This window comes from Burkholderia sp. BCC1996, from assembly GCF_905339955.1.
Taxonomy (GTDB): domain Bacteria; phylum Pseudomonadota; class Gammaproteobacteria; order Burkholderiales; family Burkholderiaceae; genus Burkholderia.
The window spans coordinates 57,480-113,842 of the sequence record NZ_CAJPHM010000001.1 but is presented as its reverse complement, the minus strand read 5'-3'; the positions used below and the strand labels follow the sequence as shown (position 1 = coordinate 113,842).

Below are 56,363 nucleotides of genomic sequence, written 5' to 3'. Positions count from 1 at the left end.
CCTTGTAGAACATCGTGCCGTGATTGAGGCTGTCGGGCTCGTCGTCGGCCCACGTATCGCAGTGCGCATCGAAGTGGATCAGCGACAACGGCTTGCCGTAGCGCTCCGCGTGCGCGACCAGCAGCGGATACGTGATGTAGTGATCGCCGCCGAGCGTCAGCATCTTCGCGCCCGAGCGCAGGATCGTGCGCGCATGCTCGACGATCGCCGGCTTGATCGACAGTGGGTTGTGCGCATCGAACCAGCAATCGCCGTAATCGACGGTCGCGAGATCCTCGAACGGATCGAAGCCCCACGGATACGGCTTGAGCTCCGCGAGCTGCACGCTCGCCGCGCGGATCGCGGCCGGCCCGAGCCGCGCGCCCGAGCGATAGGTCGTCGCGAGGTCGAGCGGCACGCCGGAAATCGCGACGTCGACGCCGTCGAGCGCGCGCGAATAGTTGCGGCGCATGAACGACAGCACGCCCGCATAGGTGTTTTCGATCGAGGAGCCGTATGGCGTCGTGCGACGGATCGCGCCGTCGCCGTGGAGCAGTTCGGTCATGTCGAACCTGTTGGTCATGAGGACCGGCCCCGGCCACTGCATCGGGTGCGCTGGCGGGACTCGGCACGGATTCAATGAAAACGCGGCGGCATGCCCTCATCGGGCGCGACCGTCGCGCCGGCCTGCGAACCCTGTAGCGCGGCCGGGCGGGACAACGTCGATACGCGGCGATGATAGCAAGCCGAAACCGCCGTGTTGCCCCGGTTCGACCGGGGCAAACGCATCGAAACGATCGGCGCGGCGGCAGGCGCACCGGCGCCGCATGGCCCGATCCCGTGCCGCCGGACCGCCGCACCACCGCCCCCCGTCGCCATGCCGCGCCTAGAAGGATTCGCCGGTTTTCGCCCGCGCTTTCTTCCGGATAATGGCCGCAGCCGCGCCCCCGACGGCGCGCCGTCCACCGCAGACGACGACAACCCCGGAGACACCCGCCTTGATCGCCACGCTTCCCGCCACCTATCGCCGGCTCTGGCCGCTCGCCATCGCCGCCGCGCTGCTGTACGGGCTGTCGCTCGCCGCCGCGCCCTATCCCGGCCAGGCCGCCGCGAAAGCCGCGATGGGCATCCTGCTGCTCGCGGCCGGCAGCGCCTGCGCGGCACCGCGCGAACGCGCGTGGCTGTGCGCGGCGCTCGTCACGGCCGTACTCGGCGACGTGCTGCTCGCGCTGCCCGAGTGGCCGCTGTCGTTCGTCCTCGGCCTCGGCGCGTTCCTGCTCACGCACCTGTGCTACTGCGCGATCTTCGTGCGCTGGCGCGCGCGGCCGCACGGCTGGCGCTTCCTCGCACTGATCGGGCTGTGGATCGCCGCGCCGGCGTTCTATGCGGCGTTCCTTCCGCATCTGGGCGAACTGCTCGTACCCGTCGCCGTCTACATGCTCGTGCTGTGCGCGATGGCGAGCTTCGCGCTCGCGGCCCGCACGCGCGGCCCGCTGGTCGCCGTCGGCAGCCTGATCTTCGTCGGCTCCGACACGCTGATCGGCGTCGGACGCTTCCTCGGGGGCTTCCCCGGCATCGACTACCTGATCTGGGGCCTCTACGCGCTCGCGCAGATCACGATCGTCGCCGGGGTTTTCCATGAGACGGCCGCCCGCCCGATCCGTCCCTGATAGCGTTTCAAACAGGTCGCCGCGTCCCGGCGGCCTTCGTCTCCCGCCTCTCCAGCCCTGCCGACGGCCGTTTCCGCACATTCCGCAATGCGGAAACCAGACCGTTCCAAACCCCGCTCAGCCTTTTCCCGCGCGGCTTCCGGCCCTTAGAGCGCCGCTTCTAGCCTCTTGCGGTTTCCGGGTTCACCCACTATCGTTACATCAACCAATGTAACATTCAAAAATGAGCCAAATCGGAGACACCCGGATGAATGCTCGCACGTTGCCTTTCGGCCCGCCCGGCCACGACGGCCCGGACGAAACCACCGACATCGCCATCATCGGCACCGGCTTCGCCGGTCTCGGGATGGCCATTCGCCTGCGGCAGACCGGCGTGACCGACTTCGTCGTGCTCGAGAAGGCCGCGTCGGTCGGCGGCACGTGGCGCGACAATCATTACCCCGGGTGTGCGTGCGACGTGCAATCGCACGTCTATTCGTTCTCGTTCGCGCCGAACCCGCGCTGGACGCGCATGTTCGCGCCGCAGCCGGAGATCCGCGCGTACCTGGAAGACTGCGTGCAGCGCTTCGGCGTCGGCCCGCACCTGCGCCTGAACGACGAGCTGCAGCGCGCCGAATACGACGAGGCCGCGCGACGCTGGCGCCTCACGTTCGCGAACGGCAAGCGGCTGTCGGCGCGCGTGCTGGTGTCGGGGATGGGCGGGCTGTCGCGCGCCGCGCTGCCGGCGATTCCCGGCATCGAGACCTTCAAGGGCCGTGCGTTCCATTCGCAGCAGTGGGATCACGACTACCCACTCGAAGGCAAGCGCGTCGCGGTGATCGGCACCGGCGCGAGCGCGATCCAGTTCGTGCCGCAGATCGCGCCGCGCGTGAAGACACTCGCGCTGTTCCAGCGCACGCCGCCGTGGATCATGCCGAAGCCCGACCGCAACCTGAGCGGCTTCGAGAAGTGGCTGTTCCGCACGCTGCCGTTCACGCAGAAGGCGGTGCGCAGCGGCATCTACTGGATGCTCGAATCGCGCGTGCTCGGCTTCGCGATCCATCCGTCGCTGATGAAGAACGTGCAGAAGCTCGCGCTGCGCCATATCCGCAAGCAGGTTCCCGATCCGGAACTGCGCCGTGCGGTCACGCCGGACTACACGCTCGGCTGCAAGCGCGTGCTGATCTCGAACGACTACTACCCGGCGCTGTCGCGCAAGAACGTCGACGTGATCACGACCGGCATCGAGCGCATCGAAGCCGACGCGGTCGTGACGACCGACGGCAAGCGTCATGAAGTCGACTGCCTGATCTACGGCACGGGCTTCCAGGTCGCCGATCCGTATCCGCGCGGCGCGATCATCGGCCGCGGCGGCCTCGACATCGTCGATGCGTGGCGCGACGGCGCGCACGCGTATCTCGGCACGACGCTGCCGGGCTACCCGAACTTCTTCATGATCGTCGGCCCGAACACCGGCCTCGGCCACAACTCGATGGTGTTCATGATCGAGTCGCAGATCGAATACATCCTCGGCGCGCTGAACGCGATGCAGCGCGAACGCGCGGATGCGATCGAGGTGCGCCCGCTCGTCGAGGCGCAGTTCAACAGCGATCTGCAGGGCCGGCTCAAAAAGGCGATCTGGTCGACGGGCGGCTGCAAGAGCTGGTACCTCGACCCGCGCACCGGCAAGAACACGACGCTGTGGCCGGGCTTCACCTGGCGCTTCCGCCAGGCGACCGCGCACTTCTCGATCGCCGATTACCACGCGTATCGCGCGCCGCACCACGACACGAGCGGGCGGCCCGTCGCCGCGCCCGCCGCTTCCGCCGCTTCCGCTTCCACGTCCGCCGAAGCGGCCTGAGCCAGACAAGGAGCCAACGACATGAGAGATTTCGCCAACAAGGTCGCCGCGATCACGGGCGCAGGCTCGGGCATGGGCCGCTCGCTCGCGATCCAGCTCGCGCAGGCCGGCTGCCACCTGTCGCTCGCCGACAAGAATGGCGTCGGCCTCGCGGAAACCGAGCGGATCGTCCGCGCGATCGCGCCGAACGTGCGCGTGTCGACGCGCGTGCTCGACGTCGGCGACCGCGACGCGATGTTCGCGTGGGCGGACGACACCGCGCAGGAACACGGCAAGGTCAACCTGATCTTCAACAACGCGGGCGTCGCGCTGTCGAGCACGATCGAAGGGATGGAATACGGCGATCTCGAGTGGATCGTGAACATCAACTTCTGGGGCGTCGTGCATGGCACGAAGGCGTTCCTGCCGCACCTGAAGGCGAGCGGCGACGGCCACGTGATCAATACGTCGAGCATCTTCGGGATCTTCGCGCAGCCGGGCATGAGCGGCTACAACGCGACCAAGTTCGCGGTGCGCGGCTTCACCGAATCGCTGCGCCAGGAACTCGACATGATGAAGTGCGGCGTGTCGGCCACCTGCGTGCATCCGGGCGGCATCCGCACCAACATCGCGCAGTCGAGCCGCGTCGCGAAGAACATGGTCGGCTTCATCGTCGAGAGCGAGCAGCAAGGCAAGGACAGCTTCGAGAAGTTCTTCATCACGACCGCCGACGACGCCGCGCGCACGATCCTCGCCGGCGTGCGCCGCAACAAGCGGCGTGTGCTGATCGGCCGCGACGCGAAGGCCGCGGACTGGATGGCGCGCATCCTGCCGGCCGCGTACCAGGCGCTCGTCGTGCTCACGACGCGCCGCGAGGCCGCGAAGGCCCGCCGCGCGGCGGCCCGCTACGGCACGCCGGCCGCCGCGCCGCTTCACGCCACCTACAACAACGCAGGCAATCAGGGAGGAGAACAATCATGACGACCCCGAACATGATGCCGGTGCGGCGCGACATCCGTTTCGCGCTGCCGCCCGAACGCGCGAAGGACTGGCACGTCCAGGGCGTGCCGGTCACGCACTTCATGAACGCGCTGTCGCTGCTGTTCCCGGCCGGCGAGCGCTTCTTCATGGATTCCGTGCGCCACTACCGCGACCGCATCGAGGATCCGGAGCTGAAGAAGCAGGTGCTCGGCTTCATCGGCCAGGAAGCGATGCACACGCGCGAGCACATCGAGTACAACGACCTGCTGCAGTCGTCCGGCCTGCCCGCGCACAAGCTCGACAAGCGGCTGTGGACGATCCTCGGCTTCTTCAAGAAGACGCTGCCGCATTCGATGCAGCTCGCGATCACGATCGCGCTCGAGCACTACACGGCGATCCTCGCGAACCAGCTGCTGGCGGGCCACGAGCACCGGATCGACGGGTCGGTCGAAGGCTATCAGCAGATGTGGATGTGGCACGCGATGGAGGAAACCGAGCACAAGGCGGTGTCGTACGACGTATGGAACGCCGTGATGAAGCCGGGCCTCGGCAGCTACCTGCTGCGCACGGGCACGATGCTGACGACGACGGTATTGTTCTGGACGATCGTGTTCGACTTCCACGTGCGCCTGATGCGCGCGCACCGTCGCGAACACGGCAGGTTCGGCGGCATGTGGCGGCTCGTGAAGTATCTGTACAGCCCGCGGACCGGCGTGTTCCCGAGCATCGCGCGCGAATGGCTCGACTACTTCCGTCCGGGCTTCCATCCGTGGGACCACGACAACCATCAGTACCTGCAGGGGCTCGACACGCTGCTCGCGAACATCGACGCGACCAATGCGCGTCACGCGGCGCAGGCCGCCCCGCGACGCGTGCCGCTGCATCCGGTTCCGCAGGCATGACGTCATGGCACGCACGCACGAGATGCTGACCGTCCGCTCCGGCGACGTGAAACTCGCCGTCCATGTCAGCGGCCCGCGCCGCGCGCCGCCGCTGATCCTCGTGCACGGCTATCCCGATTCGTCGGCCGTGTGGGCGCCGGTCCGCGCGCGGCTCGCGAAGCGCTACCGCGTGATCGCATACGACGTGCGCGGCGCCGGTGCATCCGATGCGCCGCGCCGCCGCGCGGACTACACGCTGGCGCGGCTCGCCGACGACCTGAAGGCCGTCGCCGACGCGACCTGCGGCGCGCGGCCGTTCCATCTGGTCGGCCACGACTGGGGGTCGATCCAGTGCTGGGAGGCCGTGACCGACCCTGCGTTGCGCGGCCGGATCGCGTCGTACACGTCGATCTCCGGCCCGTGCCTCGACCACGTGTTCCGCGCGAAGATGCGGCTCAGGCAGAGCCTGAAATCGTGGTACATCGCGTTCTTCCACCTGCCGGTCGTGCCGTCGCTGGTGTGGCGCCTCGGCGGCGCCGCACTGTGGCCGCGCTGGCTGCAGTTGACCGAACGCGTGCGGCCCGAGCGCGATCCCGCGCAGTTGAAGAACGCGCTGAACGGGTTGCAGCTCTACCGCGCGAATTTCCTCGCGCGGGCGAGCAAGCCGCGCGAGCGGTATGCGCAGGCGCCGGTGCAGATCCTCGTGCCGGTGCGCGACCGCTACGTGACGCCGGAGATGTCGGTCGATCTCGAGCGCTGGCTCGGCGAGCACGTGCGCGAGGAAATCGACGGCGGGCACTGGGTCGTGGTACGCAATCCCGACCTGATCGCGGCGCGGATCGACGGGTTTGCCTCGGCGCATGAACAACCGGCGGTCGCGGCAGCACCCGCGGCACCGCGGGCGGCGGTTCAGCGCAACGGCGGCAGGCGCTTGAACAGCGTTTCGTAGTCGATCACGAGCCCGTCGGCGTCGACGTCCATCTCGGCCGTGAAATTCCGGAAGATGCCTTCGTAGCGGTAGCGCCGGCCCGGCTCGATGCACGCGTATGCCTGCTTGACCGGCGTCACCTTCAGGTCCGGCGTCGAGATGTATGCGACGTCGATCGGTCGCCGCTCGCCGCGAGCGAGGCCGAGGCGGCCGATCGGCAGCGCGTTCGTGAACGGCGTCGCCGCGATGTCGATGTCGACGCAGCCATCCAGCTCCGGCAGCGCGCTGCCTGAACCGTCGCGCCAGTGCCCGGCCCCGTCGCCGTGCAGTTCCAGCGTGCCGCCGCCCATCACCTTGAGCACCGCATACCTGACCCGCCATTGCGGATCGCACTCGACCCGGTACGCAAGCCCGTATGCGCGGCCGTACCGCTGGCCGACCACGGCACTTTCGACGACGATGCCCGCGTCCCCCCGGTCGAACGTCAGGTGTTCGATTCCGTCGCCCTCGAGCGACACCCAGCGCAGTTCACGCATCGTTCCTCCTCGAAAACGCCGACGCGTCAGCATACGCACGAAAAATCCGGCTGCGGCCAGAATCTCGTTTCCCGGCCCGGCAATCGCGCGAAAGCGCCATTGTCCCGGGCAGACAAGACGCCGAAACACGCGCCCCGCCCCAACTCAGGGCATGCGCCACAAATCCTGACTATCCAGAATTCCCTATTCCGGTGCACGGCATTGTGTCCTATGCTCGCGGCTCGTCCTGCTCCACCGCCGCCATGCCTACCGCCCGCCCCGCCTCGCCGTCGATCGACCTGCGCATCCTGCTGCGCGGCATCGGGCAGATCGTGCTGCAGGCGCATGCCGTCACCGGCGCGCTGCTGCTCGCCGCGCTGGCGCTGACCGACCTGCGGCTCGCGTCCGCGGCGCTGGTCGGCTCGGCCGCCGCCAGCATGACGGCGGTGCTGACGGGTGCCGAGCACCGCGACGTCGAACAGGGGCTGCACGGCTTCAACGGCGCGCTCGCCGCGCTGATCGCCGTGCTGTTCGCGCCCGCTTCGCCCGCCGCCGTCGCGCTGGTACCGCTGGTCGCGATCGGCGCGGCGCTCGTGCAGCGCGCGATGCGTGTGCCGCTCGCCCGCTGGCGCCAGTGCCCGTATTCGAGCCCGTGCCTCGCCGTCACCGCGCTGTGGCTGCCGTTTGTCGCGCCGCAGCATGCGGGCGACGCGACAGCCGGTGCGCCGCTGACGCTTCCTTCCATCGCCGACGCGCTGCTGTCGGGCGTCGCGCAAACCACCTTTGCGCAAGGCCCGTGGGCCGGCGCGCTGATCGTCGCCGGCCTCGCCGTCGCGTCGCGCCGCGCGGCCGCGTTCGCGCTCGGCGGCACGATCGTGTCGACCGTGCTGCTGATCGCGGCCGGCGCGAACGGCGCGTCGTTCGCCGACGGCCTGCTCGGCTTCAACGGCGCGCTCGCCGCACTCGCGCTGATGCCGCGCGGGCCGCGCGCGGCATTCGCGGCCGCCGCGCTCGCCGCGCTGATCCAGTGGCTCGCGACGCGCGCGGGCCTCCCCGCGTTCACGGCCCCGTTCGCGATCGCTGCGTGGATCACGGTGATCGTCGCGCGCCGCTTCACCCTCGGAGAACCCGATGTCGTCATTCGCACACCGTCCTGACACCGTGAAGCCCGGCGGCCCGATCTCGAACGCCGAGCGCCGGTTGCGCGTCGATCTCGCCGCCGCCTATCGCCTCGTCGCGCTGAACGGCTGGGACGACCTGATCTACACGCATCTTTCCGCGACCGTGCCCGGCGAACCCGGACACTTCCTGATCAACCCGTTCGGCCTCGCGTTCGACGAGGTTCGCGCATCGAATCTCGTGAAGATCGACCTGGCCGGCAACCAGATCGGCGAGAGCGAATACGCAGTCAACGTGACCGGCTTTGCACTGCACGCGGCCGTGCATGCCGCGCGACCGGACGCCGTCTGCGTGATGCACCTGCACAATACGGCCGGCATCGCCGTGTCGATCCAGCGCGACGGGCTGCTGCCCGCGTCGCAGCACGCGCTGCGGTTTCACGGCGACCTCGCGCACCACGACTACGAGGCGCTCGCGTTCTCGCCGGCCGAAGGCGCGCGGCTGACCGCCAGCCTCGGCGCGAAATCCGCGATGCTGCTGCGCAACCATGGCACGCTGACGGTCGGCCGGACCGTCGCCGAGGCATATGTGCTGATGGATACGCTGATCAAGGCCTGCGACATCCAGGTGCGCGCGCAGGCAGGCGGCGGGCCGCTCGTGCTGCCCGAGCCGGCCGTCGCCGAGCGCACCGCCGCGCAGTTGCGCGACGGCGGCGCGATCGAGGGCGAACTGGAATGGCCGGCGCTGCTGCGCCGCCTCGACCGGATCGATCCGTCGTATCGCGACTGACGCCGCTCGTGTCCCGACTTCCCTACCCCCAACCATCGGAGCATCCAGTCATGCCGACTTTCAATATCCAGTTGTTCGAAGGCCGCACGGTCGAGCAGAAACGCGCATTCGTCGAAGCGATCACGCGCGTCACGTGCGAGACGCTCGGCTGCGACCCGGGCTCGGTCGACATCATCCTCGCCGACGTGAAGAAGGAGAACTGGGCGACGGGCGGCAAGCTGTGGAGCGACGAACGCTGAAAAGCTCCCCGAGATCGGTGTGCGTCCAGCCATTGGACGCATGCTACTTGGAGCCAGTTTGTCATCTCAAAATTGGGACCGGCAATTCGAATATGCCGAAGCCAGCAGCTATCTTGATATATTACCGTTGACAATCGGCCTCGCGGCAATTAGCTTTCGTAAGCGCACACACGCTCGGTCATTTTCTCAATATAGATCAGCATAACGAATCAAATTTATCGCATCAGAATCCGAAACAATCTAGCCAGCTGATCGCCACCAGTGGCGCCACCGCCAGCAATGAAACCCGGCAATAAATATCCTGCCGATCTTCAACTATCTTTGCAGGTGGACACCATGAAAATCATGACGCTCAAAGGCTATTTTGTCGCGCTGCTGCTTTCACTGATTTCCTTCTCAAATGCCGGTTTCGGCAAATCGTTGCCAATAGCATCCGGTGGAGCGCCCGCCCCTGCCAACCAGGTATGGGAAGCCGTCGAAAATGGTACAAACTACAAAATCATCAAGGTTTCCAACGAACGTTTTCTAATCGTCTACGGAAACAAGAACGATATTTCTGGGTACGTTGTCTACGATCGGCGAAACGGCTCAACCGGTACCGAGTATGTACCGTGGACGTCGATTTCGTCCAACATCACGATCGGGATTCAGGAGACGAGCAGTCAATCGATCGGTGTCATGTTAAGCATCGACGGCGAAACCACGAGCTTTGTCGCGAAACCCTATCGGCCTCGTCATAAGGTACAAAACGTAACCCACCCCGGAAAATGGTCCGCGGTAGTTTCCGGTACCTCGATGCGGCTCCAGATCGCCCCAAACCTCGTGGACATGTCCATCGATATTGGCAAATGCAGGCTGACCGGAAAGATAAAATCACTCAATCAGGAAAATGCATATCGCGTGGCAGTATCACAGGCAACGACGGTCTGCCCAACGACTGTTGGACAAGCATTTGATGCCGCATTAATATTTTCGGAGGATCTGGCTGTCGTCTATACGACGAAACGAGAGTCGGCAAACTTCATTTTTATCGGTCCCGAGGCCAACGCGAGCGCACTCAACACGACGCCGGAGCCTCGACACTCCTCCGCCTGTGCACAATGGCGAGCAATGTGCCGGGCAAAATGCTCTGCAATGACTTTGCCCACCGGTGACTTCGGATTCAAGTTCTGGAACTGCGTCAACAGTTGTAACGCGTTGGCGGGATGCTAAAAAGGCAAAAAAGTGATCTCTGACAAGCAAATCGCAAGTGCCCTTAACGACATGATCTTGCAAATGGGAGCCGATCTGGATCGCTCCCTGCTGACCGTCAAGGCGTCGTGTCCGGATTCGGAATTCGTCGCCTACCGCGAATTCGTGTCGCAACTGCTGACCACGATGCTGCTCGATTTCATGAATCCGCTCTACGCGCGGCACCCCGACCTGAAGCCGCCGGACCTCGCCTGACCCGCCCGTGCGACGCCGGCCACCGGCGTCGCACGCGGCCTTCGTTCCCTGCGCCGCGTTGTGCGCCCGCACATCGCGTTGTCACGCAATCGGCGCATATAATGCGGCACTGACGCAGCAGCCAATGGCCACCCGACCAGGAGACCGCCATGGAAGCGAAGAACGAAGAAGTCGTCGCACACCTGCTCTCCGATGTCGTCGAATTCGCGCGCGGACGCCTGCCCGAAGCCACGTTCCGGATCGTCGAACCGTTCCTGCGTCATTACTACGATTTCGTCGACGCCGATGATCTGCAGAATCGCGGCATCGCCGACCTCTACGGCGCCGCGATGGCGCACTGGCAGACCGCCCAGAAATTCGTGCCCGGCAGCGAGCGGCTGCGCGTGTACAACCCGATCCTCGAACAGCACGGCTGGCACTCCGACCACACGGTGATCGAGATCGTCAACGACGACATGCCGTTCCTCGTCGACTCGGTGACGATGGCCGTCAACCGCCTCGGGCTCGCGCTGCACTCGGCGCTGCACCCGGTGTTCCGCATCTGGCGCGGCGGCGACGGCGCGATCGAGCGCGTCGACGCCGGCGGCGCGACGGCCGGCGACGGCCAGTCGCAGCTCGCGTCGTTCATCCACTTCGAAGTCGACCGCTGCGGCGACGCCGCGCTGCTCAACACGCTGCGCAACGACATCGCGCGCGTGCTCGGCGACGTGCGCGCATCGGTCGAGGACTGGCCGAAGATCGTCGACATCGCGCGCGCGACGATCAAGGACATGAAGGCCCGCGAATCCACCGCGGAAGACATCGAGGCGCGCGCGTTCCTCGAATGGATGGTCGCCGACCACTTCACCTTCCTCGGCCAGCGCGACTACGCGCTCGTGTCGGACGGCACGGGTTTCGGCCTGCGCGGCGTCGAAGGCTCCGGCTGCGGCCTGCTGCGCGAATCGCTGCGCGCGCCCGGCGCGCCGGACGTGACGCCGCTGCCGCCGGCCGCCGCCGAGATCATCACCGGCCCCTGGCCGATCTTCCTGACGAAAGCGAACTCGCGCGCGACCGTGCACCGGCCCGGCTATCTCGACTACGTCGGCGTGAAACTGGTCGGCGCCGACGGCAAGGTGACCGGCGAACGGCGCTTCATCGGACTCTACACGTCGACGTCCTATTTCGGTTCGTACACCGAGATACCGATCGTGCGCCGCAAATGCGCGAACATCGTGCGGCGCGCGGGCTTCCTGCCGAAGGGGCATCTCGGCAAGTCGCTGGTGACGGTGCTCGAAACCTATCCGCGCGACGAACTGTTCCAGGCCGACGAAGACCAGCTCTACGACATCGCGTTGGGCATCCTGCGCCTGCAGGAACACCAGCGCACGCGCCTGTTCGTACGGCGCGACCGCTTCGACCGCTTCGTGTCGTGCCTCGCGTTCGTGCCGCGCGACAAGTACAACACCGACTTGCGCCGCCGCATCGCGAAGCTGCTCGTCGATGCGTACAACGGCGTGAACGTCGAGTTCACGCCGCTGCTGTCGGAATCTGCGATCGCGCGGATTCATTTCGTCGTCCATGCGGAACCGGGCACGATGCCCGACGTCGACACGCGCGAACTCGAAACGCGGCTCGTGCAGGTGGCACGCCGCTGGCAGGACGATCTCGCCGACGCGCTGCTCGACGCGTTCGGCGAAGAACAAGGCAACCGCCTGCTGCAGCACTATGCGGACTCGTTCCCGGCCGGCTATCGCGACGACTATCCGGCGCGCACGGCCGTGCGCGACATCGAGCTGATCGAGCGCGTGAAGGCGTCGGGCCAGCTGGCGATGAACCTGTACCGCCCGATCGAGGCCGACGCGCGCGCGTTCCGCTTCAAGGTGTATCGCGCGGGCGACCCGATCGCGCTGTCGCGCAGCCTGCCGATGCTCGAGCATCTCGGCGTGCGCGTCGACGAGGAACGGCCGTACCGGATCCAGACGCAGGATGCCGCGCCCGCCTGGGTGCACGACTTCGGCCTCGAACTCGCCGACGATACCGAGTTCGACATCGAGCGCGTGAAGGGCCTGTTCGAGGATGCGTTCGACCGGATCTGGAGCGGCCGGATCGAGAACGACGACTTCAACCGCCTCGTGCTGCGCGCGCACCTGAGCGCGCGCGAAGTCACGATCCTGCGCGCATATGCGAAATACCTGCGACAGGTCGGCTCGACGTTCAGCGACGCCTATATCGAGCGCGCGCTGACCGGCAACCCGGCGATCGCACGGCAGCTCGTCGAGCTGTTCCTGGTGCGCTTCGACCCGGCCACGGGCGGCACGCGCGACGTGCAGGCCGAACGCCTGCTGAAGGCGATCGAGACGGCGCTCGACCAGGTGCCGAACCTCGACGAGGACCGGATCCTGCGCCAGTTTCTCGGCGTGATCAACGCGACCGAGCGCACCAACTATTTCCTGCACGACACGAACGGCGAATCGAAGCCGTACCTGTCGTTCAAGTTCAATCCGGCGAAGGTGCCCGGCCTGCCCGAGCCGAAGCCGATGTTCGAGATCTGGGTGTACTCGCCGCGCGTCGAGGGCGTGCACCTGCGCGGCGGGCGCGTCGCGCGCGGCGGGCTGCGCTGGTCCGACCGTCGCGAGGATTTCCGCACCGAGGTGCTCGGGCTGATGAAGGCGCAGATGGTGAAGAACGTCGTGATCGTGCCGGTCGGCTCGAAAGGCGGCTTCGTCGTGAAGAACCCGCCGCCGCCGAGCGATCGCGAAGCATGGATGCGCGAAGGCATCGCGTGCTACCAGACCTTCCTGCGCGGCCTGCTCGACCTGACCGACAATCTCGCCGGCAACGCGATCGTGCCGCCGCCCGACGTGGTGCGCCACGACGCCGACGATCCGTATCTCGTCGTCGCGGCCGACAAGGGCACGGCCACCTTCTCCGACTACGCGAACGCGATCTCGCACGAATACGGTTTCTGGCTCGACGACGCGTTCGCGTCCGGCGGCTCGGTCGGCTACGACCACAAGAAGATGGCGATCACCGCGCGCGGCGCGTGGGAATCGGTGAAGCGGCACTTCCGCGAGATGGGTATCGATACGCAGACGACCGACTTCACGGTGGTCGGCGTCGGCGACATGTCCGGCGACGTGTTCGGCAACGGGATGCTGCTGTCGCCGCATATCCGGCTCGTCGCGGCGTTCGATCATCGCCACGTGTTCCTCGACCCGAACCCCGACCCGGCGACGAGCTTCGCGGAGCGCCAGCGGATGTTCGCGCTCGAACGCTCGAGCTGGGCCGACTACGACACGTCGGTGATCTCGGCGGGCGGCGGCGTCTACCCGCGCACCGCGAAGACGATCCCGCTGTCGCCGGCCGTGCAGGCCGCGCTCGGCATCGACGCGCAGGCGCTGCCGCCGACCGAGCTGATCCGCGCGATCCTGCAGGCACCGGTCGACCTGCTGTACAACGGCGGCATCGGCACCTACGTGAAGGCCGCGCGCGAAACCCACCAGCAGGTCGGCGATCGCGCGAACGACGCGGTACGCGTGAACGGCGCGGACCTGCGCTGCAAGGTCGTCGGCGAAGGCGGCAACCTCGGCTGCACGCAGTTCGGCCGCATCGAGTTCGCGCAGCGCGGCGGGCGCATCAACACCGACGCGATCGACAACTCGGCCGGCGTCGATTGTTCGGATCACGAAGTCAACATCAAGATCCTGCTCGGGCTCGTCGTCGGCGACGGCGAGATGACCGAGAAGCAGCGCAATGCCCTGCTCGCGGAAATGACCGACGAAGTCGGGCTGCTCGTGCTGCGCGACAACTACTACCAGACGCAGGCGCTGTCGATCGCGGGCCGCTACGGCGTCGAGCTGCTCGACGCCGAGGCGCGCCTGATGCGCTGGCTCGAACGCGCGGGCCGCCTGAACCGCGTGATCGAATTCCTGCCGACCGACGACGAGATCGCCGAACGGCAGGCCGCGAAACAGGGCCTCACGTCGCCGGAGCGCGCGGTGCTGCTCGCGTACAGCAAGATGTGGCTGTACGACGCGCTGCTCGAATCCGACGTGCCCGAGGATCCGCTCGTCGCCGCGATGCTCGTCGACTATTTCCCGAAGCCGCTGCAACAGCGCTTCAGCGAACCGATGCAGCGCCACCCGCTGCGCCGCGAGATTCTCGCGACGCACCTGACCAACGCGCTCGTCAACCGGGTCGGCTGCGCGTTCGTGCACCGGCTGATGGAGGAAACCGACGCGAAGCCGGGCGACATCGTGCGCGCCTGCATCATGGCACGCGACGTGTTCGATCTCGATGCGGTGTGGCGCGACATCGACGCGCTCGACAACCGCGTCGCCGACGACGTGCAGGCGCGCATGTTCGTCGACGTCGCGCGGCTGCTGGAGCGCGCGGCGCTGTGGTTCCTGCGGCAGCTGCAGTCGGGCACGGTGGCCGACGGCGGCGTCGCCGGCCTGATCGCGCGGTGCCGCGACGCGGTGCAGCGCATCGCGCCGCAATTGCCGTCGTTGCTGCCAACCGCCGATCTGGAGGCGCTGTCCGAGCGGCAGCGCGCGCTGGTCGAAGCCGGCGTCGAGAGCGCGCTCGCGGTACGCGTCGCGAGCGGCGACATCTCGGCCGCGCTGCTCGACATCGCCGAAGTGGCCGCGACCTGCGATCGCAGCCTCGAGCTGGTCGCGGGCGTCTACTTCTCGCTCGGCACGCTGTTGAACTACGGGTGGATCGGCGAACGCGCGGCCTCGCTGCCGACCCCGACGCACTGGGACATGCTGGCGCGCGCGGCCGCGCTCGCGGAAGTCGCGCGGCTCAGGCGCACGCTCGCCACCAGCGCGCTCGCGGAATCGGCCGACTCGACGGCGCCCGAGACGATCGTCCACGCGTGGCGCGAACGCCGCGAAGCGGCGCTGCAGCGCTACGAGCACCTGCTCGCCGACCTGCGCGCGTCGGGCGGCGCGAGCCTCGCGGTGCTGCTCGTGATCGTGCGCGAGATGGCCGTGCTCGAACGCGCGTGATGGAAGGTCGCGACGTCACACCGTCGCGACCAGCAGCTCTTCCGCGTTGTCCGGCGGGCGCAGGCCGTCGGTCCGATCGGCGAAGTAGCGGCGCGTGAGTTCCGCGGCCGACACATGCTCGGCCCGCGCGAAGCCGGCCCCGGTCGCGAGCGCGCGGATCTCCGCCGGCATGAAGAAGCTGATGAACGGCGTGCCGCTCGCGCGCGCGCCCTTCGCGGCCATTTCGAGCGCCGGGCGCACGTCCGGATCGGCATGCTCGAGCGGCAGCAGGAACGTCATCGCGAACGTCGAGCCCGGCGCGAGCGACGCGACTTCGCGCAGCGCCGCCGCGTTCGCGTCGCGCGTCAGGTACATGCTGACGCCGGTGGACACGACGACCGCCGGCTTGCCTGCATCGAAGCCCGCGCGCACGAGCGCGTCGCGCCACGACTGCTTCGCTTCGAAATCGACCGGCACGAACCGCAGCCAGTCCGGCACGCCGAAGCCGAGCTCGGTCAGCCGGCGGCGCTTCCACGCCTGCGGCGCGGGCGGATCGACCTCGAAGACGGTCAGGCGCGACGCCATCTCGGGCCGGCGCTGCGCGAAGCTGTCGAGGCCCGCGCCGAGGATCACGTACTGGCTCACGCCCCGCGCGGCCTGCTCGACGACGAGATCCTCGATGAAGCGCGCCCGCGCGACGATCGACGCGCGAAACGGCCGCGTGAATTGCGGATCCATGTCGCCGCGCTGCTGCCAGCCGGGCGCCGGCGCGAGCAGGCGCAGTCCGATTTCGTCCACGAGCACGTGCGGCGGCGCATCGAGCTCGACGTGCAGCGCGCGCCACAGCGCGACGCGCGCGGCGGTGCTGTCAGGGGCGTCCGGATGAAGGTCGGTCATCGTCTCGTCCTCATGCGCGCGGCTGGTGCGGCGCCTGCAGGCGCCACGCACGGCCGGCGGGATTGCGTACGGTCATGTCGCGGCCCGCGACGCATTACATCGGGTTCGCCCGCGCCGCCACCCGCGCGAACAACGCGTCGAGGTCGAAGCCGGTCGTATCGATGCCGATCGTGTCGCGCAGGCACGCGCCCCACGCGGCCGCGTCGTCGAACGTGACGGTGCGCCCCGCGCCCGCCGCGTCGCGCAGCGTCAGCACGGTGTTGAACAGTGCCGCGCGGCCGTCCGGCAGCACGCGGCAGGCGATCAGGTCGTTGACGAAGATCGACTCGGGATAGGTCGACGTGAACCAGTTCGCGGCGTCGTAATCGATCCATTCGGCCGGCTTCAGCGAAAAGCGGTAAGTCGTCTGCCAGCCGTCGGGGATCTGGAACTGCATGTCGAATTCGCCGTCGACCGGCGCGTCGACGACGCGAAACGCCCCATGCGGCGTCAGCTGCCGCTCGCCCGGCACGAAGCGCAGCGGCGCGGTGAGCGTCGCGCTGCCGAAGCCGATGTCGGCGAGCCACGCCGCGCCGTCGAGATCGATGCGCAGCAGCATGTGGGTCTGCGCGGTGACGAGCTCGGGCGGCCGCATCCAGCGCACGCGCGCGATCAGCGGCGTCACGCGAAAGCCGATCGTCGTGAGCGCGGTGTAGAAGAGCTTGTTGAGTTCGAAGCAGTAGCCGCCGCGGCGGCGCCCGATCACCTTGTCGACGATCGCGGGCAGGTCGAGCGCGACGCGCGTGCCGGTCAGCGGATTGAGATTTTCGAACGGAATGGCCTGCGGCTGCAGCAGGTGCAGCCGTCGCAGCACGTCGAGCGTCGGCTCGGCCGGGCCGTCGTAGCCGATGCGGGCGAAGTAGCGCGAGAGGTCGAACGAGTCAGTCATGAACCGGCACCGGTAACGGGGAACACGCCACGATAGCATCGAGCGATATCCCCATGTTGCGCGGGGCCATCCCGGATCGCGGCGCGCGCTGCCGGCTCCGCAGCGGGTGCGGCCGCGTTACGGCAGCAGCTTCAGCGCGGACGACGCGACCGACGGCACCGCAATGCCCTGGCTCGTCGCGAACTGCACGGCCTGGCTGAGCGTCGACGCAAGCGACTGCAACTGGCCCGGCGCGCTTTGCGCGATATACGACGCGGCCTGCATGTTCTGCGGATTCAGGCCCGACTGCAGCAGCGATGCCGCGCTGGTCGAACCGAGATTACCGAGCCCCGACTGCAGCTGAGAGTACTGCGTCAGGCCCTGGCCGAGCGATGCCAGGCCGTTGCTGAACGCCTGCTTGTCGATCGGGCCGTGCGACGCCCCGCCGCTCGCGAACGCCTGGCCGAGCGCCTGCGACACCGACTGCTGCGCGCCGCCCATCTGCGACAGCGCGGCAGGCGTCAGCGCATTGCCGCCGCCGAGCAGGCCGGCGGCCTGCTGCGCCTGACCGGCCGCGCCGGTGAGCCCCATCGCCGACGCGAGCGACGACTGGCCGACCAGCACCTGCTGGTTCGCGCCGACGTACGCCTGCATCAACTGCGCGACGCCGCCCTGCGCGGGTGCGGCCTGCTGTTGCCCGCCGCCGAGCAGCGCCGAGCCGATCGACTGGAGGTCGAGTTGTGCATGGGCGGTGCCGTTCACGCCGAGCATGATGCCGAAGGCGATGCCCGCCGATGCCAGGTGCTTGCCCGTCGCGCGAATGTGCTTCATGTGTTTCCCTCGTGCCGGAATATGTTTGAGGCCGATATTGTCGAAGCGCGCCGCGCGCCGCCGCAACGACTGAAACACATCGATACGAAATCGCCCGGCACGACCGTCGCCCGGCGCGCGGATTCATCCGGATTTGCCGCGCGATATCGGGCTGGCGCCGCGATTCGTTCCTGCACCGCGGCAATCCCGGCGACGCCCGGTATGCGCCGGCGCTGCGCCGGTGTCGGCCGGCGCCGTTGTGCGACAGCGTGATGCCCGGCGCACGAATGGCAGGATCAGCCGGCGCGTTTCGAGGTGTGGAAACGAACCGGGCGGCACGCGGCCGCCCGGTTCGTCGCTTGCGTTCGGCGTGTGTCACCGGCCCGCCGGCCGTCGCATTACGCAGCCATCCAGCCCGGCAGCCGCCGGCCGACCCAGTCGGCCGCCTGCTCGTAGCCGCGCGCGAGCTGCAGCACGGCGAGATCCGCGCGCGGCCGGCCGATCAGCTGCATCCCCATCGGCAGCCCCGCGTCGTTGAAGCCCACCGGCACGCTGATCACCGGGCAGCCGGCCAGCGTCCACGGCACGACCGTTTCCATCCAGCGGTGGTAGGTATCCATCGCGCGGCCCGCTATTTCCTTCGGCCAGCGCTGCTCGACGTCGAACGGGAACACCTGCGCGGTCGGCGCGGCGATGAAGTCGTAGCGATCGAAGAAGCCCAGCACGGCCTGGTGCCACGCGGTGCGCTCGACGCTCGCGTCGAACACCTCGGCCCCCTGCATCGCGAGCAGCCCTTCGACCTCGTAGATCGCCTCGGGCTTCAGCAGCGCACGCCGTGCCGGGTCGCGATAGTGCGCGAGCAGCCCGCCGCCGGACAGCAGGTGCCGATGCGCGAGCCACAGCCGCCAGATGCGCTCCGGTGCGAACGCCGGCAGCGCGGCATCGACGTCGCAGCCGATCTCGCGCAGCGTCGCGAGGCCCTGTTCGCACTGCGCGAGCACGCCCGGCTCGGTCGCGAGATAGCCGTTCCAGTCGCCGACCCACGCGATGCGCTTGCCGCGCAGGTCCGTATCGAGCGGCTTCGCGAACACGGCCGGATCTTCCGCGAGCGACAGCGGATCGTTCGGGTCGTAGCCGGCCTGGATCGCGAGCAGCTGCGCGACGTCGCCGACCGTGCGGCCCATCGGCCCTTCGATGCCGAGCTGCTGCATGAACACGTCGACGCCCGGCCAGCGCGGCACGCGGCCCTGTGACGGACGCAAGCCGTAGATGTTGCAGAACGCGGCCGGATTGCGCAGCGAGCCGCCGAAGTCGCTGCCGTCCGCGACCGGCAGCATGCGCGCGGCCAGCGCCGCCGCCGTGCCGCCGCTGCTGCCGCCCGCGCTCTTCGTCAGGTCGTACGGATTGCGCGTCGCGCCGTGGATTTCGTTGAACGTATGCGAGCCGAGGCCGAACTCCGGCGTGTTGGTCTTGCCGATGAAGATCGCGCCCGCCGCGCGCATCCGGCCGACGCCGACCGAATCGGCCTGCGGCACGTGATCGCGGAAGATCGGCGAGCCGTAGGTCGTGCGCAGCCCTTTCGTCATCGCGAGATCCTTCGGCGCCTGCGGCATCCCGTGCAGCCAGCCGTGGTACTCGCCGCGGGCGAGTGCCGCGTCCTTTTCCGCCGCTTCGGCGAGCAGCGTGGCGCGATCGCGCAGCGAAATCAACGCGTTCACCGCGCCGTTCACGCGCTCGATGTGATCGAGATACGCACGCATCGTCTCGACGCACGAGACCGCCTTGCCGCGGATCGCCGACGCGAGTTCGCCGGCCGACAGGCGCACGATCGGGTCGACGGTGATGGAAGCGGGTGCGAGAAGCTGCGGGGCGCCATGCGGCATGCGAGGTCTCCTGGAATCGGAATGGAATGGCGGGCCGCAGCGTGGCGGCGGTCCGTCCCGAACGGCCTGGACCGCCCGGGAGAAGGCCGCGCCGCGGCCGATGCACTACTCTACGCGACGCCGGATCGCCGACCTCCGATATTTTCCGCCGCGATTCATTGAGGATCCGACTAAATCGGCGTGGTGCGCCACTCGACGGCCCGCCCCGGGCCACCGCCCGGCCGGTCGGTGAAAACGTTTATGCGCATAAACTTAAATTTCTTATATTTCTAATAGGCGCGGCGGACGTTGACGACATTTTTACGCGGCCGCCCGATCTCTTTAGGTCGGGCGATCCGGCGCCGCGCTACGCTGCAAACATCTCGATTCCGGAGCATCTTCCATGCTCAAGCTGCTGGTTCCGGTCGGTCATTCGCCGCGTTCGCTGCAGGCGGTCCGCCATGCGACCTTCCTGTATCGCGAACGCTGCGCGTCGGAAATCGTGCTGATCAACGTCCAGCCGCCGCTCGAAGCGACGCGGCTCGAGGCATTTCACTCGCTGTCGCGACTGCGCTCGATCGAGGACCAGTTCGCGTGCGACGATCTGGCGACGGCCGAGCGGGTGCTGCGGGAAGCCGGCGTCCGATACAGCGTCGTGAAGAAGGTCGGGCCGGTGGCCGACACGATCGCGGCCGTTGCGGCCGAGACGGGCTGCGACGAAATCGTCGTGGTCGCGCCGCGGCACGATCCGTTTCATCAGATGCTGTCGATGTTCGGTCGCAGCATGATGGGCCGCCTCGTGCGGATTTCGAACGTGCCGGTGACGGCGGTCAGATAAGCGGCACGCGATGCGGCGCTCGCCGCTTACTTGATGACCTTGCGCCAGAACACGAGATAGGTCGCGGCGGACGATGCAACCAGCAGAATCGCCCACATCGGCGCGAGACTGATCAGGACGGACGATACGTTAAGCATTTGGATTCCTCACTAATTCGATAGCGATGTTCAATACGTACCCGCTGCATTCGGAGCCGCGGCGCCCATCGCCTGCCCGCATCGCGTTCCGTTGAAACATGCATTCATGCTATCGCTCTGACCGCCGGCACGACCGTCTCGCCCTGCCCGCCGTCTGACATTCGTCAAACTCGCGTCAGTCGCGCGGCGATGCGGGCGGCCAACGTGCCTTTTCGTCGTCCGCACGGTAAAAACGGGACACGATCAGCCGGGCTCGTCGTCATTTCTGCAGACGTTTACCGGGGGAAGCCCCAAGTGCTTCGAGAAACGTCTCCGCGTTACGCTTGAGCGACGAGGAGACGAACCATGAGACGAGTCGTACACATCGCTTTTTTCGCGCTGCTGGTCTATCTGATCGGCGATCGCGCGCTGCTGCATGCGCAAGGCCGCGACGCCAGCCCGACCGCCTGCTCGCAGGGCGCCGAGCAGGTGAAATACGCCGCGCTCGGCAAGGGCTTCGGCAGCGCGGCGGCCGACAGCCAGAGCGAAGCGTTCATGTCGAGCTGCCTCGTGTCCGGGCGCGGTAATCAGGACGTCGCGGTGGCGGCCCGTTGAAGCCGACCGGGCGCCGCGCCGGTTGCATGCGTGTCGCGGCGCCTGGGCGCCAACTGTGATCCGCGGCGCCTTCCGAGATTCTTTCGCTTGCCACCGGCGGCATTGGCTCGCCGGTAGCGGCAATACGAATACGCCAACCATCCGACGATCGCGGCGACCGATGAGCGTTCGCCGCGACACGTCAAGCACGTCGCAGCGATAGCGACTTGCGCGAATCGCTCGGCACCGTCCGTCGCTTCTCCAACTGGGTTCGGGTTTCCCTCGTCACGAGCCCGCGAGCACGTCGTGCGCTCCCTGCCGTACCGCCGCTCCCCGCCCGTCGGCCGAGCCGGTTTTCCATCGCGTCAAATTGCGTTCGGTTGCACCGCGTCTGGCGGTCGCATCCCATAACCCGCCCGCGCCGCCGCGCGTTCCGTCGGGCATGCCAATTGCGACTCGATTGCCCCCTTCCCCACGAGTCGCGATCATGAACGACAACGAGTCCCTCGATTCCGCGGAGCAGCGTCCGCGTGCCGCAACGTGGCTCCGCCGCCTCGGGCCGGGCCTCGTCACCGGTGCCGCGGACGACGATCCGTCCGGCATCGGCACGTACTCGCAGGCGGGTGCGCAGTTCGGCTTCGAATTGCTGTGGACGCTCTTGCTGACTTATCCGCTGATGACGGCGATCCAGCTGGTCAGCGCGCGCATCGGCCGCGTGACGGGCAAGGGCCTCGCGTCGAACATACGCACGCACTATCCCCCGTGGCTGCTCTACGTCACCGTCGTGCTGCTGATCGTCGCGAACGTGATCAACATTGCGGCCGACCTGTCGGCAATGGGCGCGGCGGTCAAGCTCCTGCTGAACGGCCCGCAAGAACTCTACGTCGTGTGCCTCGGCGGCGCATCGGCCCTGCTGCAGATCCTCGTGCCGTACGACCGCTACGCGCGCCTGCTCAAATGGACCGCGCTGGTCCTGCTCGCCTACGTCGCCGTGGCGCTCATCGTGCCCGTCCCGTGGGGCGAGGTCGGCCGTGCGCTCGTGTTGCCGCGCGTCCAGCTGTCCGCCGCCTACCTGACCACGGTCATCGCCGTGCTCGGCACCACGATCAGCCCGTACCTGTTCTTCTGGCAGGCATCGCAGGAAGTCGAGGAGCTGCGCGCGGTGCCGAACCAGCAGTCGTTGCGGCACGCGCCTCACCAGGCCCCCGCGCAGCTGCGCCGGATCAACTTCGATACGTGGGTCGGGATGGGCGTGTCGAACGTCATCGCGTTCTTCATCACGCTGACGGCCGCTGCCACGCTGAACCTGCACCACATCGACGTGAAGACGTCGGCGGATGCCGCGCGGGCGCTCGAGCCGATCGGCGGGCACTTCGCGTACGTGCTGTTCGCGCTCGGAATCATCGGCACCGGCCTGCTGGCGCTGCCGGTCCTCGCGGGGTCGGCCGCCTATGCGGCCGCGGGCACTTTCCGCTGGCGCAGCAGCCTCGCGCTGCAATTCGGCGTCGCGCGCGAGTTCTATGCGGTCATCGCACTGGCGATCATCGGCGGCGTCGCGATCACGTTCATGCATTTCGACCCGATCCGCGCGCTCTACTGGAGTGCGGTCATCAACGGCGTGACCGCCGTGCCGATCATGGTCGTGATGATGCTGATGGCCCACAGCACGCGCATCATGGGCAAGTTCGCGATCTCCGGCCTGCTGGCCTGGGGCGGCTGGCTCGCGACGTTCGCGATGGCGGTCGCGGCGTTGGGCGTGTTCGTACCGGGTTGAGCAGGTGGAGCCGCGCCGGCCGGCGCGGCGCCGGATACACCGACGTCACGCGAGCCGGCACACGCACCGGCGACGCATGCCGCGGAACAGAAGGAGAACGCATCGTGGCGAAGAAAGCATCGGGATCGGCACGGCTGCCGTCCAGCGACCAGCGCGCGCAGATTCTCGCGCGCCTGCGCAGCGGCAAGATGGCGCGCTCGATACACACGTATACGCGCGGCAGCGCCGAGCGCTTCTACGCGTGGCTCGCGGACCATCGCTCCGGCACCCTGCCCGACGGCCCCGCGGTATGGATCGGCGGCGACTGCCATCTCGGCAATCTGGGGCCCGTCGCGGCGAAGACGGGCGAGGTTGCCGTGCAGATCCGCGATCTCGACCAGAGCGTGATCGGCAATCCCGTACACGACCTGCTGCGTCTCGGCTTCTCGCTCGCGACCGCGGCGCGCAGCTCCGATCTGCCCGGCATCATCACGTGGCGGATGGTCGAAGCGCTCATCGCCGGATACGAGCAGGCGTTCGACAGCCGGCACCGCGCCGAGACCAGTCACCTGCAACGCCCAACCGCGATCAAGATCGCGATGAAGGCGGCGTTGCACCGATCGTGGCGCAAGCTCGACCGGCAGACGATCCAGAACGTCACGCCGCGCATTCCGCTCGGCAAACGCTTCTGGCCGTTGTCCGAGCGCGAGCGGAGCGCCATCCACGCGCTGTTCGAATCCACCCCGGATTCGCCGATCGGCGCGGCGCTCAGCCGCGCGCCACACCGCGACGCGAGGATGAAGGTGCTCGACGCCGCCTTCTGGGTAAAGGGATGCAGCTCGCTCGGACGGCGCCGCTTCGCGGTCATGCTCGATATCGACGACGCGTGTTCCGACGGCCATCCGCCGTATCTGATCGACATCAAGGAGGCCGCGGCGGCGAAGGCCCCGAAGGATCCCGGCGTGCGCATGCCGCGCGATCCCGCGCAACGGGTGCTCGAAGGCGCGCGGCACGTATCGCCGATGCTGGGCAGCCGGATGTGCGCGGCACGCCTCGACGGATGCCCCGTCGTCATACGCGAATTGATGCCGCAGGATCTGAAACTGGACGCGGAACGGATGTCGGAGGCCGATGCGGTCAAAGTCGCGCGCTATCTGGCGCTGGTGATCGGCAACGCGCATGCCGCGCAGATGGACCACGCGACGCAACGCGCGTGGTGCAGCGAGTTGCGGCGCCAGCACCCGAAGACGGTCGACGCACCGTCATGGCTGTGGCGAAGCATCATCGAACTGATGGCCGCGCACGAAGAGGCGTATCTCGAACATTGCCGGCGCCATGTGGTCGGCAAGACGGCCCGTTGAATCGTCGCCGCCGGTCGTGCGTCGTTGCGATGGACGCACGATCGTGAACGGCCCGGCCCGCGCGATCTCAGTCTTTCGCCGGACGAACCACCAACTCGTTGAACCCGGTGAGCGCATCGTGCTCGCGGGAAAAACGATGCGCGGGCAACGATACGAGCAGGATCTCGGCGGTCGTGCGCACCACGCAGCCGCTCGCGACGTGGCCGCCCGAGACGCGGCCGTGCGCGTCGGACACCGCCATGTGCAGGTGCGCGCCGTCCGGCGAGACCGAACCGGCCAGCGTCAGGATCTCGAGATCGCCGCGCAGCTCGGTCGGCGCAGCGACGCCGGCATAGCGCAGCTGCGCGACGTTCAGGCTGCCGATGCCCTGGATCACGAATGCTGCATGCGCGTCGAGTCGACGCAACGCCTGCTCGATCGACGCGCGCAGATCGTCGCCGGGGGAAAGACGCAGAGGATGGGCTTGCATGGGCGGTAACCTGCTGATGGAGTCGGGGGTAGGCAAAGCGTACGTTCGACACGGCAATCCGGCAAGCCGCCAGCCGGGTCGGACGCCGCGCCTGCGTCGCGACTACGGGAACGATGCCGATGCGCAATTCGTTCGCACCGGACACGCCGCGTCACCCGCATCACCCGCGACGATCGCGCGCGAGCAACCCGTACAGCGCGCTGTCCGACACCTCGTCGCCGACGATCCAGCGTTCGCGCAGCACGCCTTCCCTGACGAACCCGAGCCGTTCGAGCAACGCGGCCGAAGCGACGTTGCGCGGATCGATGTCGGCCTCGATGCGGTTCAGGCGCAGCGTGCCGAACGCGTGGTCGATGACCGCCGACGCGGCCTCGCGCATATAGCCGCCGCGCCAGTAGCGGCGCCGCAGGCTGAAGCCGATTTCCGCACGCCGGCATTGCTCGTGCGCATGAAACAGCACGCATTCGCCGAGCACGTCGCCGGTGTCCCGGGCTTCGAGCACGAAGACGAGATCCTGGCCGCTGGCGGTCGTCGCGAGGTTGCGCGCGACGCGCTCGGCGGCCTGCCGCCAATCCGTGAGCGGCGCGAACGACGCATAGCGCATCGCATGCGCATCGGACCAGAGGTCGAAGAACGCATGAGCGTCCGTGTCGCGAAGCGGACGCAGGACGAGTCGGGACGTATGCAGCGTGACGGGTTCGAACAAGGGCATCGCAGCGGCCGGGGAAAAACGCAAGCATGAATTAGAACACGCTATCCGGAGGCCGGCCATCGCGTGCGTTCGCGCTGTCCGGCACGCACGATCCGCTGCCCGAAACGAAAAAGCCCGGACACATCGTCCGGGCCTTCCACATCGCCTTTGCCACGCGCCGCGCTTATGCCTCGAGCGCTTCGAGCACCTTCCCCTTCGTCTCGATCCCGACGAAATGAACGGTCACGGCGGCGATCAGCGGCACAATGCCGATCAGGTAGAACGCCGGCGCGAGATTGCCGCCGATGATCGCGTGCGGCACGATCATCGGCGCCGCGAACGACGCGATCTTCAGCCACGCGCTGCCGAGCCCGCAGCCCGACGCGCGGATGCTCGTCGGATACTGTTCCGGCGTATAGACGTACGCGGTGATGAAGCCCGATGCCATCAGCCCCAGCGACAGCGAGCAAAAAGTCGCGACGACGTACACCGACGACGCGTGGTAGATGCCCGCGAACGCCAGCGACAGCGCGCACAGCACGAACGACCACACGATCACCGGCTTGCGGCCGAGCTTGTCGACCAGCAGCGCGGACGCGAGCGAACCGAGCACGCCCATCACCGAGCCGATCACCGCGAGATTCAGCGCGAGCTGCAGCGGCGCGTGATAGAAGTTCTTGTAGATCGTCGGCAGCCACGTGGACAGCCCGTACTGGATGAACCCGCAGGTCGCCCACAGCGTCGCCACCGCGAGCGTGCGCTTGCGATACGCGGCGCTGAACAGGTCGCTCATCCGGCGCTTCGGGTGCTGGCGCACCATCTCGTCGTACGCGGCCACCTGCGTGACCGGCGGCAGTTCGCCGCGCACCGACGCTTCGAACACGCCGACCGCGCGCCCGGCTTCCGGGAGCCGCCCGCGCGACGCGAGCCAGCGCGGCGATTCCGGCACCAGACGCGTGAGCACCAGCGCGAGGATCAGCGGCAGCCCGCCGACGAAGTACATGATCTCCCAGCCGAACCGCGGCACGAGCCACGCGCCGAGCGCCATCGATACCAGCAGGCCGATCGGGAACACGATTTCGTACAGCAGCACGAAGCGGCCGCGGCCGTGCGCGCGCGTGATTTCGTTGATGTATGTCGCCGCGACCGGCAGCTCGCCACCGAGGCCGAGCCCCTGCAGGATCCGCAGCAGCACGAACACCTCGAACGTCGGCGCGAAGCCGCACGCGATGCTGGTGATGCCGATCACCGCGGAACTCCACGCGATCGCCTTCACGCGGCCATGCTTCTCCGCGAGCGCGGGAAACAGGAATGCGCCGATCAGCTGGCCGATCGCGCCGGACGCGATCAGCATGCCGATCTGCGTCGGCGACAGCCCCCACTTGTGAATCAGCAGCGGCAGCGTCGCCGCGATCGTGATCACGTCGAAGCCGTCGAAGAACGTCGCGGTGCCGATCAGCACGCGCGCGCGGATCTGCATCGCGTTGGCCGGAAGCCGCTCGAGCCGCGCGATGATCGCGCCGGGCGTGGAGGCGGCAGCTTCCATCGTGGCCCTGCCGGCCACGACGTTGTCGAAAGTGCTCATGCGGGGTGTCTCCTGGGTCTTTGTACCGGTTTCGCCGGTCAGGCAAGCGCTTGGGTCGTGTCCGCCAGGGCTTCCGTGTCCACTGCCCGGCCCTGGTTCATCCACTTGCGTGCGAGCTTGAGCTCGCGTGCGTTGTTGATGGCGATGACACCTCTCACATGCCCATCGCCCACGAAAAACAGCGTCGCGCGTCGCGCGGCGAGATCGCCGCGCACGACGAGCTGCGCATCGGCCGGCAGATCGCCGAGGATCTGCAGGTTCACGTCGTATTGATCGGACCAGAACCACGGAATCTCGGCGTAAGGCGCGCGCACGCCGAGCACGGCCTTCGCGGCCGCGATCGCCTGGTTCTGCGCGTTCGCCCACGATTCGAGCCGCACGCGCCGCTTCAGCCAGCCGTTGTGATGGTTCGCGACGTCGCCGCATGCGAAGATCGCCGGATCGCTGGTCGCGCCGAATTCGTCGACCACGATGCCGTCGTCGACTGCGAGGCCCGCGTCGCTCGCGAGTGTCGCGTTCAGCGCGAGGCCGATGCCGGCCACCGCGAAATCCGCGTCGATCGTCGTGCCGTCCGCAAGCGTCGCGCGCACCTTCGATGCGTCGTCCGGCTGCGCGTCGAGCGATGCGAGCGCCGCGCCGAGGCGCACGTCGACACCGTTCGCGCGATGCAGGTCGAGCAGGAAGTCCGACACGACCTGCGGCACCGAGCGGCCGCACAGCCGCGGCGCGCCTTCGACGACCACCGCTTCGACGCCGAGCTTGCGCGCGGTCGCCGCGACCTCCAGGCCGATCCAGCCGCCGCCGATCACGAGTACACGCCGGCTCGCGCGCAGCTTCTCGCCGAGCGCGGCCGCTTCGTCGAGCGTACGCAGGTAATGCAGGTTCGGGGTCCTGACGATCGAGTCAGGCAAGCGGCGCGACGTGCCGCCGGTCGCGATCACGAGGCGGTCGTATTCGACTTCGAGGCCGCTTTCGATTTTCACCACGCGGCGCGCACGGTCGATCGACACCGCGCGTTCCGGCTGCCATGCCTCGACGTTCAGCGCGGCGAATTCGTCCGGGCGCACGACACGCACGGTCTCGATATCGGCGTCGCCGGCCAGCACGGCCTTCGACAGCGGCGGACGCTCGTACGGCAGGTGCGGCTCGTCGGCGATCATCACGAGACGGCCCGCGAAGCCCTCCGCGCGCAGCGTCTTCAGCACCCAGCCGGCGGCCTGGCCGCCACCGATCACGACGACCGTGCGAGGCGCGGCCGATTCCTGCGAGTTCGTTGCGCTCATGATTTGCGCTCCGTCATGAACTTGCCTTCCGGCGCCTTCGCGTTCTTCTGCCGGCGCGTGTTGCCGTCGAGGCCGCCGTCGACGGCCCATTCGGCGAACACGGTCGGGCCCGGTTCGAATTCGCGCGGCTGCCATTCGGGCGTCAGCACGTCTTCGTCCGCGTAGTACTCGATCAGCGCGCCGGCCGGGTTCTGGAAGTACCAGAAATACGCGGACGACACCGGATGACGCCCCGGGCCGAGCTGCGTTTCCCAGCCGCAGCGGTCGATGTGCATGCCGCCGCCGAACACTTCGTGGATGTCGCGCACGGTGAACGCGACGTGGTTCAGGCCGCGCTTGCCATTGGGCAACGCGAGCAGGAACAGGTCGTGGTGGCCGCCGTGCGGCGCGCAGCGCATGAACGCGCCGCGGCCCGGATAGCGGTCCGACGTCTCGAAGCCGAGCAGCTCGTGATAGAACTTCTCCTGCGCGTCGAGGCAGTTCGTGAAGAACACGACGTGGCCGACCTCGACCGGCTCGGCGCGCGCATAGATCGGGCTCGGCTGGTCGACCCGCGCCGTCCGGCCCCACACGTTCGACGGCGAGCCGGTGATGTCGAGCGCGCGCTTGCGCGTCACCTCGATGCGGATCGCCATCCCGTTCGGATCGATGCAGCCGACCGCATCGTCCTGCGCGTAATAGCCGGGCTGGCCGGCCAGCTTCGTGCGCAGTGCGTCGACTTCCTGCTGCGTCGCGACGCCCCACGTGACTTCGCGCAGCGTCGGGCCCGCTTCGAACGCGGGCGGCAGCGACGGATCGTCGGCCTTCACGACCAGCACGGTGCAGCCGTTCAGCGTTTCGAAACGTGCGCGCGTGTCGTCGTGCGCGACTTCCTTCAGGCCCCAGTCGGCGAAAAAGCGCCGGCACGTCGCGAGGTCGTCGACACCGTACGTGATCTGCTCGATACCCAAGATGCTCATTGCGTCATTCCCCTTCGCTCAGTTCGCCCACGGCAGCGGCGCGTCGTTCAAGCCCCAGTAGAGGCTCTTCTGCTGCATGTACTCGCGGATGCCGAGACGGCCCTTCTCGCGGCCCATCCCGCTCTCCTTCCAGCCCGAGAACGGCGTGGAGATCGAGAACAGCTTGTACGTGTTGATCCAGACGGTGCCCGTCTCCAGCGCCCGCGCGATGCGCCATGCGCGCTTGTAGTCGCGCGTCCAGATGCCGGCGGCGAGGCCGAACACGCTGTCGTTCGCCTGCGCGATCAGCGACGCTTCGTCGTCGAACGGCATCGCGACCAGCACCGGCCCGAAGATTTCCTCCTGGCAGATGCGCGCGCTGTTCGGCAAGCCTTCGAGAATCGTCGGCTGGTAGAAGAAGCCGTCCTCGCGCCCGTCGCCCGACGGCCGTTCGCCGCCGCACAGCAGGCGGCCGCCTTCCTCCAGCCCGAGCGCGACGTAGCGTTCCACCGATTCACGATGCTTCGCGGTGATCAGCGGGCCCATCTGCGTGTCGGGCCGCGCCGGGTCGCCCACGCGCAGCTTGCGTGCGCCCGCAACCAGGCGCTTCATGAACTCGTCGTATACCGAGCGCTGCACGAACAGCCGCGAACCCGCGATGCACGCTTCGCCCGACGAGCTGAAGATGCCGTACAGCACGCCGTTCACCGCGTGATCGAGATCCGCGTCGTCGCATACGATCGTCGGCGACTTGCCGCCGAGTTCGAGCGACACGGGCATCAGCTTTTCCGCCGCGATGCGCGCGATGCCGCGACCCACTTCGGTGCCGCCGGTAAACGACACCTTCTTCACGAGCGGATGGCGCACCAGCACGTCGCCGATCACCGAGCCCTTGCCCGGCAGCACGCTCAGCACGCCCTTCGGCACGCCGGCTTCCTCGCAGATGCGGGCCAGCGCGAGCGACACGAGCGGCGTCACCTCGGCCGGCTTGAGCACCACCGCGTTGCCGCCGGCGAGCGCGGGCGCGAGCTTCTGCGCGTCGGACGCGATCGGCGAATTCCACGGCGTGATCGCGGCGATCACGCCGATCGGCTCGTGCACGCTCATCGTCAGGTAGTCGCCGCGCGACGGCGTCAGTTCTTCGTCGAGCGTTTCCAGGCACGCCGCGAAATAGCGGAACGTGTTGGCCGCACTCGCCACCAGCACGCGCGTCTCGCCGATCGGCTTGCCGTTGTCGCGGCGTTGCAGGTTCGCGAGCGCCTCGTGACGCTGCATGATCAGGTCGGCGATCCGGTACAGCACCAGCGCGCGCTGGTGCGGCTTGAGGCCGGCCCAGTCGGCGCGCCGCCACGCGGCGTCGGCGGCCACGACGGCGTCGGCCGCGTCTTCCGCGTTCGCCGTCGAGACTTCCATGTTCAGCGACTGGTCGGCCGGATAGATGCTCGCGTAAGGCGCGCCGCGGCCGCGCCGCCACTCGCCGCCGATCAGGATGTCGCCGTTGGGTACGAGGCTCGTATCGAATGGAGTCATGTCACAAGTCCCACAAATCTGTCTCTGCGCAGCCGCCCGCGCCGTGGCGCCGGCGGCCGTTCAATGGCCCGAATGGCCGCGTCGGCCTGGTTGTCCGGGTTGTCTGCCTGCTCAGATCACGCAGCGGGCCGCGCGGTTGCGCAGCGCGCGGATCGCGCTGTACGCGGTCAACGCGGACGTCTTCGGGTTGTCGGGCAACGGCTTGCCGCTCATTTCGAGCGACATCTCGCCGAACGCGCCGCGCGCGGTGATGCGGTGCACGTTGCGTTCGACCGCCGGATCGGCGATCAGGCGCACGTGCGTCGCGTCGAGGCCGAGGCCCGCGAGCGCGACCGTCGCCGCGACGTTCGCGTTCTTCGGATACAGGCGCGCGGCGTCGCGCGCACTGCCTTCGAAGATCACCTTTTCCCCGGTCATCGCACGCAAGTCGCACAGCTCCTCGGCGGGCGTGCCGAGCCAGCCGAGCGGCGGCTTGCGGCCGACGTACAGCACTTCGTCGAGGCCGCCCTGCTTCGCGGACGCCAGCGCGTCGATCCCGCCGATCGCGCCGGACAGCAGCGTCACCGTCGTGCCGCCCTCGTCGGCCGCCTGCGACAGCACGTCGAGCAGCGCGAGGTCGGACAACGCGCCGATCGATGCGACCGCGCAGTCGGTGCCGGCCTTCAGCAACGGCACGACGTGATCGACGAGCGCGCTGTGACCCGCGCATTCGAGCGCGAACTCGGGGCGGCGAGCCAGCGCGTCGACCGACGACACGACCTCCACCGCGCCGCCGAGCTCACGCTGCACCGCGTCGCGCTGATGCTCGGGCACGATCACGTGCGCGACGCGCAACGACGCATCGTGCTCGACCGCGTGATACACGGCGGCACCGATCGCGCCGAAGCCGATCATCGCGACGTCGACGGGCGCATGCCCGTGTCGCTGGCCGTTATGCATACTGGCGCTCCGACGGCGTCTCTTCCTTCTTCACCGGCGGGCCCGCGAACTGCGATGCGAACGAGCCGACCGACAGCATGTCGACTTCGACCATCACCGGCCCTTCCTTCGCGATCCCTTCGCGCACGATCGCTTCCGCCTGGTCGAGCGACGTGATCCGGTAGTGCGTGAGGCCGAAGCTCGCGCAGAACTGCGCGAAATCGGGCTGGTGCAGCTGCACGAAGCAGCGGCGGCCGCCGTAGTGCGCGTCCTGGATGTTGCGGATCACGCCGTAGCACTGGTCGTTCATCAGCACGATCATCACGTTCGCGTTTTCCTGCACGGCCGTCACGAGCTCGCCGACGTTGACCATCAGGCCGCCGTCGCCGACCAGGCAGACCGTCTTCGCCGCCGAGCCGGCCAGCGCCGCGCCGATGCCCATCTGGATGCCCTGGCCGATGCCGCCGCCGAGCGCATGCACGCCCGCGCGCGGTTCGAAGATCTTCAGCAGGCGGTTGCCCCACGTGCTGTTCGAGATCGTCACGTCGCGCACCCAGTTGTAGTCGCGGCCCACTGCGCCCTGCAGCGTATCGACCAGCTTCTTGTACGGCCCGAGGCCTTCCGCCACGCTCGCGACCGCCGCTTCGCGCGCCGCCGCGAGATCGGCCGCGAACTGCGGATCGACCGACAGGCGGCCTTCGAGGCGATCGGCCAGCTCGGCCAGCACACGCTTCGAATCGCCGTGCACGAACAGCTCGTTGCGATAGCCGCGGTTGTCGGCGAGCGCGTCGGCGTCGACGCGGAACAGCGGCTGCGGCAGCGCGAGCTTGTACTTCAGCGTCTCATTGCCGCGCAGGCGCGAGCCGACCACGACGAGCGCGTCGCAGGTCTTGTAGAACGCTTCGACCGCCGAATGCACGTTGAACGCGCCGAGCGTCGCCGGGTGATCCTCGGGCAGCACGCCGCGGCCCTGCACGCTCGTCACGACGCCGAAGCCGAGCTTCACCAGGCGTTCGACTTCCGCACGCGCATGACGCGCGCCGCCGCCGAGCCACAGCAGCGGACGGCGCTTGGCCGCCAGCGCGTCGGCGAGCTTCGCGACGCGTGCGTCGTCGTGCTCGCGCACCGCGACGTGCGCCGGCGCGAGATCTTCCGGCCATTCGATTTCGGCGGCCTGGATGTCGATCGGGATCTCGACCGACACGGGGCCCGTCGGCGCCGTCTGCGCGATGCGCACGGCTTCGCGGATCGTCGGCAGCACGGTCTCGACCGTGCGCACGCGGAACGCGGCCTTCGAGATCGCATCGAGCATCGTGAGCTGGTCCGGCGCTTCGTGGATGTACGCCAGATCCTGGTCGAGGTACGGCGTCTCGATCTGCCCCGTGATGTGCAGCAGTGCCGTGCCGGCCGTCAGCGCCTCGACCATCGCGCCGGCCGCGTTGCCCGCCGCCGTGCCGGTGCTCGTGAACGCGACACCGAGGCCGCCCGACACGCGGGCCAGCCCGTCGGCCATGTTCACCGCGCCCGCTTCGCCGCGCGCGCCGACATACCGGATGTTGCCGCGCGAATTGATCGCGTCGAGGATCGGCATGTTGTGGATCGAGATGACACCGAATGCGGTTTTGACGTCGCACTGCTCGAGAAAGGCGGCAATCAGCTCGCCAACCGTGGTTTTTTTAGACATGGCGTGCAAAGCCTCCAGAAACGTCGATATGGCTGCCCGTCGTGTAGGACGACAGATGCGTTGCGAGATAAAAAAGTGCCCAGGCTGCCTCGTCGGGCTTGCCGAAGCGGTTCAGCGGAATGTTCTTCTTGCGGGCGAGCGCGCCCGTCCAGTCCTCCCAGCTTTCGCCGGCCGGCGCCTGCGCTTCGTAGCGGCGGCGCCACTGCCCCGACTCGACGATGCCGATCAGGATCGAGTTCACGCGGATGCGCTGCGGCGCGAGTTCGGTCGCGAGCGACTTCACGAGGCTCAGCACGCCCGCCCGCGCCGACGACGTCGCGACCATGTGCGGCTCCGGCTGCAGCGCGAGCAGCGAATTCACGCAGGTGATCGTCGGCGCGGCCGCATCGCGCAACAGCGGCAGGAATGCGCGCGTCGGGCGGATAATGCTGAAGTACTTCAGTTCGAGCTCTTCGCGCCACGCGTCGTCGGTCGTGTCGGCGAAAGTCGACACGCGGCCCTGGCCTGCGTTGTTGACGAGCATGTCGGCGCGGCCGAAGCGGTCGGACACGGCCTGCGCGAACGCGGCCACGTCGGCTTCGTCGAGCACGTTGCAGCGCACCGCGAGCAGCGGCGCGCCCGGATATTTCTCGCCGAGCATCGCCTCGGCGCGCGCGAGACGCTCGCCGTCGCGGCCGCAAATCGCGACCGATGCGCCGGCCTGCAGGAACCGTTCGGCAGTCGCGAGGCCGATGCCGGACGAACCGCCCGTCACCACCGCCACCTGCCCGGTCAGATCGATCTGAATCATCGCAGTCCTAAAGCCTTGAGAAACGTGTGCTCGTCATCCGAGCGGTAATTGAGCCGCCGCGACAATTCCGCCGCCGCGCGCTGCACCTTGTCGATCAGCCCGTCGGCGATCAGCGCCGCGTCGATCTCCGGCCGCGGCACCGTCACCGTGATGCACGCGACGATCCTCTGCGTGTCGTTGCGCACCGGCGCCGTGACCACCGAGATGCCGCGCTCGAACGACGAATTGCTGACGCCATAGCCGCGCAGCGCATCTTCCCGGATCACTTCGTACAGCGCGTCGACCGTTTCCGGCGTCGCGCTCGTCATCCGGTTCAGCGTGCCTTCCGGATACAGCGCACGCAACTCCTTCAGCGACAGGTCGCCCATCAGCACGTGGCCGTGGGTCGTCGCATGCGCGGGCAGCCGCGTGCCGACGTTCACGCGAATCGAGCTGAACACCGGCGACTGGCTCTGCGCCTTCGCGACGAACACCACGTCGCGGCCGTCACGGATCACGATGTGCGTCGTGAAGCCGGTCGCATCGCGCAGGCTCTCGATCACCGGCAGGCCGAGATCGGTCAGCTCGAGCGAGCTCAGGTATTCGAAGCCGAGCCGCAGCACGGCGATGCCGAGCTTGTAGTTGCGATCCTTGTCCGCGCGCTCGAGAAAGCCGAGCGATTCGAGCGTCTGCAGCAGACGGAACACCGTCGTGCGCGGAATGCCGAGGCGCTTGGACAGTTCCGGCGCGCCGAGCACCGGCTCGCGCGGCGAGAATTCGGCGAGGATCCGCAAACCGCGTTCGAGGCCCGGCACCACGTAGTTGGCCTCGGACTTCGCGGTGTCCGCATCCTGTTGTTGCAACGGTTCGCTCATGATGCCTCCGGTCGGGCCGCCCCAGGGGCACGTTGAAATGCATGTCGGGGATGGGCGGGCTGCGCCCCCCCAAGCGAACGAATGTGAGCGTGGGGGTAGTTCATTCCAGCCCCCGTTGACGGTCGCATTGACGGCAGAACGCGTCGATCAGCGACGAGTAGACCGCCGGCGCTTCCACGTAGCCCGCATGACCGGCCTGCGGAATCACCTGCAGCCCGACGTGCGCGGCAGCGGCGATCCGCTCGCAGGCAGCCGGCGGCGTGATCGCGTCGTTCGCGCCGACCGCCACCGCCGTGCGGCCGCGAAAGCCGGCGAGATCGGACGCGAGATCGGCGTTCGCGAGCAGATGCGTGGCCTGCGCATAGCCGGCCGGCACGATGCGCGCCATGTTCCAGCGTACCCATGCACGCGCATCCTCGCTCGCGAAACCCGACAGCATGTTGCCGCTGCGCTGTTCGGCGAGCCCGGCCGGGCCGAGTTCGTCGAGCATCGCGAGGCGTGCATCGCGGCGCGTGTCGCGCGTTTCCGCGGGCGCGCTGCCGTAACCGCCCGCGGGCGAGATCAGCAGCAGGCCGGCGATCCGCGCGGGCATCACGCGGGTCAACCCGCCCGCGACGATCGCGCCGAGCGAATGCCCGACCAGCACGCAGCGTTCGATGCCGAGTGCCTCGAGCCACGCGTTCAGCGACGCCGCGTAATCGGCGGCCGCCGGCGACGCGCCGTGCACGGGCGTCGACACGCCGTAGCCGGGCGCATCCCACGCGAGCACGCGGCGCGACGCGCCGAGCGAGTCGAGCTGGCACACCCACGATGCGGCGCCCGAGCCGATCCCGTGCAGCAGCACGACGGGCAGCGCGCGGCCCGCATGCTGCGCGCCGGCCTCGCCTGCGCCAGCCTCACGGTAGCCGATCGTGCCCGCCGCGCCGGCCGCGCAGCGCTGTTCGGGAAACTGCCCGAGCAGCGCGGCGAACGCCGCGGTGCGGTCGCGTTCACGTTTGTCGATGACACGCATTGCTTGCTCCGCCCCGTCTCAGCGCTTGATCTTCGCGAGCGGCGAATCCGGCGGATACGTCGGCGTGATGGGCTTCGGCGAACCGAGCATCACGCACATCAGCGCGTCTTCCTCGCCGATGTTGATTTCCGTGCGGTACACGCCCGGCGGCACCGAGATCAGGTCGCGCTCGCCGAGGATCGCTTCCCAGGTCTCGCCGTCGCGCTCGCAGATCACCTTCATCTTGCCGCGCAGCACGAAGAAGATTTCTTCCACGTCGATATGGATGTGGCTCGGGCCGATGTTGCCGGCCGGAATGACCATTGTCGAGAACGTGAAGTTGCCGGCCGGCACCGTGTTGACGTCTTTCGCGACGCCCGTGCCGCCCGTGCCGACGTAGCGCATCTGCGCACGGCGGTACTTCGGGTCGTAGTCGGCCTGGAACTTCAGTGCGTCCCAGTCGTAGCGCCGCGTCGCGTAGCGCGCGACGCGCCCTTCCATCCAGTCGTTGAAGCTTGCGCCTTCCGGCTGGTCCCACGACTTGCGTTCGAGATCGGCGTCCGCCATCGTCCTCTCCTTCATCAGAGTGAAAACTTCAATTCAATTCATTACGAAGCCGCCGTTTACCGGCAGCAATTGACCCGTCACGAAGCGCGCGCCGTCCGACAGCAGGAACAGCACGGGGCCCGTCACGTCCTCGGGCACCTGCGCGCGCGTCAGCGCGCGGCCCTGCATGTAGAACGCGTGGCGTTCCGCCGGCACGTAGGCCGTCGCCTCGACTTCGGTGAGCCCCGGCGCGATCGCGTTGACCGTCACGCCGTGCGCGCCGAACTCGCGCGCCTGCGCATGCGTCATCGCGATCACGGCGCCCTTGCTGGCGACGTACGCGAGCAGCTTCGGCGCGCCCCACAGCGCGGTGTCCGATGCGAGGTTCACGATCGCGCCGCGGCCCGATTGCGCGAGGTACGGCAGCGCCGCATTGCTGACGAGCCAGACGCCGCGCACGTTCACGTTCATCACGGCATCCCAGGTCGACACGTCGAGTTCCGTCGACAGCTTGCCGCCCGAATTCGTGATCGCCGCGTTGTTGATCAGTGCGTCGATGCCGCCGAGCGCTTGTGCGCCGTGCGCGACGAAAGCCGTGACGCTCGCCGGATCGGCCAGGTCGAGCGTGAAGAAATGCGCGGTGTAGCCGGCTTGCGTGAGCTGCGCGGCCAGCGCGCGGCCCTCTTCGGCGAGCACGTCGCCGAACGCGACCTGCGCGCCCGCTTCGACGAGCGCCTTCACGAACGCCGCGCCGAGACCGCGCGCGCCGCCCGTGACGAGCACGCGGCGCCCCGGCAGAGACACGACCGGAGCGAACTCAGCCATTCGCGGGCTCCGCCGCGGCCTGCGCCGCGCGATGCGCGTCGAGCGCGGAAAGATGCTCCTGCGCACGCGTGCGCAGCATCCGGCGCACGCGCGTCATGCCGACGTCGTGCTGGTACAGGTATTCGTGATCGCGCGCGTTCGGCGCGAGGCTCTCGAGGACGTAGCGATCCTGCTCGAGCACGTCCCAGTGCAGGCCTTCGAGGCGGTTGCGGTACATGAAGCGCCACACGTCACGCTGCCAGCCGCTGACCTTGCGCGTACGCCAGAAGTAGACCTGGCAGTTGTCGCCGTCGACCGGCGTCGCGAAGCCGATGATCCCGAAGTTGCCGCCCGGGCCGAACTTCTGCTTGTACGGAATCGCGAGGCGCATCCACAGGCAGCCGGTTTCGCCGAGCTCGACCCAGTCGAAGTTCACGTCGCGCTGGCCGATCTTCTCGAACATCAGGCCCGTTTCCGTCTTCCGCACGCGCATGTCGGCCTGCTTGTCGCCTTCGGCCATCGAGTGCGACGTCGCGTGCAGGTACGCGCCGTGCATCGGGTCCATCACGTTGTCGATCGCGTACTGGTAATTGCACTTCCAGTTCGACACGCACAGGAAGTGCGCGTATTCGTCGGCGACCAGTTCTTCCGGCAGGTTCAGCGGCGCCGGCTCGCCGTGCGCTTCGTCGCCGAACCACAGGAAGATCGCGCCGGCCTTCTCTTCGACCGGATACGACTTCACGCACTTCGTGCCTTCGAGCGGACAGTTCGATACGGCCGGCACGCGGTTGACCGTGCCGCCGCCGTCGACTTCGATGCCGTGATACCAGCACGCGATGCTGCCGCCGAGGTTCCAGCCGAGCGACAGGCGCGCGCCGCGGTGCGGGCAACGGTCTTCGAGCGCATGGACTTTGCCTTCGTGATCGCGCCACAGCACGATCTGCTCGGACAGGCGCGTGAGGCCGACGGGCGCATTCGACACCTGCCAGCTGGGCGCAACGGGATACCAGTAGTTCTTGATGCCGCGGTCGAGATAGTCGCGGACCGGGTCGTGTTGTGTTTCGTGTTGTGCGGGGGACGTCATCAGTGTGCTCCGGATGCGGTTGTCGGGTCGGCGCTCAGGCGTGCGGCGCGGTCGGTGCGCTCATTCCGCCAGCGAGGCCATTTCGGCGCGGAAGCGCTCGGGCGTCCACGCCGTGCCGTCCGGCGCGCGGAAGCCGATGCGGTTCAGGCCCGCGACGACCTCATCCAGCTCGGTCGCGCCGCTCTCGAACACGCGTTCGAGCGCATCGCCCAGATCGTTCTCGTACTGCGTCGGCTCGGCCTTGCGGTTTTGCCAGATGCGGTTCTCGACCTGGCCCGGGATCTCGATCTGCCCCTTGCCGGCGACGTTGTTCGGCTGCGGCGCCACCCACGGCTTCAGGAACGGATTGAAGTTGACGGTCGCTTCTTTCATCGGTTACTCCACCTTGATCTGGATTTCCTCGCCAGCCAGGCGCACTGCGTACTGCTTCAGCGCGCGCCCGCCCGGGCCCTTCAGGCATTCGCCCGTCTTGATGTCGAACACGGCCTCGTGCAGCGGACATTCGACCGTGCCTTCGTCGACGAACCCCTGCGTCAGCAGCGCGTAGGCATGCGGGCACACGTTCTCGAGCGCATACACCTCGTCGCCGACGCGGTAGATCCCGATTTCGACGCCGTCGGTCCGCTTGAACTCGATCGGCGTGTCTTCCGACAGCGCGCCGGCGTGCCCGGCACAAACCCATTGTTCAGACATCTCACACCCTTCCTTCTGATCGACTCTCGGTTTGTCCCGGGTTTGTTCCATACCCGGAACAGCAGTTTATGGATGGTGATTATAGGAGTGACTTCCCACGAGTAAAACAAAAAGCTGCACGTCCTAGGGAAAACACCGACCGCCGGGTCGACGATCGCCGCCACTCATCTTCAAAAAGGTGATTTTTTGTTTAGTGGCAGGGATTTAAGTCCTTTTTTCAGGACGCTCGGTCCCGTGTTGCGGACCGTCACCACCCGCATCCGGCCCGATAAATTTATTTTTGATCCGGCGCACGACACCTCTATACTTCATTCCATCAGAGGCACATTGTTCCTTATATGGAACATTAAAAATGCCCGCCCGGTGGTGAAGAACGCGCGACGGCCGGCCGTCCCCCGCGCCCGCCGCCACGGCACGTTTCTCATCAGGTTTGGAGAGTCAGGAGATCAAATGGTCAAGCAAGCGGTAGCAGCAGCAATCATCGGAATGGGCGCGATGTCGGGCGCCTGGGCACAAAGCAGCGTGGTGCTGTACGGCAGCCTGGATGCGGGCGTCGCCTATGTGAACAACGTCGGCGGCCACGCGAAGTGGGCGATGATCCAGGGCAACACGCAACCCGACCGGTGGGGCCTGAAAGGCAAGGAAGACCTCGGCAGCGGCCTGTCGGCGATCTTCCAGCTCGAAAACGGCTTCTATACGAACAACGGCCAGTTCGCGACCGCGAACACGATCTGGAACCGCGCGGCCTTCGTCGGCCTCAGCTCCGACCGCTACGGCACGCTGACGCTCGGCCGCCAGACGCCGCTGACGTTCGACTATCTCGATCCGCTCAGCACCGCGTATCTCGCGCTGAGCTGGTATGCGTTCCATCCGGGCAACATCGACGGGCTCGCCGCGACCGGCAACGTGCCGTACAACAACGCGGTCAAGTACCGTTCGCCGAGCTTCGCCGGCTTCTCGGCCGCGGCGGCGATGGCGCTCGGCAACACGACGAACTTCTCGACCGGCAAGTCGGTCGGGGTCGCGCTGAACTACGCGAACGGGCCGTTCAAGGCGTCGGCCGTCTACTCGAACGAGCACGACCGCGCGATCCTGATCAGCCAGACGGGTATCACGTCGTTCCAGGGGCAGAACACCGCGACCGGCTACATCGCGAACAAGGTCGAGAACATCGGCGCGGGCGCGTCCTACCAGATCGGCGACTTCCTCGTGCACGGCCTCTATACGCGCGTGAAGATGCAGTCGAACGGGTTTTCCGACACGTTCCAGAGCTACGACGCGGGCGTGAACTACCGCAGCAGCGCGTTCAACACGATCGCGGGCGGCGCGGCGACCACGACGCTGGCCGGCCGCCGCTGGACGCAGGTCGAGCTCGGCGACATCTATGCGCTGTCGAAGCGCACGCAGCTGTATGCGAACGTGCTGTACGAGCACGGTTCGGGCGGCGCGAAGGCCGCGTTCTTCACGGCCGGCGCGTCGAGCACCGCGAACCAGGTGATCGTGCTGACCGGCATCCATCACTCGTTCTGAGCGGCGGCGGGCGGATGCGCCCGACGGCGGAAACGAAAAGAGCAGCCCGCGGGCTGCTCTTTTTTTGACTACTTGCGACAGGCTACTGACGAAGCCGCGCGACGCGGCTCATGCCGCGAATCAGAACATCGCGACGCGATGGCGCGCGTGCGCGAACGTCGGGTCGCTTTCGAGCGGCCGGTAGTTCAGCCGCTGCGACAGGTCGACCGCCGCGCCGCATACCGCTTCGACGAGCCGCTCCTTCTCGCCGGCCTCGCCGATTTCCGAGCGCGGCACCGTCGCGGTGATCGCCGCGACGATCGCGCCCGAATGGTCGCGCACGGGTGCCGTCACGGCCGAGATGCCGCTCTCGAACGCGGCTTCGCTGACCGCGTAGCCGAGCCGCGCGTAATGACGCACGCGCTCGTACAACTCGTCCACCGTGCCCGGCGTGCGCTCGGTGAACTGTTCGAGGCGCTTCTCCGGATACAGCTGGCGCAGCGCGTCGCGCGTGAGGTCGCCCATCAGCACATGGCCATGCACGGTCGCGTGCGCGGGCAGCCGCGTGCCGACGTGCACCTTCACCGAACCGAACATCGACGTGTTGCTCTGCGCCTTCGCGACGAACACGACATCGCGCTGGTCGCGGATCAGCAGGTGCGTCGACAGGCCGGTCGCATCGCGCAATCGTTCGAGCACGGGCGTGCCGAGATCGGTCAGTTCCAGCGAATTCAGGTATTCGAAGCCGAGCCGCAGCACGCCGACGCCGAGCCGGAAATAGCGGTCGCCGTTCACGCGCTCGAGAAAGCCGAGCGCTTCGAGCGTCTGCAGCAGGCGGAAGGTGGTCGTCCGCGGAATGCCGATGCGCTTCGACAGTTCGGGCGCGCCGAGCACCGGCTCGCGCGCGGAGAATTCGGCGAGGATCCGCAGCCCGCGCTCGAGGCCCGGCACCAGATACGACGACGCGCCGCCCGACGATTCGTCGTCGCCCGCGCCCTGCTTCGACGCGTCGTGGTCGACGTCGTCGCCGGCTGTCGCGCGCGGCGCGCTTGCCGGCTTCGCCGGCGGTTTCGATGCGCCGCTCATCGTTGGATTGATCCTGTGCACATGGACGGAATGGAAGCGTTCACGAATGACCCGCAATGCTTGATTATGGATTTTCGACCGGACCGGATCAACACGATCCGGCGCAGGCGGCCGATGGCCCGGCGCGCCCGATCGGGTCGCCGGACTGTCATATAGCCTGATGCGATCGAAAGGATAACAGCGATAGACAGGACTGCCCACCGGAACGTCGCCGTGGGCAAGGCGGGCCGCCGGCCCTGCTCATCCGCGACCGGGATGCCTCACGTGCGGTACCGGCCGGCACGATCACGGCCGATGTCCGACTAGAAAACGAAAGGGGGAAGAAACGCGAGGGAGCAAACGGCCACACCGATCCGCGAGCGGGATCGGCGCGACGCGACGTCAGGCCGTCACGGCAGCGTCGTACTCGGCACGGGCGAGCTGGCCAGCGGCGTATGCGTCGGCTTCACCGCGAAAGCCGTCCGTGCTGAATGCGACGACTTTCACACCGACACCCGACGCCCGCTTCACCGTCAGCGCCCATTGCCATCCGCCGTCTTGTTCGAAGACGTGCAGCGAGGGTTCGAGGGATGAGTCCAGTACGGTCACGGGTTATGCTCCTGCACTGCGCATCACGTCGGCGACGCGTCAGGCATGTCGAAAAAATGCGCCGGCGTCCGGCGCGTTTCAGCCATTCGACAGTCTAGTCAATGAATGTTGCGACGCACCATCAGGGCTTACACCTGCCTATCAGAACCGGGCGGTCAATCAAAACCACCTGAAACCCTTATGGGGCGGGCCTCGCAGGCCGGTTCAAGCCGCCCCGGACACCTGCGTGCGGCAACGTGCCGCATCGACGGCGCTTGCTTCGCCCGGATGAAAAACGGGGTGCGACCGGCACGCGTGCGCCGGACCACCGCGTTCGTCGGCCCGTGGCGTCCGCCGGTCGGCATCTCCCGCCGCTACCGGCCGCTTCCCGCCGACACCACCCGCCGGAACGTCAGGTTGACGCGCTCACCCTGCACGGCCGGCGCCTTCGGCACGCGGTGCTGCCATTCGGCCTGAGTGCGGCCGCGCATCACGAGCAGGCTGCCGTGTGTCAGCCGGTACGCGTGCACGACGCCGGTCGCACGATGACGCAGGTCGAACACGCGCATTGCGCCGAGGCTCACCGATGCGATAACCGGCGCGTCGCCGAGCTCCGGCTCGTTGTCGGCATGCCAGCCGAGACTATCCTGCCCGTTGCGATACCGATTGAGCAGCACACTGTTGAATCGCGCGCCGCAGGTCGCCTCGACCGCGCGCTTCAGGTCGAGCACGGCCGGCGTCCACGGCGCGGGCACGTTGCGGATCCCCGAATACTCGTAGACGGCGTCGGGCTCGCCCTGCCACGCGGTGAGCCGCGGCAGCGGAATGCGACCGCGCGGCGTGCGGATCGTGTCCTGCCGCCACGCGACCTCGTCGATCAGCGCGGCCAGCACGCGATCGGCGTCGGCCGGCGCGAGCCAGTCCGGGTACCAGTCCACGTCGGGCACGGGCGAATCGGCGAAAAGATCGGGCGTCGACATGTCGCGATCAGGCAGCAAATGAACGGTGCGGGGAAACCACGTCTGCATGGTAGCCAACGGCGACGCGCGACGCCATGCGCTGTCATTCCGGCGCGCTAGCGGCCGCGGGTCAAGCGGATCAGCGTGATCTCGGACGGCACGCCGAAGCGGTTCGGCGGCCCCCAGTAGCCGGTGCCGCGGCTGGTGTAGAGCCACATCGCGCCAAACCGGTTCAGCCCGCCGATCACGGGCTGCTGCAGGCGCACGAACGGCGGCCACGGCAGGAACTGCCCGCCGTGCGTATGGCCGGACAGCTGCACGGTGAAACCGGCGCGGCTCGCCGCTTCCGCGCTGCGCGGCTGGTGCGCGAGCAGGATCTTCGTGGCGACGTCGTGCGGCACGCCCGCCAGCGCCTGCTCGGGATCGCTGCGATGCGCGGGATCGAACCCGCCCGCCGTGAAATCGGTGACGCCGGCGAGCACCGCGCGCGCACCGTCGTGTTCGATCAGCACGTGTTCGTTGAGCAGCACCGTCAACCCGATCCGCCGGAACTCGTCGATCCATGCGTGCGCGCCGGCGTAGTACTCGTGGTTGCCCGTCACGAGGAAGCTGCCGTGCCGCGACTGCATGCGGCCGAGCGGCGCCGTGTGTTCGCGCAGCCGCTTGACCGAGCCGTCGACCACGTCGCCCGTCACGACGACGAGATCGGCCTCGAGCGCATTGACCGCGCGCACGATCCGCTCGATATACGGGCGCTTGATCGTCGGCCCGACGTGAATGTCCGACAGTTGCACGATCGTCAGCCCGTCGAGCGCGGCCGGCAGCCCGTCGACCGGAATCGACACGCGCTTGACCGCCGCCGTACGGCGCGCGCCGACGAATCCGAGCGCGCTGACCAGCACCGCGCCCGCCAGCACGCCGAGCGCCGTGTCGGATGCCGCGCCGCTCCAGGCGCCGTCGTGCCCCAGATGCCGCCAGACGACGACGCCGAGCAGCACCAGCTCGCGCAGGAATGTCAGCACCAGCAGCGACGAGAAGAAACCCATCGCGATCGAACCCAGCCAGCCGACCAGCGTCGCGGCCCAGCCTTCGTCGAAGCGGCGCGAGAACATGCCGACCGGGATCAGCACGACGAAGCTCGCCAGCACGAGCGCCGCGATCGTGCGCGCGAGCGGCGACGCGAAGGCGTCGGGAATGATCCGCAGCCCGACATACAAATGGAACACCACGCCGATTGCGATGAACCGGACAAAGAAACTTCGCATGGAATACTCGTCCTCGTTGCGATACCGCTTCCGCGCCGCGCGTCGGACGGGACCGTGACGCCAGGTCTCGTCATGCCCCGCGCCACGCGCCGCGCCCTTCGCACGATGGTACACAGATACCGACCGGCACGACCGGTCACGGGTGCGGTGGGTGCGGCGGCCCGCCGGGCTGCTGCCGCATGCAACCGATGCACGCCGCATCGCTGGCGGTCCGCATCGCGCTGATTTATTATCGGCTCCGTATCGCGGAATCGTCGTCGCGGCGACGAACCGCCTTGCGCCGCGCCCGGCATCCCCCCCCAACGTCGAGCTCGTCACACCATGAGAAAAACAACGCCGCGCGCGCCCCTGCGCGTCGCCGCCGTCCTCGCGCCCGCCCTGCCGCTCGCGGGCTGCACGTCGCGCGGCGCACCGTCGTACGTCCTGTTCGGCGCGTATTTCCCGCTCTGGCTCGTCAGCGCGATCGTCGGCATCGTCGGCGCGATCGTCGCGCACCGCGTGTTCGTCGCGACCGGCTGGGCCGCCACGGTGCCCTACCAGCTCGCCGTCTGCACCGCGATCGGGCTCGTGGTCGCCGTGATCGTGTGGCTCACCGGCACGGGGCCGTTCGCATGAAGGCCGCCGGCACCGCCCGCCCGTCCACGAAAGGCCGCGTGATCGCGCTGGCGATCGTCGCGCTCGGCATCGCCGCGCTCGCATACGCGTACCACCGCACGACGGCCTACCCGTCCACCGACGACGCGTCGATCGACGCGGACGTCGTGCACGTCGCGTCGCCCATCGGCGGCCGCATCGTGCAGCTTGCCGTGCACGAGAACCAGCGCGTTGCAAAGGGCGACCTGCTGTATCAGATCGATCCGGTGCCGTACCGGCTGACGGTCGCGCAGGCGCAGGCCGACCTCGAACTCGCGCGCGCGTCGCTCGACACGCGCCGCCGGTCGCTGATCGGCGAGCGCTCGAACGCAGCCGTCGCCGCCGAGCAGGTCAAGCGCGCGACGCAGAATCACGATCTCGCGACGCGCGACGTGAACCGGCTCGCGCCGCTCGCGGCGCAGGGCTACGTCAGCGCGCAGCAGTTCGACCAGGCGAAGGTCCGACAGCGCGACGCGGCCGTGTCGCTCGCGCAGGCGCAGGAACAGCAGCGAGCGTCCGCGCAGACGATCGGCGACGACGCCGATGCGATCGCCACGCTCCACGCACGCGAAGCCGCACTCGCCCGCGCGCAGCACGCGCTCGACGACACGGTGGTGCGCGCGCCGCACGACGGGCTCGTGACGGGCCTGACCGTGCTTGCCGGCGAAACCCTCGCGCCGAACCAGTCGATCTTCACGCTGATCGATGCGAGCGAATGGTTCGCCGTCGGCAATTTCCGCGAAACGTCGTTGAACCGCATCGCGGTCGGCGACTGCGCGACCGTCTATTCGATGATCGACCGCAGCCGGCCGCTGACGGGCAAGGTCGTCGGGATCGGCGCGGGCATCTCGGACAGCGACCGCATCAACCTGCCGCGCGCGCTGCCGATCGTGCAGCGCTCGGTGAACTGGGTACATGTCGCGCAGCGCTTCCCGGTGCGTGTGAAGCTCGACGAACCCGACGGCAAGCTCGTGCGCGTCGGCGCGAGCGCGATCGTCGAGGTCCGGCATGGCTCAGCCTGCCGCTGAAGTCCGCTCGCCCGGCCCGCGCGAAGTCCTGCGACTGCTCGCGCCGTTTCCGGGGCGCGCCGCGATGGCCGCGCGGGTCGCACTGATCTGCGCGCTCGTCGTGCTCGTGACGAGCGGCTACGGTACGCCGGAAGCCGCGATCTCCGCATACGTCGTGTTCTTCCTGAACCGCGCCGACCGCGTGACGAGCGTCGTGCTCGCGGTCGCGATGCTGCTGCTCATCACGCTCGTGATCGCGCTCGTGATCGGCGTCGCGATCTTCAGCATCGACTATTCGGTGCTGCGCGTCGCGTGCATGGCCGTGCTGTCGGCCGGGTTGCTGTACCTCACGTCGGCGAGCAAGCTGCGCCCGGTCGGCGCGATCCTCGCGATGATCGTCGGCTTCGGGCTCGACCAGCTCGGCCTCGCGCCGGTCGGCGAAGCCGCGACGCGTGCGCTGCTCTACGCATGGCTGATGGTCGCGATTCCGGTCGGCGTCGCGATCGTCGTCAACCTGCTGATCGCGCCTTCGCCGCGCAAGCTCGCGCTCGCGCAGCTCGCGAAACGACTGCGGATCGCCGCGCAGCGGCTGCGCGGCGACGAGGACGCGCGCGCGGCCTTCGACACGAGCCTGCGCGAAGGCGACAAGCAGCTGCTCACGTGGCTCAAGCTGTCGACGCTCGAAGGGTCGACGCCCGCCGCCGACGCACCCGCGGTACGGCAAGCCATCGCGTCGAGCACCGCGCTGCTCGTCGCGGTCTCGCTCGCCGACCGCGAGCCGGACGCGCGACTGCCCGCCGCGTTCGCGGAACCGGCTGCGGCGACACTCGACGAGATGGCCGGCATCCTCGAGCAAGGCGGCTATCCGGTCGACGTGACGCTGGCGCTGCCGCCGGCCGATACGCTGCCGCCGCTCGCGCGCGTCGTCGCAGCCGATCTGCACACGGCCATCACGCAGTTCGCCGAGCCGGCCATACCTGCTGAATCGACTGCAGCGACTGCACCGGCCGCATCGGCCGCATCTGCCGTCGCTGCCGCATCGGCCACACCGACGGCGGCTCCGCCCGACGCATCGGCTGCAACCGCCAACGCACCCGCCGCGCCGCGCGGCGGCTTCTTCCTGCCGGACGCGCGCACCAACCCCGACCACATCCGCTACGCGCTGAAGACGACCGTCGCGGCGATGTTCTGCTACCTGCTGTACTCGCAGCTCGACTGGTCGGGCATCCATACCTGCTTCATCACCTGCTACATGGTGTCGCTCGGCTCGACGGCCGAAACGGTCGAGAAGCTCACGCTGCGGATCGCCGGCTGCATCGTCGGCGCGCTGATCGGGACCGCGGCGCTCGTGTTCGTCGTGCCGGCGCTGTCGTCGATCGGCGAGCTGATGGCGCTCGTGTTCGTCGGCGCTTGGCTGTCCGCGTGGGTCGCGTTCGGTTCGCCGCGCATTGCGTACGCGGGCTTCCAGGTCGCGTTCGCGTTCTTCCTGTGCGTGATCCAGGGCGCGGGCCCCGGCTTCGACCTGACGCTCGCGCGCGATCGCACGATCGGCATCCTGCTCGGCAACGTCGTCGTGTATCTCGTGTTCACGCGCATCTGGCCCGTCAGCATCGGCAAGCAGATCGACGTCGCGTTCGCGGCGCTGCTCGATCAATGGCGCCGTATCGCGCAGGTCGTGCAGCCGGCCGAACGCCGCACGCTCGCCGCCGAAGCGTTCGCGCGCCACGGCGCGATCGCGCAGGAGCTGAGCCTGATCCATTACGAACCATCGTGGGTGCGGCCGGCCGCCACGTGGCTCGCCACCCGGCGACGCGCGCTCGCGGAGCTCGGCGCGCTCGAAGGCCCGCTGTTCCTGCTCGCCGAGCGCACGCCGGGCGATGCGGCGATCGGCGCGCACCTCGCGCGCGTGGTCGAACTGCGCGACGACGCCCCGACTGCCGACGCCGCTTCGGCGCCGCCGTCGTCGACGGCAGCCGTGCCGGCCCCGCCGCTGGCCGCCACTTCCACCGACCCTGCACGCGACGCGCTGCTGAACCTGATCGACACGCGGCTCGCGCACATCGCCGACGCCGCGCGCCCAGACACCCCGAAGGAGCCTGCCCCTCATGCGCGTCCCTGAACCGCCGGCCGCATCGATCGCCGCCGCCGCGCTCGCGACCGCCATCGCGCTGACCGGTTGCGCCACGTCGTCGGTCGATCTCGCGCCGGAGGCCCCCGACCGCCCGTGGCAGCCGCAAACGTCGTCCGCCGGCGACATCGTGCCGGCGCCACCGCTTGCATCCGCGCAACGTGCGCCGCACGACTACACGCTGCCGGCCTCGCCCGCGCTCGCATCGGTGTCGCCGCCGGCCGCGCTCGATGCCGCGCATCCATACACGCTGCCCGAGCTGATCGATCTCGCCGAATCGACGAACCCGCTGACCCGCATCGCGTGGAACGACGCGCGCAACGCGGCGCTCGCGGTCGGCATCGCGAAGGCCGCGTACCTGCCGAACCTGTCCGCGACCGCGATGGGCGCGTACCAGGCGAGTCACGGCTCGACGTCGACGATCCTCGGTGACTCGTCGAGCAACACGACCGTGCACGGCACGATCTCGGCGCTGTCGCTGCAATGGCTGCTGTTCGATTTCGGCGGCCGCGCCGCACGCGTCGAGGCGGCCGAACAGGCGTCGGTCGCGTCGAACGTCGCGTTCACGGCCGTGCATCAGCAGGTGATCCACGACGTGACCGTCGCGTATTACCGTTACGAAGCCGCCCGCTCGCGCGCGGTCAGCGCGCAGCAGGGCCTGGCGAACGCGGACGCGATTCTCGCGGCGGCGCGCGCACGGCTCAGGCAAGGCGTCGGCACCGTCGTCGAACTCGCGCAGGCGACGCAGAATCGCGCACAGGCGAACCTCGCGCTGGTCCAGGCGAACGGCACGGAAAGCGACAGCTACCTCGCGCTGGTTTCCGCGCTCGGCATCTCGCCGCTGTCGAAACCGTCGATCGCCGCGCTGCCCAGGCGAGCGCTGCCGCCCGCGCTCGCGTCGTCGGTCGACGCGATCGTGTCGGACGCGATCGCGCGCCGCCCCGACCTGCAGGGCGCCTATGCGCTCGAGCAGGCCAACCGCGCGAAGATCAAGGCCGCTCAAGCCGCGTTCATGCCGAAGATCTTCCTGTCGGCGTCGACGTCCTACGCCAGCGGCGGCACGGCGATCACCGCGCTGCCCGCTATCGGCGACCAGGCTCCGACGGTGAACCTGAACGGCAGCCACTACGGCGGCGGCGTGTTCCTCGGCGTGACGATTCCGCTGTACGACGGCGGCCTGCGCTCGGCGGTGCTGATGCAGGCGCGCAACGATGCGCAGAGCGCATCCGCGCGCCTCACGCGGACCAAGGAGGAGGCCGTCCGCCAGGTCGTCGCCGCGCAGAACGCGGTGCAGACGAGCCTCGCGTCGCACGACGCGGCGAAGGCGCTCGTCGATGCCGCGCAGACGAGCTACGACGCGGCACTGACCGCGTACCGCAACGGCGTCGGCTCGGTCACCGATGCGACGATCGCGCAAAGCCAGCTGCTCGCGGCCCGCAACGCGGAGGTCGACAGCTACGCCGGCGCGCTGTCGGCCGCCGCCGCGCTCGCGCTCGCGACGGGGACGATCGGCGCGTCGCAGTCACCGTCGCAGTGACCACCGGCCGGCCGCCAGGCGGGTTGACGCCTGCGCGCGCGGCCCACTAGAATGCCGCCCATTCTTCCTTCAGGAACCATCGTGGACAGTTGCAGCACTCCGTTGCGTGCGCCGCTTGCCGCCTGAACGCCTGTCCGCCGCAGTTCTCCTGCCGCGGCTCGCGTTCCGCGAGCCCGCACGCCACCCGTTTCACATTGAATGACGCATCCGCGCGGTACAGTACCGCGCGATGACGGCCATCGTGCCGCGTTCGGCTTCGCGCCGCCGCGCCGCGGGCCGGCATGCGCACTTGGCACGGCAGGACCATCATGACTCTCGATTTCGCACTCCGTCTTTTCACTGCGTTCGCCTGCGGCGTCGCGATCGGCCTCGAACGCCAGATGCGGCAACGCACGGCGGGGCTGCGCACGATCACGCTCGTCGCGAGCGGCGCCTGCCTGTTCGTCACGCTCGGCGTGCTGACCGGCAACGGCGTGGCCGGCGTCACGCAGATCGCCGCTTACGTCGTGTCGGGCGTCGGCTTTCTCGGCGGCGGCGTGATCATGCGCGACAAGGGCTCGATCCAGGGCATCAACACGGCCGCGACGCTGTGGTGCTCGGCCGCCGTCGGCGTGCTGGCCGGCTCCGGCCACTACGTGCCGGCCCTGGCCGGCACGGGCGTCGTGCTGCTCACCAACACGGTGCTGCGCGGCGTCAGCCAGGCGATCAACGCGACACCCGTGTCGAATGCCGACCTCGTGCGCGAATACCAGATCACCGTGATCTGCCTCGCCGCCGACGAAGTACACATCCGCACGCTGCTGTCGAATGCGATGTATGCGAAACCGCTGTCGTTCCAGAGCCTGACGAGCGAGGACGTGCCCGAGCAGCCGGACCGATTGAAGGTGACCGCGACGCTGAAGCTGCATCCGAAGGATCAGCAGAAGCTCGAGCAGATCGCGAGCCGGATGAGCATGGAGAAGAGCATTTCCAGCGTGAGCTGGACCGCGAAGGAAGCGGAGCCGATGATGGAGTGAGCGCAAAGGCGGCCGGCTCGGCACGACCGCCCCGCCGCCGGTGCCGCGTCAAGGCGTATCGATGAGCCCGGCCGAGATCGCCTTGACCACCGCCTGGACCTTGTTGGTCGCGGCGAGCTTCTCGAGGATGTTGTTCACGTGGAAGTTGACCGTGCGCTCCGAGATGCTGAGGATCTGGCCGATCTCGCACGCGGTCTTCCCTTCGGCCGTCCAGCACAGCACCTCGCGCTCGCGCGCGGTCAGCGTGACGCTCGCCTCGGGCGACAGCTTCGGCACCATGAAGCGGCTCATCAGCGAATGCGACAGGTTCGCGAGCCAGTTGGTCTGCAGCGTCAGCATGTTGATCTCGGCCGGCGTGAGCCGGTCCGCATGACGCGCGATGCTCAGCAGCCCGAACGCGCCGCGCGCCGCCCAGCTCGACTGCGCGACGCCCACCGACAGCCCGTGGTCGCGCGCGTCCCGCCACAGCGGACACGGATCGATCCGGTCGACGTCCGGCCAGACGATCATGTTGGTGCTGAGCACGCCGTCACGCACCGTCGAGTCGATCTCGATGTAGTTCTGCGCCTGGTAGTGGGCCATCCAGCCGTCCGGATAGGTATCGAAGATCGCGACGGCCGGCTTCGACACGGGCAACGGCACGCGAATGCCGTAACAGCAATATTCGAAGCCGAGGCGTTTAGAATAAGCGGCGATCCGCTGGAAGAGCTGCTGCTCGTCTGCCGCGGCGCTGAATTGTTGGTAGGCATCCTGCCAGCGCAGTTCCATTCATTCTCCGACAACGTTACGCTGTCATACCTGTCAGGTGCCAGCGCCGGTTCGGGGCTGATACATTCCGCGCATGACTTCACCTTTGTTGCACCCGGTCCGCGGCCCGTCTCCGGACGGCTACGTGCGCCTGTCCGAAAGCGCGCTGGCCGCGCTCGCGCTCGACCATGTCGCGAGCGGCCTCGATGCATCGCTGCTCGCGGAGCTACGCGACAGCGCCGTCGACGCGCGCCTGGCCGGCTACACCGAATGGCACCGCCCGGCCAGTGCCGGCCTCGCGTACCTGACGGTCGGCTGGGACTGGTATCTCGAGCGCGCGACGGGCACGTTCGCGATCGCGGGCGGCGACGTCCGCAGCAACATCATGGCCGTCGACGCCACCGGCGCCGACCTCGGCATGTTCCGCACCGCCGCCGTGCTCGCCGCGCGGCTCGCACACATCGACTGGCCGGCCGCGGTTGCGTCGGCATTGCTCGGTCGCAACGACGTCTATCATGCCGGTCCCGTGCTCCAGTGACAACCGGCCGCGCTTTCGTCTGACATTTCCGCAAGACTGGCGCTCTTTATAAGCAAAAGCCGCCGGTATTTCAATCCCGCCGATCAAGAAACCGTTACCACCGGTCGAATGGTGTCGGCGCGCCATCACCCTGTAAGAGTTACCAGTTACCGCCTCCTCGGGACGCGCGATGTAATGCGGGCATACCAAAGTACCGATCCGAGGACACCATGCGGACCTTCGTTCACGATGAAGGGCGGTTACCACACGAACTTGCAGCGGATCTCGGGCGCTATCGGCGCCATGTGTTCGTCGAACAGCTCGGTTGGGCGCTCCCGTCGGCGAACGAATGTTTCGAGCGCGACCAGTTCGATCGCGACGATACCGTCTACGTGTTCGCGAGAAACGCCGGCGGCGAAGTGTGCGGATGTGCGCGCCTGTTGCCGACCACCCGCCCGTATCTGCTGAAGTCGCTGTTCGCCGACCTGATCGCCGCGGACGTCGCACTGCCGCAATCGGCTGCCGTCTGGGAGCTGTCGCGGTTCGCGGCGACCGGCGACGACGAAGGCGGTCCGGGCAATGCCGAGTGGGCCGTCCGCCCGATGCTCGCCGCGGTCGTCGAATGCGCGGCGCAACGGGGCGCGCGGCAGCTGATCGGCGTGACGTTCGCGAGCATGGAGCGGCTGTTCCGCCGGATCGGCGTGCACGCGCACCGGGCAGGTCCCCCGAAACAGGTGGACGGTCGTCTGGTTGTCGCGTGCTGGATCGACATCGATCCGCAAACGTTTGCCGCACTGGGAATCGAGCCGGGACGGGCTGCCCGGCAAGCCATCGCCGCCTGAGCCGGAACGCGCGTAGTCCGGCCGGGCGTCAACGTAACGAAGGAGAACCACCGTGGACCAGTCTCAGGTCTTTCGCGCGATGATGCCCGGGTTGACGGGTGCCGGCGGCGCCCGCATCGCAGTCGCCTACCCGTCGTTTGCGCGGCCGCTGCCGCTCGTGCGGCTCGATCGCCGCGGGCTCGTGTTCCGGGCCGCCGGCGCCGCGCCGCTCGTGTGCGGGCTGCCGCGCACGGCGACGCTGCTGGTAGCGGACGAGCCGCTCTGCTCGCTGCGCCTCGTGATCCGCGACGTCGCCGCTGTCGGCGAGGGCCGGCGCGACCTGACGATGCAGCCGTCCGGTGCCGCCGGCGACGAACTGCTGTGGCACGCACTGCGCGACCGCAAACCGTACCGGCAGACCGGGCAGCCGCTTGCGCCCGTCGATGCGGCCATCGCGCCAAACGGCGAGCCGCAGGCCACGGGCGGCGGCGCGCAGCGTCCGTCGCGTAGTGCGGCGTTCCGTCTGCGCTGCCATAGCGACGCGCTGTTCTTTGCCGACTGGCTCGAATATCACTTCGACGAGCTGCGCGCGCTGTCGCAGCGACACGGGCCGCAACTGCAGCTCAATCAGCTGCAACGGCAAGTCGCCGACGACGAGGTGGGCGTGCGCTTCGTCTACGACATCGACGGACACACGACACGGCATGCGCTGACCGACTGCGCGCGCGAGGCCTGCGCGTGGATTGAGACGGAAATGCGCAACAAGTACGCGGTGCCGGTTGCGCAGGAGCGGTTCGGCGCGTTTGCCGCGCACGCGCGGGCAGGCGCAATGTAGGACCGGCGGCGGCTCCGCGGATACGCGACGGTGCGGCGGCTGTTCGGCACGACACGGTGGAACGCCCGCGACAGCTGGATGGCGTGCAGCACCAGCCTGGTCAGGACAGCTCAAGGCGCGCTGCGTTGCACAATTACAACTAGGGCTTGCCATCCCTCGGGTTTTCCCTTAAAGTTACATCCGTCTCCTCCATGTCTCCAAACATGGATTCAGCCCGCTCCAGTAGCGGGCTTTTTCTTGCCTGCGATAATTTATCGGGGACATATCAAAGCCCCGTGCGAGCAGCGCCCCCGCGCCTGCCCGGCGGCATCGACGAATCGCTCACCCCAGCCGACATCGTCATGCACACCCACCTGCGCATCGCCCGCCCCGTCGCCGACCTCGCCAGAACCGAGCACATGTACCGCGACGCATTCGAGCTAGCAGTGCTAGCGCGCTTCGACGATCACGACGGTTTCTCCGGCGTGATGCCCGGACGCGAAGAACTCGACTACCACTTTGAATTCACGCACTGTCCGGCGCATCCGGTTGCCCCGTCGCCGACACCCGAAGACCTGATCGTCTTCTATCTTCCCGACCGCCCGGCATGGGAAGCCGCGTGCGCACGCGCAGTCGCGCACGGCTTCATGCGGGCGACATCGTTCAATCCAATATTGGGATGCGTGCGGACAGACGTTCGAGGACGCCGACGGCTACCGGATCGTGCTGCAGAACGCGAGGTGGCGTGAGCGGGCAAGCGTGACCGGGGCACGTTACGCGCTGACGTAATCATCCGGACGAACGGGCGTTGCGTGCGCGACAAACACCACATGCGGTCGCAGCGCATGCCCCGGCGGCAACGCAGGATGCTCGAAATCGCGCATCGGTTGCCGCGCCATCCCGAGTTGCTGCGCAACACGCTGCGATCGCTGGTTGGCAGCAGCCGTCCACGCAAAGATCTCGCCGAGCCCCACCCGGCCGAACCCGTCGACCAATACCGCAGCGGCCGCTTCCGCGACATGGCCATGCCCCCACGATGTGCGGGCCTGGCGCCACATGATCTCGACGCACGGCGCCATCGGATGCTCGTCACGAACTTCACGCGACAACCCGCAGAGCCCGATCAGCGCGCCATCCGCACGGCGCTCGATCGCCCACACACCGAAACCGTGCGCGTCGAAATGCGCTTCGAAGCGTGCGATGACGGCCTCCGCCTCATCGAAGGACATCGGGCCACGCGCCAGCCACGCGGTCACATCGGGATCCGCGTGCATTGCAGCCAGCGCACCGGCATCGCCCGGCCGCCAGCGACGCAACGTCAAACGTTCGGTTTCTATCTTCAATGGCGGATCAACCGTGATCGGGATGTGCAGAAGGTATGGGGTGCATCGGGCCGCGCACACCGTTCTCGTAACGCAGGAGCGAGCTCGAAGGCGAAGCGGAGGGATGAAGCAATCGCGCTCGTCAGCTGCGCCGGCAACCAGCGGCGACAGTCGCGAGAACCGGCGACGGGAATCGAATGCGGCGGGACGCATCGTCCCGCCCGGCGTTCACGGAATGAGCGCGACGCCCGATCGGGCGCCCACGCGTCGAACGCGATTATTCGTTTTCTTCGAAGTAATGCCCGAACTTGACCTGCTTGGTCCGGATGTAACGCTCGTTTTCCTCGCGCACGGGCACTGCGAGCGCCACGCGTTCACACACGGGAATCCCGTGCTTCACGAGCGTGTCGAACTTCTTCGGGTTGTTGCTCATCAGGCGCACCGACGTCACGCCGAGGATCCGCAGGATCGCGGCGGCCGAATCGTATTCGCGAGCGTCGTCGGGCAGGCCGAGGTCGAGATTCGCCTCGACGGTGTCGCGCCCCTGCTCCTGCAGCGCATATGCGCGGATCTTGTTGCTCAGGCCGATGCCGCGCCCCTCGTGGCCGCGCAGATACAGCAGCACACCGCGATCTTCCGCCGCGATGTAGCGCAGCGCGAGATCGAGCTGCTCGCCGCAATCGCAGCGGAAGGAGCCGAACACGTCGCCGGTCAGGCATTCGGAATGCAGCCGCGTGAGCACGGACTGCTCGCCGGTGACGTCGCCCATCACGAGCGCAAGATGTTCGGCATCGCTGCCCGATACGCGGAAAGCGTACGACGTGAACGTACCGTAGCGCGTGGGCAGCGACGCGGTGGCGACGAGCGTCACGCACTCGTCTGCCTGGCCATTGCCCTGCGTGGGCGATTGGGGACGCGAAGACATCATGAATTCAATCGAAACGATCTGGAATGTAGGAGTTGTGTGGATAGTGCGTGACCGGAGTTTACCGCTAATCTGGAAACGTCACGCGACTGCCGCAGCAGGCCCGGCTATACTGGGCCCGTCGGGTGCCGCGCATCACGCCCTGCCTTCGCTGCATCGTCCCGCACACGGAGAAA

53 protein-coding genes and 1 pseudogene (1 of these 54 only partly in view) are annotated in these 56,363 nt (G+C 68.1%); 25 read left to right on the top strand and 29 right to left on the bottom strand.

Going from position 1 to position 56,363, the window contains the following annotated elements; translation table 11 throughout:
* Positions 1–544 carry the 5' portion of an agmatinase gene (speB, locus tag U4Z64_RS00510; protein WP_321819116.1) on the bottom strand. It extends 419 nt beyond the left edge of the window, so only the first 544 of its 963 coding nucleotides appear in the window; its start codon is at positions 542–544; the stop codon falls past the left edge of the window.
* 433 nt (positions 545–977) lie between these two features.
* On the opposite strand from speB, the gene U4Z64_RS00505 reads away from it, so the two are divergent.
* The 5 genes from U4Z64_RS00505 (at position 978) to U4Z64_RS00485 (ending at position 6,279) form a co-directional block, all read left to right on the top strand.
* Positions 978–1,649 carry a lysoplasmalogenase gene (locus tag U4Z64_RS00505; RefSeq protein ID WP_321818917.1) on the top strand — a complete coding sequence of 224 codons (672 nt, stop codon included), beginning with the start codon at positions 978–980 and terminating at the stop codon, positions 1,647–1,649.
* Positions 1,650–1,896: 247 nt separating this feature from the next.
* On the top strand, positions 1,897–3,489 hold the full coding sequence (locus U4Z64_RS00500; RefSeq protein ID WP_321818916.1) for an NAD(P)/FAD-dependent oxidoreductase: 1,593 nt from the start codon (positions 1,897–1,899) through the stop codon (positions 3,487–3,489).
* A gap of 21 nt (positions 3,490–3,510) precedes the next feature.
* Entirely contained in the window at positions 3,511–4,449 is a 939-nt protein-coding gene (locus tag U4Z64_RS00495; RefSeq protein ID WP_321818915.1) for an SDR family NAD(P)-dependent oxidoreductase, read from the top strand.
* Positions 4,446–5,351 (top strand): metal-dependent hydrolase, encoded by a 906-nt coding sequence (locus tag U4Z64_RS00490; RefSeq protein WP_044843198.1) that lies wholly within the window; start codon positions 4,446–4,448, stop codon positions 5,349–5,351. The genes U4Z64_RS00495 and U4Z64_RS00490 overlap by 4 nt, the downstream gene beginning before the upstream one ends.
* Before the next feature lie 4 nt (positions 5,352–5,355).
* Entirely contained in the window at positions 5,356–6,279 is a 924-nt protein-coding gene (locus U4Z64_RS00485) for an alpha/beta fold hydrolase (protein WP_321818914.1), read from the top strand.
* Here U4Z64_RS00485 and U4Z64_RS00480 read toward each other — a convergent pair.
* Complete coding sequence (locus tag U4Z64_RS00480) at positions 6,240–6,794, bottom strand: putative glycolipid-binding domain-containing protein (protein ID WP_321818913.1); 555 nt, start codon at positions 6,792–6,794, stop codon at positions 6,240–6,242. The two genes, U4Z64_RS00485 and U4Z64_RS00480, sit on opposite strands and share 40 nt — an antisense overlap.
* A 242-nt stretch (positions 6,795–7,036) precedes the next feature.
* Here U4Z64_RS00480 and U4Z64_RS00475 point away from each other — a divergent pair, with 242 nt between their 5' ends.
* From U4Z64_RS00475 to U4Z64_RS00450, 6 genes are all read left to right on the top strand, one after another.
* Positions 7,037–7,930, top strand: a complete 894-nt coding sequence (locus U4Z64_RS00475) for an urea transporter (protein WP_321818912.1) — start codon at positions 7,037–7,039, stop codon at positions 7,928–7,930.
* A complete protein-coding gene (locus U4Z64_RS00470) occupies positions 7,905–8,681 on the top strand; it encodes a class II aldolase/adducin family protein (RefSeq protein WP_321818911.1) in 777 nt (258 codons plus the stop codon). The genes U4Z64_RS00475 and U4Z64_RS00470 overlap by 26 nt, the downstream gene beginning before the upstream one ends.
* A gap of 50 nt (positions 8,682–8,731) precedes the next feature.
* A complete protein-coding gene (locus tag U4Z64_RS00465; RefSeq protein WP_044843193.1) occupies positions 8,732–8,920 on the top strand; it encodes a 4-oxalocrotonate tautomerase in 189 nt (62 codons plus the stop codon).
* A gap of 336 nt (positions 8,921–9,256) precedes the next feature.
* Complete coding sequence (locus U4Z64_RS00460; RefSeq protein ID WP_321818910.1) at positions 9,257–10,132, top strand: hypothetical protein; 876 nt, start codon at positions 9,257–9,259, stop codon at positions 10,130–10,132.
* Positions 10,133–10,144: 12 nt separating this feature from the next.
* A complete protein-coding gene (locus U4Z64_RS00455) occupies positions 10,145–10,366 on the top strand; it encodes a hypothetical protein (protein WP_124892776.1) in 222 nt (73 codons plus the stop codon).
* A gap of 149 nt (positions 10,367–10,515) precedes the next feature.
* Positions 10,516–15,357 carry an NAD-glutamate dehydrogenase gene (locus U4Z64_RS00450; protein ID WP_321818909.1) on the top strand — a complete coding sequence of 1,614 codons (4,842 nt, stop codon included), beginning with the start codon at positions 10,516–10,518 and terminating at the stop codon, positions 15,355–15,357.
* A 15-nt stretch (positions 15,358–15,372) separates the two neighbouring features.
* Here the strand turns inward: U4Z64_RS00450 and U4Z64_RS00445 are convergent, their stop codons facing one another.
* The 4 genes from U4Z64_RS00445 to U4Z64_RS00430 all read right to left on the bottom strand — a co-directional run bounded on the left by U4Z64_RS00445 (position 15,373) and on the right by U4Z64_RS00430 (position 19,833).
* Positions 15,373–16,233 (bottom strand): class I SAM-dependent methyltransferase, encoded by an 861-nt coding sequence (locus U4Z64_RS00445; protein WP_321818908.1) that lies wholly within the window; start codon positions 16,231–16,233, stop codon positions 15,373–15,375.
* Between the two features lie 94 nt (positions 16,234–16,327).
* The gene (locus tag U4Z64_RS00440) at positions 16,328–17,161 is read right to left on the bottom strand and encodes an arylamine N-acetyltransferase (RefSeq protein ID WP_321818907.1); all 834 of its coding nucleotides are present in this window, start codon (positions 17,159–17,161) and stop codon (positions 16,328–16,330) included.
* Positions 17,162–17,278: 117 nt separating this feature from the next.
* Positions 17,279–17,971: a hypothetical protein gene (locus U4Z64_RS00435; protein ID WP_044843190.1), complete on the bottom strand. Its 693-nt coding sequence runs from the start codon at positions 17,969–17,971 to the stop codon at positions 17,279–17,281.
* A 377-nt stretch (positions 17,972–18,348) separates the two neighbouring features.
* Positions 18,349–19,833, bottom strand: coding sequence for an amidase (locus U4Z64_RS00430; RefSeq protein ID WP_124666736.1), 1,485 nt, complete (start codon positions 19,831–19,833; stop codon positions 18,349–18,351).
* A 382-nt stretch (positions 19,834–20,215) separates the two neighbouring features.
* Here U4Z64_RS00430 and U4Z64_RS00425 point away from each other — a divergent pair, with 382 nt between their 5' ends.
* The 4 genes from U4Z64_RS00425 (at position 20,216) to U4Z64_RS00410 (ending at position 24,474) form a co-directional block, all read left to right on the top strand.
* On the top strand, positions 20,216–20,650 hold the full coding sequence (locus U4Z64_RS00425) for a universal stress protein (RefSeq protein WP_044843188.1): 435 nt from the start codon (positions 20,216–20,218) through the stop codon (positions 20,648–20,650).
* Between the two features lie 482 nt (positions 20,651–21,132).
* Positions 21,133–21,381 (top strand): adhesin, encoded by a 249-nt coding sequence (locus U4Z64_RS00420; protein WP_124520772.1) that lies wholly within the window; start codon positions 21,133–21,135, stop codon positions 21,379–21,381.
* Between the two features lie 466 nt (positions 21,382–21,847).
* Positions 21,848–23,134 carry an Nramp family divalent metal transporter gene (locus U4Z64_RS00415; RefSeq protein WP_321818906.1) on the top strand — a complete coding sequence of 429 codons (1,287 nt, stop codon included), beginning with the start codon at positions 21,848–21,850 and terminating at the stop codon, positions 23,132–23,134.
* 104 nt (positions 23,135–23,238) lie between these two features.
* Positions 23,239–24,474, top strand: coding sequence for a DUF2252 family protein (locus U4Z64_RS00410; RefSeq protein ID WP_321818905.1), 1,236 nt, complete (start codon positions 23,239–23,241; stop codon positions 24,472–24,474).
* 67 nt (positions 24,475–24,541) lie between these two features.
* Here U4Z64_RS00410 and U4Z64_RS00405 read toward each other — a convergent pair whose 3' ends face one another.
* The 16 genes from U4Z64_RS00405 to U4Z64_RS00330 all read right to left on the bottom strand — a co-directional run bounded on the left by U4Z64_RS00405 (position 24,542) and on the right by U4Z64_RS00330 (position 39,334).
* On the bottom strand, positions 24,542–24,943 hold the full coding sequence (locus U4Z64_RS00405; protein WP_124520778.1) for a PPC domain-containing DNA-binding protein: 402 nt from the start codon (positions 24,941–24,943) through the stop codon (positions 24,542–24,544).
* Between the two features lie 160 nt (positions 24,944–25,103).
* Positions 25,104–25,655 (bottom strand): GNAT family N-acetyltransferase, encoded by a 552-nt coding sequence (locus tag U4Z64_RS00400; protein WP_321818904.1) that lies wholly within the window; start codon positions 25,653–25,655, stop codon positions 25,104–25,106.
* Positions 25,656–25,818: 163 nt separating this feature from the next.
* Positions 25,819–27,219 carry an MFS transporter gene (locus U4Z64_RS00395; protein WP_044843182.1) on the bottom strand — a complete coding sequence of 467 codons (1,401 nt, stop codon included), beginning with the start codon at positions 27,217–27,219 and terminating at the stop codon, positions 25,819–25,821.
* 38 nt (positions 27,220–27,257) lie between these two features.
* The gene (locus U4Z64_RS00390) at positions 27,258–28,502 is read right to left on the bottom strand and encodes an NAD(P)/FAD-dependent oxidoreductase (protein WP_321818903.1); all 1,245 of its coding nucleotides are present in this window, start codon (positions 28,500–28,502) and stop codon (positions 27,258–27,260) included.
* A complete protein-coding gene (locus tag U4Z64_RS00385) occupies positions 28,499–29,461 on the bottom strand; it encodes a VOC family protein (RefSeq protein ID WP_124520782.1) in 963 nt (320 codons plus the stop codon). Before U4Z64_RS00385 ends, U4Z64_RS00390 begins: the two co-directional genes overlap by 4 nt.
* Before the next feature lie 18 nt (positions 29,462–29,479).
* Complete coding sequence (locus tag U4Z64_RS00380) at positions 29,480–30,970, bottom strand: aldehyde dehydrogenase (protein WP_321818902.1); 1,491 nt, start codon at positions 30,968–30,970, stop codon at positions 29,480–29,482.
* A 111-nt stretch (positions 30,971–31,081) separates the two neighbouring features.
* Positions 31,082–31,909, bottom strand: a complete 828-nt coding sequence (locus U4Z64_RS00375) for an aspartate dehydrogenase (protein ID WP_044843178.1) — start codon at positions 31,907–31,909, stop codon at positions 31,082–31,084.
* Positions 31,902–33,572, bottom strand: coding sequence for a thiamine pyrophosphate-binding protein (locus tag U4Z64_RS00370; protein WP_321818901.1), 1,671 nt, complete (start codon positions 33,570–33,572; stop codon positions 31,902–31,904). Before U4Z64_RS00370 ends, U4Z64_RS00375 begins: the two co-directional genes overlap by 8 nt.
* Positions 33,565–34,362, bottom strand: a complete 798-nt coding sequence (locus U4Z64_RS00365; protein ID WP_124488178.1) for an SDR family oxidoreductase — start codon at positions 34,360–34,362, stop codon at positions 33,565–33,567. The genes U4Z64_RS00370 and U4Z64_RS00365 overlap by 8 nt, the downstream gene beginning before the upstream one ends.
* Complete coding sequence (locus U4Z64_RS00360; RefSeq protein WP_124488179.1) at positions 34,359–35,216, bottom strand: IclR family transcriptional regulator; 858 nt, start codon at positions 35,214–35,216, stop codon at positions 34,359–34,361. Before U4Z64_RS00360 ends, U4Z64_RS00365 begins: the two co-directional genes overlap by 4 nt.
* 100 nt (positions 35,217–35,316) lie before the next feature.
* Complete coding sequence (locus U4Z64_RS00355) at positions 35,317–36,228, bottom strand: alpha/beta fold hydrolase (protein WP_321818900.1); 912 nt, start codon at positions 36,226–36,228, stop codon at positions 35,317–35,319.
* An 18-nt stretch (positions 36,229–36,246) separates the two neighbouring features.
* Entirely contained in the window at positions 36,247–36,774 is a 528-nt protein-coding gene (locus U4Z64_RS00350; protein WP_034180369.1) for a cupin domain-containing protein, read from the bottom strand.
* Positions 36,775–36,807: 33 nt separating this feature from the next.
* Entirely contained in the window at positions 36,808–37,578 is a 771-nt protein-coding gene (locus tag U4Z64_RS00345; protein ID WP_321818899.1) for an SDR family oxidoreductase, read from the bottom strand.
* Positions 37,571–38,641, bottom strand: coding sequence for an aromatic ring-hydroxylating dioxygenase subunit alpha (locus U4Z64_RS00340; protein ID WP_321811607.1), 1,071 nt, complete (start codon positions 38,639–38,641; stop codon positions 37,571–37,573). Before U4Z64_RS00340 ends, U4Z64_RS00345 begins: the two co-directional genes overlap by 8 nt.
* Positions 38,642–38,701: 60 nt before the next feature.
* On the bottom strand, positions 38,702–39,013 hold the full coding sequence (locus U4Z64_RS00335; RefSeq protein WP_044843171.1) for a recombinase-like helix-turn-helix domain-containing protein: 312 nt from the start codon (positions 39,011–39,013) through the stop codon (positions 38,702–38,704).
* 3 nt (positions 39,014–39,016) lie between these two features.
* Entirely contained in the window at positions 39,017–39,334 is a 318-nt protein-coding gene (locus U4Z64_RS00330) for a non-heme iron oxygenase ferredoxin subunit (protein WP_006758060.1), read from the bottom strand.
* Between the two features lie 450 nt (positions 39,335–39,784).
* Between U4Z64_RS00330 and U4Z64_RS00325 the strand changes: the two genes are divergently transcribed.
* Positions 39,785–40,864, top strand: coding sequence for a porin (locus U4Z64_RS00325; RefSeq protein ID WP_044843170.1), 1,080 nt, complete (start codon positions 39,785–39,787; stop codon positions 40,862–40,864).
* 120 nt (positions 40,865–40,984) lie between these two features.
* On the opposite strand, the gene U4Z64_RS00320 is transcribed toward U4Z64_RS00325, so the two are convergent.
* The 4 genes from U4Z64_RS00320 to U4Z64_RS00305 form a co-directional block, all read right to left on the bottom strand.
* Positions 40,985–41,929 carry an IclR family transcriptional regulator gene (locus tag U4Z64_RS00320; RefSeq protein WP_124666746.1) on the bottom strand — a complete coding sequence of 315 codons (945 nt, stop codon included), beginning with the start codon at positions 41,927–41,929 and terminating at the stop codon, positions 40,985–40,987.
* Between the two features lie 381 nt (positions 41,930–42,310).
* Complete coding sequence (locus U4Z64_RS00315; protein ID WP_044843168.1) at positions 42,311–42,517, bottom strand: hypothetical protein; 207 nt, start codon at positions 42,515–42,517, stop codon at positions 42,311–42,313.
* A gap of 353 nt (positions 42,518–42,870) precedes the next feature.
* The gene (locus U4Z64_RS00310; protein WP_321811605.1) at positions 42,871–43,476 is read right to left on the bottom strand and encodes an alpha-ketoglutarate-dependent dioxygenase AlkB; all 606 of its coding nucleotides are present in this window, start codon (positions 43,474–43,476) and stop codon (positions 42,871–42,873) included.
* 95 nt (positions 43,477–43,571) lie between these two features.
* Positions 43,572–44,720, bottom strand: a complete 1,149-nt coding sequence (locus tag U4Z64_RS00305; RefSeq protein ID WP_321818898.1) for a metallophosphoesterase — start codon at positions 44,718–44,720, stop codon at positions 43,572–43,574.
* Positions 44,721–45,041: 321 nt separating this feature from the next.
* Here U4Z64_RS00305 and U4Z64_RS00300 point away from each other — a divergent pair, with 321 nt between their 5' ends.
* From U4Z64_RS00300 to U4Z64_RS00280, 5 genes are all read left to right on the top strand, one after another.
* Entirely contained in the window at positions 45,042–45,335 is a 294-nt protein-coding gene (locus U4Z64_RS00300; protein WP_124488186.1) for a hypothetical protein, read from the top strand.
* On the top strand, positions 45,332–46,381 hold the full coding sequence (gene mdtN / locus U4Z64_RS00295; RefSeq protein ID WP_321818897.1) for a multidrug transporter subunit MdtN: 1,050 nt from the start codon (positions 45,332–45,334) through the stop codon (positions 46,379–46,381). Before U4Z64_RS00300 ends, mdtN begins: the two co-directional genes overlap by 4 nt.
* A complete protein-coding gene (locus tag U4Z64_RS00290; protein WP_321818896.1) occupies positions 46,362–48,479 on the top strand; it encodes an FUSC family protein in 2,118 nt (705 codons plus the stop codon). The genes mdtN and U4Z64_RS00290 overlap by 20 nt, the downstream gene beginning before the upstream one ends.
* Positions 48,466–50,025, top strand: coding sequence for a TolC family protein (locus tag U4Z64_RS00285; protein WP_321818895.1), 1,560 nt, complete (start codon positions 48,466–48,468; stop codon positions 50,023–50,025). The genes U4Z64_RS00290 and U4Z64_RS00285 overlap by 14 nt, the downstream gene beginning before the upstream one ends.
* Before the next feature lie 308 nt (positions 50,026–50,333).
* Positions 50,334–51,041 carry an MgtC/SapB family protein gene (locus tag U4Z64_RS00280; RefSeq protein WP_044843160.1) on the top strand — a complete coding sequence of 236 codons (708 nt, stop codon included), beginning with the start codon at positions 50,334–50,336 and terminating at the stop codon, positions 51,039–51,041.
* A gap of 48 nt (positions 51,042–51,089) precedes the next feature.
* Here the strand turns inward: U4Z64_RS00280 and U4Z64_RS00275 are convergent, their stop codons facing one another.
* Positions 51,090–51,809: an autoinducer binding domain-containing protein gene (locus tag U4Z64_RS00275; RefSeq protein WP_321818894.1), complete on the bottom strand. Its 720-nt coding sequence runs from the start codon at positions 51,807–51,809 to the stop codon at positions 51,090–51,092.
* Positions 51,810–51,882: 73 nt separating this feature from the next.
* Here U4Z64_RS00275 and U4Z64_RS00270 point away from each other — a divergent pair, with 73 nt between their 5' ends.
* The 4 genes and pseudogenes from U4Z64_RS00270 (at position 51,883) to U4Z64_RS00255 (ending at position 54,729) form a co-directional block, all read left to right on the top strand.
* A complete protein-coding gene (locus tag U4Z64_RS00270; protein ID WP_044843158.1) occupies positions 51,883–52,326 on the top strand; it encodes a DUF4902 domain-containing protein in 444 nt (147 codons plus the stop codon).
* Between the two features lie 209 nt (positions 52,327–52,535).
* Positions 52,536–53,147 (top strand): acyl-homoserine-lactone synthase, encoded by a 612-nt coding sequence (locus U4Z64_RS00265; RefSeq protein ID WP_124488193.1) that lies wholly within the window; start codon positions 52,536–52,538, stop codon positions 53,145–53,147.
* A 52-nt stretch (positions 53,148–53,199) separates the two neighbouring features.
* Positions 53,200–53,961: a hypothetical protein gene (locus tag U4Z64_RS00260; RefSeq protein ID WP_321818893.1), complete on the top strand. Its 762-nt coding sequence runs from the start codon at positions 53,200–53,202 to the stop codon at positions 53,959–53,961.
* A gap of 341 nt (positions 53,962–54,302) precedes the next feature.
* Positions 54,303–54,729: pseudogene (locus U4Z64_RS00255) on the top strand (VOC family protein).
* Here the strand turns inward: U4Z64_RS00255 and U4Z64_RS00250 are convergent.
* Together U4Z64_RS00250 and ribA are read right to left on the bottom strand one after the other, a co-directional pair.
* Positions 54,714–55,283, bottom strand: a complete 570-nt coding sequence (locus tag U4Z64_RS00250; RefSeq protein ID WP_321818891.1) for a GNAT family N-acetyltransferase — start codon at positions 55,281–55,283, stop codon at positions 54,714–54,716. The pseudogene U4Z64_RS00255 and the gene U4Z64_RS00250 overlap by 16 nt on opposite strands.
* A gap of 256 nt (positions 55,284–55,539) precedes the next feature.
* Positions 55,540–56,190 carry a GTP cyclohydrolase II gene (gene ribA, locus U4Z64_RS00245; protein WP_044846712.1) on the bottom strand — a complete coding sequence of 217 codons (651 nt, stop codon included), beginning with the start codon at positions 56,188–56,190 and terminating at the stop codon, positions 55,540–55,542.
* Positions 56,191–56,363: the final 173 nt, after the last annotated feature.

What these genes read in the sequence shown, in the direction of transcription:
- U4Z64_RS00500 (WP_321818916.1), top strand. Translation starts at nt 1,897, where the DNA reads ATGAATGCTCGCACGTTGCCTTTCGGCCCGCCCGGCCACGACGGCCCG.
- U4Z64_RS00495 (WP_321818915.1), top strand. Translation starts at nt 3,511, where the DNA reads ATGAGAGATTTCGCCAACAAGGTCGCCGCGATCACGGGCGCAGGCTCG.
- U4Z64_RS00490 (WP_044843198.1), top strand. Translation starts at nt 4,446, where the DNA reads ATGACGACCCCGAACATGATGCCGGTGCGGCGCGACATCCGTTTCGCG.
- U4Z64_RS00485 (WP_321818914.1), top strand. Translation starts at nt 5,356, where the DNA reads ATGGCACGCACGCACGAGATGCTGACCGTCCGCTCCGGCGACGTGAAA.
- U4Z64_RS00480 (WP_321818913.1), bottom strand. Translation starts at nt 6,794, where the DNA reads ATGCGTGAACTGCGCTGGGTGTCGCTCGAGGGCGACGGAATCGAACAC.
- U4Z64_RS00475 (WP_321818912.1), top strand. Translation starts at nt 7,037, where the DNA reads ATGCCTACCGCCCGCCCCGCCTCGCCGTCGATCGACCTGCGCATCCTG.
- U4Z64_RS00470 (WP_321818911.1), top strand. Translation starts at nt 7,905, where the DNA reads ATGTCGTCATTCGCACACCGTCCTGACACCGTGAAGCCCGGCGGCCCG.
- U4Z64_RS00465 (WP_044843193.1), top strand. Translation starts at nt 8,732, where the DNA reads ATGCCGACTTTCAATATCCAGTTGTTCGAAGGCCGCACGGTCGAGCAG.
- U4Z64_RS00460 (WP_321818910.1), top strand. Translation starts at nt 9,257, where the DNA reads ATGAAAATCATGACGCTCAAAGGCTATTTTGTCGCGCTGCTGCTTTCA.
- U4Z64_RS00450 (WP_321818909.1), top strand. Translation starts at nt 10,516, where the DNA reads ATGGAAGCGAAGAACGAAGAAGTCGTCGCACACCTGCTCTCCGATGTC.
- U4Z64_RS00445 (WP_321818908.1), bottom strand. Translation starts at nt 16,233, where the DNA reads ATGACCGACCTTCATCCGGACGCCCCTGACAGCACCGCCGCGCGCGTC.
- U4Z64_RS00440 (WP_321818907.1), bottom strand. Translation starts at nt 17,161, where the DNA reads ATGACTGACTCGTTCGACCTCTCGCGCTACTTCGCCCGCATCGGCTAC.
- U4Z64_RS00435 (WP_044843190.1), bottom strand. Translation starts at nt 17,971, where the DNA reads ATGAAGCACATTCGCGCGACGGGCAAGCACCTGGCATCGGCGGGCATC.
- U4Z64_RS00430 (WP_124666736.1), bottom strand. Translation starts at nt 19,833, where the DNA reads ATGCCGCATGGCGCCCCGCAGCTTCTCGCACCCGCTTCCATCACCGTC.
- U4Z64_RS00425 (WP_044843188.1), top strand. Translation starts at nt 20,216, where the DNA reads ATGCTCAAGCTGCTGGTTCCGGTCGGTCATTCGCCGCGTTCGCTGCAG.
- U4Z64_RS00420 (WP_124520772.1), top strand. Translation starts at nt 21,133, where the DNA reads ATGAGACGAGTCGTACACATCGCTTTTTTCGCGCTGCTGGTCTATCTG.
- U4Z64_RS00415 (WP_321818906.1), top strand. Translation starts at nt 21,848, where the DNA reads ATGAACGACAACGAGTCCCTCGATTCCGCGGAGCAGCGTCCGCGTGCC.
- U4Z64_RS00405 (WP_124520778.1), bottom strand. Translation starts at nt 24,943, where the DNA reads ATGCAAGCCCATCCTCTGCGTCTTTCCCCCGGCGACGATCTGCGCGCG.
- U4Z64_RS00400 (WP_321818904.1), bottom strand. Translation starts at nt 25,655, where the DNA reads ATGCCCTTGTTCGAACCCGTCACGCTGCATACGTCCCGACTCGTCCTG.
- U4Z64_RS00395 (WP_044843182.1), bottom strand. Translation starts at nt 27,219, where the DNA reads ATGAGCACTTTCGACAACGTCGTGGCCGGCAGGGCCACGATGGAAGCT.
- U4Z64_RS00390 (WP_321818903.1), bottom strand. Translation starts at nt 28,502, where the DNA reads ATGAGCGCAACGAACTCGCAGGAATCGGCCGCGCCTCGCACGGTCGTC.
- U4Z64_RS00385 (WP_124520782.1), bottom strand. Translation starts at nt 29,461, where the DNA reads ATGAGCATCTTGGGTATCGAGCAGATCACGTACGGTGTCGACGACCTC.
- U4Z64_RS00380 (WP_321818902.1), bottom strand. Translation starts at nt 30,970, where the DNA reads ATGACTCCATTCGATACGAGCCTCGTACCCAACGGCGACATCCTGATC.
- U4Z64_RS00375 (WP_044843178.1), bottom strand. Translation starts at nt 31,909, where the DNA reads ATGCATAACGGCCAGCGACACGGGCATGCGCCCGTCGACGTCGCGATG.
- U4Z64_RS00370 (WP_321818901.1), bottom strand. Translation starts at nt 33,572, where the DNA reads ATGTCTAAAAAAACCACGGTTGGCGAGCTGATTGCCGCCTTTCTCGAG.
- U4Z64_RS00365 (WP_124488178.1), bottom strand. Translation starts at nt 34,362, where the DNA reads ATGATTCAGATCGATCTGACCGGGCAGGTGGCGGTGGTGACGGGCGGT.
- U4Z64_RS00360 (WP_124488179.1), bottom strand. Translation starts at nt 35,216, where the DNA reads ATGAGCGAACCGTTGCAACAACAGGATGCGGACACCGCGAAGTCCGAG.
- U4Z64_RS00355 (WP_321818900.1), bottom strand. Translation starts at nt 36,228, where the DNA reads ATGCGTGTCATCGACAAACGTGAACGCGACCGCACCGCGGCGTTCGCC.
- U4Z64_RS00350 (WP_034180369.1), bottom strand. Translation starts at nt 36,774, where the DNA reads ATGGCGGACGCCGATCTCGAACGCAAGTCGTGGGACCAGCCGGAAGGC.
- U4Z64_RS00345 (WP_321818899.1), bottom strand. Translation starts at nt 37,578, where the DNA reads ATGGCTGAGTTCGCTCCGGTCGTGTCTCTGCCGGGGCGCCGCGTGCTC.
- U4Z64_RS00340 (WP_321811607.1), bottom strand. Translation starts at nt 38,641, where the DNA reads ATGACGTCCCCCGCACAACACGAAACACAACACGACCCGGTCCGCGAC.
- U4Z64_RS00335 (WP_044843171.1), bottom strand. Translation starts at nt 39,013, where the DNA reads ATGAAAGAAGCGACCGTCAACTTCAATCCGTTCCTGAAGCCGTGGGTG.
- U4Z64_RS00330 (WP_006758060.1), bottom strand. Translation starts at nt 39,334, where the DNA reads ATGTCTGAACAATGGGTTTGTGCCGGGCACGCCGGCGCGCTGTCGGAA.
- U4Z64_RS00325 (WP_044843170.1), top strand. Translation starts at nt 39,785, where the DNA reads ATGGTCAAGCAAGCGGTAGCAGCAGCAATCATCGGAATGGGCGCGATG.
- U4Z64_RS00320 (WP_124666746.1), bottom strand. Translation starts at nt 41,929, where the DNA reads ATGAGCGGCGCATCGAAACCGCCGGCGAAGCCGGCAAGCGCGCCGCGC.
- U4Z64_RS00310 (WP_321811605.1), bottom strand. Translation starts at nt 43,476, where the DNA reads ATGTCGACGCCCGATCTTTTCGCCGATTCGCCCGTGCCCGACGTGGAC.
- U4Z64_RS00305 (WP_321818898.1), bottom strand. Translation starts at nt 44,720, where the DNA reads ATGCGAAGTTTCTTTGTCCGGTTCATCGCAATCGGCGTGGTGTTCCAT.
- U4Z64_RS00300 (WP_124488186.1), top strand. Translation starts at nt 45,042, where the DNA reads ATGAGAAAAACAACGCCGCGCGCGCCCCTGCGCGTCGCCGCCGTCCTC.
- mdtN (WP_321818897.1), top strand. Translation starts at nt 45,332, where the DNA reads ATGAAGGCCGCCGGCACCGCCCGCCCGTCCACGAAAGGCCGCGTGATC.
- U4Z64_RS00290 (WP_321818896.1), top strand. Translation starts at nt 46,362, where the DNA reads ATGGCTCAGCCTGCCGCTGAAGTCCGCTCGCCCGGCCCGCGCGAAGTC.
- U4Z64_RS00285 (WP_321818895.1), top strand. Translation starts at nt 48,466, where the DNA reads ATGCGCGTCCCTGAACCGCCGGCCGCATCGATCGCCGCCGCCGCGCTC.
- U4Z64_RS00280 (WP_044843160.1), top strand. Translation starts at nt 50,334, where the DNA reads ATGACTCTCGATTTCGCACTCCGTCTTTTCACTGCGTTCGCCTGCGGC.
- U4Z64_RS00275 (WP_321818894.1), bottom strand. Translation starts at nt 51,809, where the DNA reads ATGGAACTGCGCTGGCAGGATGCCTACCAACAATTCAGCGCCGCGGCA.
- U4Z64_RS00270 (WP_044843158.1), top strand. Translation starts at nt 51,883, where the DNA reads ATGACTTCACCTTTGTTGCACCCGGTCCGCGGCCCGTCTCCGGACGGC.
- U4Z64_RS00265 (WP_124488193.1), top strand. Translation starts at nt 52,536, where the DNA reads ATGCGGACCTTCGTTCACGATGAAGGGCGGTTACCACACGAACTTGCA.
- ribA (WP_044846712.1), bottom strand. Translation starts at nt 56,190, where the DNA reads ATGATGTCTTCGCGTCCCCAATCGCCCACGCAGGGCAATGGCCAGGCA.